The following is a 57,671-nucleotide window of genomic DNA, read 5'->3' on the forward strand; positions in this document are numbered from 1 at the left end:
TGAGATAAACATGGAGGAGCAGGCGGCCAACAAGAAGCTCATCACCGAGACGCTGAAAAACTACAACATCGGCATCAGTTCCATCACCGCCACCGTGGGCCCCACCGTCACCCTCTACGAAATCAAGCCCGAGGCCGGCGTGCGCATTGCCCGCATCAAGAATCTCGAAAACGATATTGCCCTCAGCCTCTCGGCACTGGGTATCCGCATCATCGCCCCCATTCCCGGCAAGGGTACCGTGGGTATCGAGGTGCCCAACAAGGAGCCCAAGATGGTATCGATGTACTCGGTACTTGCCTCGCGCAAGTTCCAGGAGTGCAAATACGACCTGCCGCTGGCTCTGGGGAAAAGCATCACCAACGAGGTGTTCATTGCCGACCTCTGCAAGATGCCCCACATCCTGGTAGCCGGTGCGACAGGACAAGGTAAATCGGTAGGCCTCAACGCCATCATCACCTCGCTGCTCTACAAGAAACACCCGGCCCAACTCAAATTCGTACTGGTCGACCCCAAGATGGTCGAGTTCAGTATCTATTCGGTCATCGAGAAACACTTCATGGCCAAACTGCCCGATGCCGAGAAGGCGGTCATCACCGACAGCGACAAGGTCATCGCCACCCTCAACTCGCTCTGCATCGAAATGGACAACCGGTATGCCCTGTTGGCCAAGGCCAACGTGCGAACCATCAAGGAGTATAACGACGAGTTTATCCACCGCCGGCTCAACCCCAACAACGGACACAAGTTCATGCCCTATATCGTGGTGGTCATCGACGAGTTTGCCGACCTCATCATGATGGCCGGACGCGACGTCGAGATGCCTATCGCCCGTATCGCCCAGAAGGCCCGGGCCGTGGGTATACACATGGTCATCGCCACCCAGCGGCCCTCGACAACCGTCATCACGGGTAATATCAAGGCCAACTTCCCGGCCCGTATCGCCTTCCGCGTGATGCAGATGGTCGACTCGCGCACCATCCTCGACGCTCCGGGTGCCAATCAGCTTATCGGCCGGGGCGACATGCTCTTCACCGAAGGCGGCGAACTGAAGCGTATCCAATGCGCCTTCATCGACACCCCCGAGGTGAAACGTATCTGCGAATACATCAGCCATCAACAGGGATACCCCGAAGCCTACGAACTGCCCGAATACAAAAACGAAAACAGCGACTCGGGCAGCGGGGCCGACATGAGCAACCGCGACCCCCTCTTCGAAGAGGCCGCCAAGATGATTGTCGTATCGGGACAAGCCTCTACCTCGTCGCTGCAACGGCGATACTCCATCGGCTACAACCGGGCCGGCCGACTGATGGACCAACTCGAAGCCGCCGGTATCGTGGGCCCGAGCGAAGGCGGCAAACCCCGTCAGGTGTTAATCTCGGACATCATGGCTCTTGAAAACAAATTAGACCTAATGAAATGAAACTAAGTCGCATCCTTCTTTTCTGCGCTACTCTGCTCCTGGCCAATGCCCAGGTGGCACAGGCTCAAAACGGCACCGCCGCACTCGACCGGGTGGTCGAAAAAATACGCCGCTCGGGCGACCTGTCGGCTGCGTTTACCCTCACCGTATACAACGCCCTGAACGAACCGGTCGACAAACAGTCGGGCACCATAAAACTGTCGGGCGACAAGTTCTACTGGACAACCCCCGCCATGACCGTCTGGTACAACGGCCAACTGCAATGGGCCTATGTAAAAGCCTCCGAAGAGGTGAACCTTACCGAACCCACCCCGGCCGAAATTGCCTCGATCAACCCCTACACGCTCATCACCACCTACAAGCAGAAATTCAACGTCAAGGCCTTGAAGGCCAAGAACAGCCAGCAACGGGTGGCCGAGCTTACCCCCAAGAAGAAGGGAACCCAGATAGACCGGGTGGTACTCACCGTAAACGCATCGAACTGGATGCCCCAGTCGTTCCAGATCTATTACAGCGACCGCACGCACAGCACCATCGCCCTGTCGCGACTGGTCACCGGGCAGAACTTTTCCGATGCCACCTTTGTTTTCGACAAGAAACAATACCCCAAGGCCGAAGTCATCGATTTACGCTAATCACTTAAAAACGAAATAAAACTATGGAACAGAACGAACGAATCCGTTGCCTCATCATCGGGTCGGGACCGGCCGGTTATACCGCCGCCATATATGCCTCGCGGGCCAATCTGGCACCCGTCCTCTACGAGGGCATGCAACCCGGTGGACAACTCACGACCACCAGCGAAATAGAGAACTTTCCCGGTTACCCCGAAGGTATATCGGGATTCGACATGATGGAAGACCTGAAAAAACAGGCTGCCCGATTCGGTACCGACATTCGCCGCGGTATCGCTACCGCCGCCGACTTTTCGACCCGCCCCTACCGCATCACCATCGAGGGCGAGAAGGTGGTCGAGGCCGATGCCGTAATCATCTCGACCGGCGCCTCGGCCAAGTACCTGGGCCTCCCCGACGAGGCCAAATATGCCGGCATGGGCGTATCGGCCTGTGCTACCTGCGACGGATTTTTCTACCGTAAGAAAATCGTGGCCGTCGTAGGCGGCGGCGATACCGCCTGCGAAGAGGCCGAATACCTGTCGCACCTCGCCTCGAAGGTCTATCTGATTGTGCGCAAGAACTACCTGCGTGCCTCCAATATCATGCAACAGCGGGTAATCGAAAACCCCAACATCGAAATCCTGTTCGAGACCCAGGCCGAAGGATTGTTCGGCGAGAACGGTGTAGAGGGCGTGCATCTGGTCAAAGGGAAAGATACCGACCACGAAGAGCGATACGACCTGGCTATCGACGGGTTCTTCCTGGCCATCGGGCACAAACCCAACACCGATATATTCAAAGGTGCCATCGAACTCGACGAAAACGGCTATATCGTTACCAAGCCCTTCACGACCGAGACCAATCTGCCCGGTGTATTTGCCGCTGGCGACGTAGCCGACCCCCGTTATCGTCAGGCTATCACTGCCGCCGCCTCGGGTTGCAAAGCCGCCATCGATGCCGAGCGATACCTCATCAATAACAAATTGTAACAAGATTTGCCTGAGCGGCTCAAAAGGAGGGAGAATTTATTCTCCTTCCTTATTTTTTTTATTCTAAAGCTCTATTTCTTATAAAATTAGATATTTTTCCTCTTTTAAGAAACGATATATCAATTTTTTAGTTACTTTTGTGCTGTAAAACATAGTTATAAGGCAAATGGTCAAGAAAAGCACACTGGAGTCTATACTACAAGAAGAGATGTCCGACTTTTGGGCGTTGCTCGAAAGTGAGGAAAAACGCATTATTGCCGAAAATTTCAAGATTCAGAATTTCAAAAAAAACGAAATCATATACAGCGAAGGCGAAACTCCCTCGCAACTCATGTGCTTATTGAAGGGGAAAGTAAAAATCTATAAGGACGGCGTGGGAGGCCGCAGCCAGATTATCCGGTTGATTCGTCCGGTTCAGTACTTCGGCTACCGGGCCTACTTCTCCCGCGAAGCCTACGTGACCGCCGCAGCCGCCATCGAAAGTTCTACCATCGGTTCTCTGCCCATGCCCCTGGTCGAGAAGTATATCCGCCAAAACAACGGGCTGGCCTGGTTCTTCATCAAGGAACTCTCCAACGATCTGGGCATATCGGATGCCCGCACGGTGAACCTCACCCAGAAGCACATCCGGGGCCGGCTGGCCGAATCGCTGCTAGTACTCAAAGAGAACTACGGCGTCGAGGAAGACGGACTCACCCTCAACATCTACATGGCCCGTGAAGACCTGGCCAACCTCTCGAACATGACCACCTCGAATGCCATCCGCACCTTGTCGAGTTTTACCAACGAAAAAATCATCACGGTCGACGGCCGCCGCATCCAGATTATCGACGAAGAGCGGTTACGCAAAATCAGCAAATTCGGATAAACACCACGACAATATCTTACCCTTATCATACAGAAGAAGCTGTCACCCCTGGACGGGACGACAGCTTCTTTTGTTATATCCACTCCGTATTGCGATACGGTACGGGAGACTATTTCAATTCAAATCCGGCACGCGAACGAATATCCTCGGCCGAAGCCCCGATGAGCACCTCGAAGCGTCCCGGCTCGGCTACCCACGCATGTTTCGCATCGTCGAAATACGAGAGACTCGTACGGTCGAGCACGAACTCTACCTCGCGGCTCTCACCCGGTTGCAGCATCACTTTGCGGAATCCCTTCAGCTCCTTGATCGGACGGGGCAGCGACGACTTCAGATCCGACACGTAGAGTTGTACCACCTCGGCTCCGGCACGGCTACCCGTGTTCTTCACCGATACACACACCCGCAGGCTGTCGGCCTCCGTCATCTGCTTGCGGTCGAGCACCGCCTTGCCATACTCGAATGTGGTATAGCTCAACCCGTGACCGAAGCAGAAGAGCGGACGATGGCTTTTCTTCTGCTTGTCGCTCCAGCGATAGCCCACGAAAATATCGTCCTTGTATATCTCACGATGGTCGACTCCGGGGTAAACCAACGAGTCGTTCAGGGCATGCGCGTGATAATCTTCGAGACGGGTGCACATCGTGAAGGGCAGTTTGCCCGACGGGTTCACATCGCCCACCAACACGGCAGCCAGGGCATTGCCGGCCTCGCTGCCACAATACCAGCCCTCGACAATAGCTCCTACCCGGTCGGCCCAGGGCATGGCCACACTGTTGCCCGAGACAAGCACCACGACGGTGCGGGGGTTGACCTCGGCCAAGGCCTCGATCAGTCGGTCCTGATTGTAGGGCAAACCATAGTCATAACGGTCGCCTCCCTCGCAATCCTGGTGACTGTTCTTATTGAGGCCACCCACAAAAATCACGTAGTCGGCCTCACGGGCCAAAGCCACAGCCTCGGCCAGCAGTTCGTCGGCCGAGCGCGATTCCGACAGGTCTACCTTCGAAACCACACCATTATAGGAACCGTCGGTATTGCCTACATAACCACGGGCATATACCACCTCGGCGGCACTGCCCACTCTTGCCCGCAGGCCGTCCAGAGGCGAAACCTCGTACTGTGCCTTCAGCGACGAGCTGCCGCCGCCCACGGTCATCATCTTGATGGCATTCTCGCCTACGACCAATATCTTGCGAGTCTTCTCCAACTGGATAGGCAACGTATTGTCGCGGTTCTGCAACAGCACGATTCCCTCCTCGGCTATCTGCCGGGCAGCCTCGCCATGAGCCGGATCCTCGAACGAACCATAGGGACGGTTGGGATTCATCGTCGTGCGGAACATCATTCGCAGAATATTACGCACCTTACCGTCGACCACCGACTCGGGTATCACCCCGGCCTTTATCTGCTCGAGGAAAGGCCGGGCCAGGAAGTAGTGGTTATAAGCATCGCTCGCACTCACCGACAAGCCGTCGGTACCGGTACCGAACTCCATGTCGAGACCGTTATAGGCAGCCTCCCGGGTATTGTGAACGCCACCCCAGTCGGAGACAACGACGCCGTCGAAGCCCCATTCGCCCCGCAAAATATCATTAAGCAGATATTGGTTGTGACAGCAATGCTGCCCCTTGTAGCAATTATAAGAACCCATGATGGCCCATGCCTTGCCTCGCTGTACCGCCGCCTTGAAAGCCGGCAGATAGATTTCGTAGAGGGCCCGGTCGCTCACCTCGACATCGACAGTATAGCGGTCTTCCTCCTGGTTGTTCAGGGCAAAGTGTTTCACACAGGCGGCTACTCCGCACGACTGTACTCCCTGGATGTAGGGAACCACCATCTCGGAAGCCAGGTAAGGGTCTTCGCCCATATACTCGAAGTTGCGCCCGTTCAACGGCGTGCGGTAGATATTCACGCCGGGACCCAACAGTACATTCTTGTTCCGGTACCGGGCCTCCTCGCCTATGGCCCGACCATAACGCAGAGACATGTCGGGGTTCCACGTAGCGGCCAGACAGGTCAAGGCCGGGAAGGCCATGCACGAGTCGTTGGTCCAGCCGGCCTGGTTCCATTCATCCCAAGCCACTTCGGGACGTATGCCATGAGGACCGTCGGTCATCCAGTTCTCGGGCAGACCCAAACGGGGGACTCCCGCCGAACTGAACTTCGATTGAGCGTGACACAAGGCCACTTTCTCTTCGAGGGTCATTCGCGAAAGGGCATCTTCTACTCGATCTTCGATGGGTTTCGAATCATCGAGATAAACAGGTGTTTGGGCCATGGCCGCCTGCAAAGGGAATAACAGCGCGGCAGCCCACAGGGGTTTTAGAAAAGATCTCATGATAATTATTTTGAAGGTTAATAACAAAAAGTCATATTCTTGTCGCAGAGACTATGGTTTCAATTCAAATCCGGCACGCGAACGAATATCCTCGGCCGAGGCGCCGATAAGCACCTCGAAGTGTCCCGGCTCGGCTACCCACGCATGTTTCGCATCGTCGAAATACGAGAGACTCGTACGGTCGAGCACGAACTCTACCTCGCGACTCTCGCCCGGTTGCAGCATCACTTTACTGAATCCCTTCAGCTCCTTGATCGGACGGGGAAGCGACGACTTCAGGTCCGACACGTAGAGCTGAACCACCTCGGCTCCGGCACGGCTGCCCGTGTTCTTCACCGATACACGCACCCGCAGGCTGTCGGCCGCCGTCATCTGCTTGCGGTCGAGCACCGCCTTGCCATACTCGAATGTGGTATAGCTCAATCCGTGGCCAAAACAGAAGAGCGGACGGCGGTCTTTCTTCTGCTTGTCGCTCCAGCGATAGCCCACGAAAATGTCGTCCTTGTACACCTCGCGATGATTGACTCCGGGATAGACCAGCGAGTCGTTCAAGGCATGAGCGTGATAATCTTCCAGGCGTTCACACATCGTGAAGGGCAGTTTACCCGACGGGTTCACATCGCCCGTCAGCACAGCGGCCAGAGCATTACCGGCCTCGCTGCCGCAATACCAACCCTCGACAATGGCACCTACCCGGTCGGCCCAGGGCATGGCCACGCTGTTGCCCGAGACGAGTACCACCACGGTGCGGGGGTTGACCTCGGCCAAGGCCTCGATCAGGCGGTCCTGGTCGTAGGGCAGACTGTAGCTCTTTCGGTCGCCTCCCTCGCAATCCTGATGCCCGTTCTTATTGAGACCACCCACAAAAATCACGTAGTCGGCCTCCCGGGCCAAAGCTACCGCCTCGGCCAGCAGGTCGTCGGCCGAGCGGTCGGTCTGCAACGAAGGGATGGTATACATGACACTCTTCGGCGGGTCGGGACTGGCATAGCCCCGGGCATACACCACCTCGGCCACATCGCCTATCCGGGCCCGAAGCCCCTCCAACGGCGACACTTCGTACCAGGCTTTCAGCGACGAGCTGCCGCCGCCCACGGTCATCATCTTGATGGCATTCTCGCCCACCACCAATATCTTGCGGATCTTCTCCAGCTGGATAGGCAACACGTTGTCGCGATTCTGCAACAACACGATTCCCTCCTCGGCTATCTGCCGGGCAACCTCGCCATGAGCCCGATTCTTGAACGAGCCGTAGGGACGGTTTCGGTTCATCGTCGTACGGAACATCAACCGCAGGATATTACGAACCTTCCCGTCAACCACCGACTCGGGGATGCTCCCCGACTTCAACAACTCAAGGAACCGACGAGACAGGTAGTAGTCGTCGTAGGCATTGTCGACACTGAACTCCATACCGTCGGTGAGAGAACCAAATTCCAAATCGAGTCCGTTATAGGCCGCCTCGAGGGTATTGTGCACGGCACCCCAATCGGAGATGACCACCCCGTCGAAGCCCCATTCGCCCCGCAAAATATCGTTGAGCAGCCGTTGGTTATGGCAGCAGTACTGTCCCTGGTAGCGATTGAACGACCCCATAATCGACCATACCTTTCCCCGCTGCACGGCGGCCTGAAAGGCCGGCAGATAGATTTCGTAGAGGGCCCGGTCGCTCAGCTCCACATCGACATAGTGCCGGTCTTTCTCCTGATTGTTGAGCGCAAAGTGTTTCACGCAGGCGGCCACACCGCACGACTGCACCCCTTGGATATAAGGTACTGCCAGCTCGGAGGCCAGGTAAGGGTCTTCGCCCATATACTCGAAGTTGCGCCCGTTCAACGGCGTGCGGTAGATATTTACGCCGGGGCCCAACAGCACGTTCTTGTTCCGGTAACGCGCCTCCTCGCCCAAAGCCCGGCCATAGCGCAGAGCCATATCGGGGTTCCACGTAGCGGCCAGACAGGTCAAGGCCGGGAAGGCCATGCACGAGTCGTTGGTCCAACCGGCCGGACTCCATTCATCCCACAAAAGTTCGGAACGAATACCGTGCGGACCGTCGGTCATCCAGTTTTCGGGCAGGCCCAAACGGGGAACTCCCGGTGAACTAAATTTCGATTGAGCATGACACAAGGCCACCTTCTCTTCGAGAGTCATACGCGAAAGGGCATCTTCTACGCGATCTTCAACAGGCTTTGTATCATCAAGGTAAACAGGGGGTTGGGCTACGGTTACAGCCGCGACCCATAGGAGCGTAACTCCTAATACATGTCGCATGTTCTTCATGTTTAAAATAGCAAATGTGACTGAATAACAAATATAATCGGGAATAAAGGTAGATATAAAATCTATTCCCGGCAACAGAATATGCTCAAATAACACTTTAAAACATTCCCTCCATCTCCATATATAGAAGGATAACAATCCGCCTCACGACGGAAACGGCTTTGCCAACCGACAGGGAATCACGGCAAACGTCGGATTACCTTACCCGACGAGGTCTCGGCAAAAGCGGGCAGATAGACCACCCGGCGCGGCATCTCGTACCGATCGACCGCCTCGCGGATACGGGCCAGCAAGGCGGCTTCGTCGGCAGGCGACAACGGGTCGCCCTCGATGGCCAGAGCCACACACTGCCCCCACTTTTCGTCGGGAGCGGCGGCTATGAAGAAGCGGCGGGTCAAGAGCCCGGCTATCTTCTGCTCGACCCGCTCGGGAAATATCTTTACCCCCCCGCTGTTAATCACATGGTCGTAACGACCTGTCCAGCGGAAGGTGCGCTCATCGACGAGCTCCACCACATCGTTGGTCACAAACTGCTTGTGTGTAAAATGGGGAGTATGGATAACCAGGCAGTCGCGGGAATCGACCGCAAAGGTGATGCTACCCAAAGCCCGGTAGAGCATGGTGGCATCGCCAATGCGACGCAGGGCCACGTGCGACACCGTTTCGGTCATGCCATAGGTGGCGTAAGCCCGAACCGGCAACCGGGTCAACCGGGCTTCGCATTCTGGCGACAGAGGTGCTCCGCCGATAATCAAGGCTCCTACCCGAGCCAGGCGGGCACGCTGGGCATCGTCACTTAACGACTCAACCACCTGCGCCGGAACCATCGCCGCAAAGTCGACCGGCTCGTCGACCGTCGCCAAGGGTCGGCTCGACGGCGGTACCACCAGCAGGTCGGCCCCCGAGAGCAGGGTGCGCACAATCATCATCTTCCCGGCAATGTAGTCGGGCGAGAGACAAAGCAGCATGGTCGTGTCCGCGGTGATGCCGAAGAAGTCGACCGTCAGCCGGGCCGACTCCTCCATATCCCGTTTCGAGAGCTTCAGGGGTTTGGGGGCTCCCGTCGAGCCCGAGGTGTGGCCCCACACGAAATCGGCCGGCGAAAACCATTCGTCAAGAAAGTCGGCCACCTGCGGGGTGGCTGCGGCCAGCACCTCGTCGCGGGTGCGGCACAGGCGATGATTGAGGGTTATCTCCATGACAGTTCCGAAAAATTCCACCCCCCGGCCGGGTTGTATCGCAACACCTCGCCCACCTGCTCGAGCGGCGAGGGTATATTGTTAGTATAGAGTGCACCGGTACCCAGCCCCTGCGGCATATTCACAGGCAGGGTAGCCGTAAACTGAGCGATGGCATTCAGCCCCACGTTCGACTCCAGAGCCGAGGTAATCCACCACCCGATACCCCGGGCCCGGGCGGCATCGATCCACTCTTGCGTACCCGAGAAGCCGCCGATAAGCGAGGGCTTCAGCACCACATACTGCGGTGCTATGGCTTCCAGCAAGTCGACCTTTGCGGCCACACCGCTCACCCCGATGAGCTCCTCGTCGAGGGCCACCGGCAGAGGCGAGGCTTCGCACAGGCGGGCCATCGCCTCCCACTGTCCGGCCCGTATGGGCTGCTCGATGGAGTGCAGGTCGTAATCCGAGAGACGTTTCAGGCACTCCAGCGCCCGGTCGGGGACAAAGGCTCCGTTGGCATCGACCCGCAACTCGATGGTGTCGCGGCCGTATCGGCTACGGATAAAGGCGAGCAGGTCGCACTCGTCGTCGAAGTCGATGGCGCCGATTTTCAGTTTGATGCACGAGAAACCCGCCGCCAGCTTCTCCTCGATACGGGCCGCCATGGTACGCTTGTCGCCCATCCATATCAGCCCGTTGATGGTGATGCCTCTCCCACCCGTCACGAAGTCGGAGGGGTATACGACCCGCCGGCCGCCGTTCTGCCAGTCGAGCAGAGCAGTCTCCACCCCGAACCGTATCGAACTCCAGGCCGAGAGGTCGAGGCTTTCGTAGCAATCCATCTCGCGGCACACCCGCTGCAACACGCTCTCGTATTCGGGGCGGTCGTCGGCACCGAGCCCCCGGAAGAGGGCACACTCACCCAACCCGTAGCGGTCGGGGGCGGCATCGTCCCACACCTTCACGAAGTAGGTCTCCTTTTCGGTGAGGATGCCGCGCGAGGTTCCGCTCGGCACCTTGAAATGGAGCGTATACGGAGTATAACTGGCCTTCAGCATCTTATCCGGGGAATTTGGGAAACTTCTGGAAATCGGGGTCACGCTTCTCGAGGAAAGCATTCTTGCCCTCCTGCGCCTCCTCCATCAGATAATAGAGCAGCGTGGCGTCGCCGGCAAACTCCATGAGGCCGCGCTGGCCGTCGAGCTCGGCATTCAGGGCCCGCTTGATCATACGGATGGCCATGGGACTGCGTTTCAAAATGGTCTGGCACCACTCGACGGTCTCCTCCTCGAGCCGGTCGAAAGGCACCACCTTGTTCACCAGCCCCATCGCCTCGGCCTCTTGGGCCGTATACTGGCGACAGAGGAACCAGATTTCGCGCGCCTTCTTCTGCCCCACGATGCGGGCCAGATAGGAGGAGCCGAAGCCGCCGTCGAAGCTGCCCACCTTGGGACCCGTCTGCCCGAAACGGGCATTCTCCGAAGCAATCGTCAGGTCACACACCACATGCAGCACATGGCCGCCGCCGATGGCGTAGCCGTTGACCATGGCGATAACCGGCTTGGGTATGGAGCGAATGGCCTTGTGCAGGTCGAGCACGTTGAGGCGGGGTACACCGTTCTGGTCGATATAGCCGCCGATGCCCTTCACCTTCTGGTCGCCACCCGAGCAGAAGGCTTTGTCGCCGGCTCCGGTGAGCACCACCACGCCGATGTCGGGACGCTCGCGGCATATGGCCATGGCATCGAGCATCTCGTTATTGGTCTGGGGGCGGAACGCGTTGTAGACCTGCGGGCGGTTAATCGTTATCTTGGCGATACCGTCGTAGTAATCGAAGAGTATGTCCTCATACTCCTTAATGGGTTTCCAGTCAAACTTTTTCATATCGTGTCGTTTTTAAGATTCTGAATTTCAACATTACTGCCGGGCCCGGCGGAAGTATCCCCGTAACACCTCGGCATTGTAGAGGTGGGGCGTATGCACCGCCAGGATGGCCGGCCGCTCGTTCTCGGCAAAGAAGCGGGGCAATACCTCGGCAGCCGATGCCTCGCTGTCGATTTCGAAGTAGCGCAGCCCGAAGAGGTCGGCATACTTCTCGACGGGAATATCGCGGTGCACCTCGAAGCAGCGCTCCAGCTCGGGCAACCCGGCCGTAGGCTTGATGAAGCGGAAGATGCCGCCCCCGCCGTTGCACATGACAATCACCTTGAACCGGGGCGAGAGATAGGCCGACGAGAGGCCGTTGGCATCGTACGAAAAGCTCATGTCACCGGTAATGAAGAGCGTGGTCGCATCGCCCACACACGAGGCGCCGGCCGCCGTCGAGGTAGAACCGTCGATACCGCACACCCCGCGGTTGCAGTCGCTCCGGCTCACCTGCGGAGTATTGAAGAGCTGGGCATAGCGCACCGTGGTGCCGTTGGAGAGTTGCAGGGCGGTGCCGGCCGGGATAACCGGCAGAATCAGCGAGAAGGCCTTGAGGTCGCACCAACCGATGCGGGCTATATAGTCGTCGTGCAGGCGGGTAGCCAGCTGCTCCTTGTCGTGCCACAGGGCGGCATAGGAGCTCTCGACGGGGGCCACCCGACGGGCCAAAGCCTCGAGCAGACGGGCCGGCGAGGCGTCGATGTGGCGGGTGAGCGCCTGCATGGTGTCGACCACGCGGTCGCCCTGCGAGATGCGCCAGTGGGCCTGCGGTTTATGCTGCCGCAGGAAGGCCTTGATCATGCGCGACACCAGCGAACCGCCCAGGGTGATGAGCAGGTCGGGGGCATAGTCGGGCCACTCGCTCTTGTCGATAACCGAATAGACCCGGTCGATGGTAGAGATGAACCGCTCGCCCTGCACATTGGCGATGGACTCGGTAAGCACCACCACCTGCGGCAACTCGGCCAGTCGGGCCAGAGCCCGGCCCAACGCCTCGTCGGGCTGCATGAAGGCGGCCACGACAAGCACCTTGCGGGCCGACATGAACTCGCGGCTCAGGAGCGCGAGTGACTCTTCGTCGGGCAGACTTGCCGGAGCCATCCGCATAACCACCCGCTCGGGACGCGGCGCGACCTCGGTCTCGCCGGTGAGCGGCTCGGTAATGGAGAGGTTGATGTGCACCGGCCCCTTTTCACCCGAGAGGGCCGTGAGCAGGGCATCGTTCACACTGCGGTTGAAATACCAGCCGTCGGTCGGCAGGGTCCACTCAGCCCGCAGGTCGTACGACCGTTTCACAAAAGGAGCCAAAGCCCCGTATTGACGCAGGGTCTGCCCGTCGTCCTGGTCGATCCACTCGATGGGCCGGTCGCCCGAAATGACGATGAGCGGAATGTGCTGATAGTAGGCCTCGGCCACGGCCGGAGCGTAGTTGAGCAGAGCCGTTCCCGAGGTACACACCAGGGCCACCGGCTCGCCGCTGCGCTGCGACATGCCCAGAGCCATGAAGGCGGCGGTACGTTCGTCGACCACCACATACGACTCGATAGCCTCGCACCGCGAGAAGGCCATCAATACAGGCGCATTTCTCGACCCGGGCGAGAGAACCGCCCGTTTCACACCCTGCTTTACCAAAATCTCGACGAGGGCATTACACCCCTGTTTGTCTGTTGTCTTCATACGTTTCTTGTTTGATTAACCGTTTATGACCGAGAGCAGCGTCTGCGCCTTGGCCTCGGTCTCGCACCATTCGCTGGCGGGCTGCGACTGGGCCGTCAGGCCGCCACCGACATACAATCTCACATACCCATCGTCCACCTCCATGCAGCGCAGATTGACAAACAGGCGCATCCCGTCTGCCTGCACCGGGCCCAGATAGCCGCCATAGTAGCGACGCCGGTGTGGTTCCACGCGATCAATCCAAACTTTCGCAGCCTCTTTGGGATACCCCCCGACGGCTGGTGTCGGGTGCAAAGCACATAAAATATCGTTCAGCTGGCTATCGGTCAAACGACCTTCGACCGTAACCGGCGTACACAAATGTTCGACCTGGGCCGCCACCTTGGTAAAACGGGCCCCCACCACCGGGTCGAGGCCACAACGCTCGAGAGCAGCCACAATCGTATCGGCCACAATCTGCTGCTCCTCCTGCTCCTTCGCGCCCCACTCGCCCAGAGTCCCGGCCTTGCGGGTCCCGGCCAATGCCATGGTCGACAGCCTACGGCCGTCGTAGTCGAGCAGCGTTTCGGGGGTGGCTCCTATCCAACGCCCCCGGCCGGGCAGATGTACCCAACTGACAAAGGCGGCCGGATATTTCGCGGCCAACCGCAGGAAAAGTTCGACATCGGAGAGCATCGGCCGCCGCAACGTCACGGTGCGCGAAAGCACCGCTTTCCGCAACTCGCCGCGGCGCATGGCCCCGATGAGGGTAAGGGCCTGCTGCTCATAGGCCGGGTAATCGCAATCGGTCACCGGCATGGGCCCCTCGTCGGCTCTAACAGAAGAGTCGGCACAACGGTTCAACGCCTCCAGGTCGATAGCCTCGGCCCGCACGGGTTTTACCGGGAAAAAGAGTGAAGGGAATGCCCCGCTGTCGAAAGGGGCAAAGAGAAACCCCTCCCGCCCCTCGCCGGGGAGGGTACAACCCGCCAAGGTCTCCAGCTCATGGGCCGGACAGGCGCCCCAATAAAAGGCACTGTCGCCCGGCAACCTGAAGGCATAGGCGGGGAAACGGCTCTCGAGACTCCGCTCGAAAGCCTGCCTGAGACAAGATATGGCTGTCGTATTCTCACCCATGGCACGCGACGATTATCGATCCGACGGCAGTGGCTCGGCCATGAGTTCATAGGGCATGGCATCGACAATCTTCACGCGACAAAATTCGCCGACGGGCAAAGTGCGGGTTTTGGCAATGAGCACCTCGGGATCGACCTCGGGCGAGTCGTATTCGGTACGTCCCACGTAGTAATCGTCTTCCTCGCGGTCGACCATCACGTCGAACTCCTGCCCCACCTTCGAGCGGTTGCTCTCGAGGGCAATCTCCTCTTGCAGAGCCATCAGTTCGTCGAGCCGGGCCTGCTTCACCTCCTCGGGAATCGAGTCGGGGAAGTGTTTGGCGGCATAGGTGCCCTCCTCCTCGGAGTAGGCAAAGGCCCCCATGCGCTCGAAACGGGCATCGCGCACAAACTGCTTCAGCTCCTCGAAATCCTCGTCGGTCTCGCCGGGATAGCCCACCATGAGGGTGGTGCGTATATGGATACCGGGCACCTCGGCCCGTATGCGTTTCAACAAATCGTAGGTCTCCTGCTTGGTCACGTGGCGGCGCATATCGGTGAGGATGTGGTCGCTGATGTGCTGCAAGGCGATGTCGAGGTAGTTGCACACGTTGGCATGGCGACGCATCACCGGCAGGATGTCGTAGGGGAATTGCGAGGGATAGGCGTAGTGCAGGCGTATCCACTTCACACCCGGAATCTGAGCCATGCGGTCGATGAGCTCGGCCAACTTCTGCTCGCCATAGAGGTCGAGCCCGTAGGACGAGAGGTCCTGTGCAATAATCTGGAACTCCTTCACGCCGCGGGCTACCAGCGAGCGCACCTCGTCGAGCAGCTCGTCCATGGGATACGAGACGAAGCGCCCCGTGATGAGCGGTATCGCGCAGTAGGAACAGAAGCGGTTGCACCCCTCGGCAATCTTCACATAGGCATAGTGCGGGGGTGTGGTAAGGATGCGTCCGAAATCCTTATCATCGTCGTCGTTGCGGGCCCCCAGGTCGGTAAGCAGATTATCCCAGTCGAACTTCCCGTAGAACTTGTCTACCTCGGGAATCTCGGTCTCGAGCTCCTCGCGATAGCGTTGCGAGAGGCAACCCATCACGTAGAGGTGACGTATCTTGCGGGCCTTCTTGGCCTCGACCATCTGCAGAATCATCTCGATCGACTCCTCTTTGGCGTCACCGATAAACCCGCAGGTATTGACCACCACATATTCGCTCGACACCTTTTCGGGGTCGTGACGCACTTTGTAACCGGCTTCGGAGAAACGATGCAACAGCCGTTCCGAATCGACCAGATTCTTGGAACAGCCCAACGTAATAATATCGACGCTATTCTTTATCATCTTGACACTACATGAAAAAAAAGACGGCTACGAGAGTCGGCACCCGACTCCCCAGCCGTAAATACATTCCTGAAAAATCAATCGCCAAACAGAGAGTCGACAAACTCTTTGCGGCGGAATACCTGCAAGTCTTCCATACCCTCGCCCAGACCGATGTACTTGACGGGGATTTTGAAGTGGTCGGAGATACCGATGACCACGCCGCCCTTGGCCGTACCGTCGAGTTTGGTAATGGCCAGCTCGTTCACCTCGGTAGCCGCCGTAAACTGCTTGGCCTGCTCAAAGGCATTCTGTCCCGTAGAACCGTCGAGCACCAGCAGCACCTCGTGCGGAGCCCCGGGCACGATCTTCTCCATCACCTTCTTGATTTTGGTGAGCTCGTTCATCAGATTCAGCTTGTTGTGCAGACGGCCGGCGGTGTCGATTATCACCACGTCGGCGTTGTTGGCTTTGGCCGAGCTGAGGGTATCGAAAGCCACCGATGCCGGGTCGGCCCCCATCTTCTGCTTCACGACAGGCACACCTACCCGCTCGCCCCAAATCATCAGCTGCTCTACGGCAGCGGCCCGGAAGGTATCGGCGGCACCCAGATAGACACTGTTGCCGCGCTTCTTGTACTGGTAGGCCAGTTTCCCGATGGTGGTCGTCTTGCCCACACCGTTCACGCCTACGACCATAATCACATAGGGTTTCTTGTCGGCCGGCACGGTAAACTCGCCCGACTCTTCCACGCTGTTTTCGGTCAGCAGGGCCGTGATCTCTTCGCGAAGAATACGGTTCAACTCGTTGGTATTGATATATTTGTCGCGAGCCACCCGCTTCTCTATCCGCTCGATGATACGCAGCGTAGTCTCTACGCCCACGTCCGAGGTAATGAGCACCTCTTCCAAGTCGTCCAGAATGGCATCGTCGACCTGAGACTTGCCGGCAACGATACGGGCCAATTTGGAGAATACGCCCTCTTTGGTTTTGGAGAGACCTTTGTCGAGCGTCTCTTTTTTCTCTCTCGAAAAGAAATCAAAAAATCCCATATGTGAATATTTAATGTATCCGTGCGGGTCCCGCCGCACGTTATGCAAAGCTATAAAATTATCATGGTAAAAAAAAACTTCCTTACACATTTTGTATAAGAAAGTTTTCTTTATATTGCGCTAATTATGACTTACTTACTCAGTACGTCCTTCACCGAGTCGTTGGGAACCATTTCCTCTTGGAAAGTGTAAGCTCCCGTCTTCGGCGATTTCACCATTTTAATCACTTTCGAATAAGTACGGCCTTCGCCTTTTTGCAACGATGCAACTGTTTTCTTTGCCATGGTTCAATCCTTCCTTATTTTATTTCTTTGTGTACAGTAACTCTCTTCAGGATGGGGTTGTATTTTTTCAACTCCAAACGCTCTGTGGTATTTTTTCTGTTTTTGGTGGTAATATAACGCGATGTTCCAGGCATACCACTAGCCTTGTGCTCCGTGCACTCAAGGATTACTTGAACGCGATTACCTTTTGCTTTCTTTGCCATATCTTAATACAACATTTTTACTTCAGTTAAATACCCATTTCCGGCAGCTTGTTTGAGAGCTGCGTCTAATCCCATTTTATTGATTGTACGAAGACCGGCAGCCGACAGTGTAAGCGTAATCCAGCAATCCTGTTCTACCCAATAAAATTTCTTCGTAAAGAGGTTGACACTGAATCTTCTTTTCGTTCTTCTTTTCGAGTGCGAAACGTTGTTGCCAACCATTGCTTTTTTCCCTGTAATTTGACAAATCTTTGACATCGCTATCTATAATTTTATTTGTTTTTTCTTACTGCTTTCGCAAACAGAGTGCAAAGTAAAGCATTTTAAGAATAGCTTCCAAATTTTTAGCCGATTAAAATGGAAACTTTTTCTCTCCGACCTACTCGGTCATCAGCTGCACCAGCATGAGCAGAGCCGCCTGAGTGGCCCGTGCAATCACCTGTTCGCGGTCTCCCTCGAAGCGGAAACAGTCTACTTTGTCGCGGTTGCCATAGCGTGCGGCTATCCACACGGTGCCCACCGGTTTCTCGGGGGTACCTCCACCGGGGCCGGCTATGCCCGAGGTGGCTACCGCACAGTCGGTCGCGAGCAAGCGTTGCACACCGGCGGTCATCTGCAACACGGTTTCGCGGCTCACCGCCCCGCACTGTTCGAGTGTCTGGGGCGAGACGTGCAGCACATGCTCCTTCACCTCGTTGGCGTAGGCCACCACACTGCCCTTGAAATAGACCGAGCTGCCGGCCACCCGCGTAATCTCGTGGGCTATGTTGCCGCCCGTGCAACTCTCGGCCGTGGCCAGGGTTTCGCCCCGGCGGGCCAACAGCAGCCCCAGCGCTCCGGCCAGCGTGGCATCGCTGTCACAAAAGAGGTGCGGTCCCAGCAGGTCCTTCAACTTGTCGAACTGCCCGTCGATCAGGGGTTGCAACTGCGCCTCGTCGTCGCCGCGAGCCGTCAGCCGCAGGCGTATGACACCCGGTGTGGGCAGATAGGCCAGCTTGATGCAGGCGGGCAGTTGTGCCTCAAACCCGGTGAGCGACTCGGAGAGGCGCGACTCGGTGAAATCCTTCACCAGACAGGTGCGGTGCAGGATGGCCGAATGGTCGCCGAAGTGGCGGCGCAGCCGGTCGATGACCGAGGCCTGCATCACCGTCTTCATCTCGATGGGGACACCCGGCATCGAAACCAGCACCTTGCCCTCCCGCTCGAACCACATGACGGGCGCCGTGCCCACGGGGTTCTCGATGACGGTGCAGACGTCGGGTACATAGGCCTGGTCGTGCGTCGAGGTGTTCATCTGCAGGTGACGGCGGCGGAAAATCTCCTCGACGTGGGCACAAACGGTCTCGTCGAAAATCATCTTGCCTCCGAAGTAGCGGCAGAGGGTCTGCTTGGTAATATCGTCTTTCGTGGGGCCCAGACCACCGGTCATCAGCACCACGTCGACCCGGCCGAACGAGCTGTCGAGCGCGTCGGTAATCTCGCGCTCCCGGTCCCTCACGGTCGTGATTTCGGTGACCTCCCAGCCTATATGGTTCAACTCACGGGCTATCCACCCCGAGTTGGTATCGGTGACCTGCCCGATGAGCAGCTCGTCGCCGATGACAATAATCTCGACATTCATCTGTTTTGCATTTATAACTCGACCCGGGCAAAGGGTGCCTTTTCGACGCTGCAAAACTCTTTGTCCAGATACTTGTAATATCCTGTAATAGCCACCATGGCGGCATTGTCGGTCGTGAAGGAGAAGGGAGGCAGATAGACCGTCCACCCATAGCGGCGGGCATACTCCTCAAAGGCACCGCGCACCGCCGAGTTGGCCGACACGCCGCCGGCCACGGCCACATGCTTGATGCCCGTCTGTTTCACGGCCTTGTAGAGCTTGTCCATGAGTATGTCGACAATGGTCGCCTGCAACGAGGCGCACAAGTCGCACTGGTTCTTGGCAATGAAATCGGGGTCCTCCTTCACGCGGTCTCTCAGCAGATAGAGGAACGAGGTCTTCAACCCGCTGAAACTGTAGTCGAGCCCGGGGATATGCGGCTTGTTCAAGGCAAATGCCTTGGGATTTCCCTCCTTGGCCAAGCGGTCGACAACCGGTCCGCCGGGATAGGGCAACCCCATCACCTTGGCGCATTTGTCGAAGGCTTCGCCGGCCGCATCGTCGATAGTCTGCCCGATAACCGACATCTTGTTATAGGCCTCTACCTTTATAATCTGCGAATTTCCACCCGAGACGAGCAGACACAGGAAGGGGAACGGAGGCCGCGTATCGTCGTCGGGCGAGCGTTTGATGAAGTGAGCCATCACATGGGCCTGCAGGTGATTGACATCGACCAGCGGAATGTTGAGCGCCGTGGTGAATCCCTTGGCAAACGAGGTACCCACCAGCAACGAGCCCATCAGACCGGGCCCGCGCGTAAAGGCTACCGCATTCAACTCTTCGGGTTTGACCCCGGCCCGCTTCAGGGCCTCGGAAACCACGGGGATGATATTTTGCTGATGAGCTCGCGAAGCCAGCTCGGGCACCACCCCGCCGTAGGCTTCGTGTACCGCCTGGCTGGCGATTACATTCGACAGCATCACTTCGTCGCGGATGACCGCAGCCGAGGTATCGTCGCACGACGACTCTATGCCTAAGATTGTTACACTCATATCGTATCGTTTAACTGTGTTATCGTTCCTCTTTCGAGGTTTGCAAAAGTACATATTTATAGCCAAAAAGCGTTCGCCTTTACATTTTTTTTCATAACCACCGCCGAAAGAAAAGAGCCGATTCTATCGAAACTTTCAAAAGGATACACTATTTTTGTATCGTTTTAAATATGAGGAAATTCTATTCGGCATTTCGGCTATTTGTCCATATCGTTATCATTTCTGTCATAGCGATATACACGCTCTCCTATATCCTGCTGTCGGTCCCCGGCATCCAGGACCGGGCGCGTCGTATAGGTATCGAAGAGTTGTCGGCCCTGCTGGGCACCCGGGTAGACATCGACCGCATACAGTTCTCGCCCTTCAACAAGCTCGAACTCTTCGGGGTATACCTGCCCGACCAGCAGGGCGATACGCTCGTTTATGCCAACAAGCTCTCGGCAGGCATCGCCCTCGGCGACCTCGTATTCAACAAAGAACTTATTTTCACCAACATCCAGCTGTTCGGACTCGATGCCCGCATCTCGCAGGCCCGCCCCGATACGGTCACCAACCTGCAGTTTGTCATCGACGCCTTCAAAAGCAAATCGGACAAGCCCAAGGAGAAAATCAAGTTCAAAATAAACAACGCCATCATCCGCCGGGGCAAGATACGCTACGACCTGCTGTCGGCCCCACCGGCCGAGCCGGGACGGTTCGACCCGAACCACATCGGGGTGAAAAACCTCTTGTCGAAACTCTCGATCAAGTCGCTCACCAACGACTCGGTGAATGTCTCGATCAAGCGGCTCTCGTTCGACGAGCGGTCGGGCTTTTCGCTCAACCGCCTGCAATTCAAGCTCGAGGGTAACCGCCGGCAAGCTACGCTGAGCGATTTCAAGGTGCAGCTTCCCAGCAGCCACATCGAGATAAAACCCATAGTGGCCACCCTGCCCGACACGCTGTCGACCCGGAAGATTCTCGACGAGACCCGACTCTCGCTGCAGATACCCCAGGCCCGCATCGCCCTCGGCGACCTGGCCCCGTTCGCACCCCTGCTCGACGAGATAGAGACCTCGGTCGACCTGTCGCTCCACCTGTCGGGTACCCCCAACGACTTCTACGTGCACGCCTTCGATTTCGACTTTGGCCACGGCAGCATCACCGCCCACAGCCAGATTGCCGTCAAGCAGATAGCCGATGCCCGGCAGCGCAGCATCGTGTGCGACCCCATCACGCTACATGCCTCGGCCGAGGGGCTGGCCGATATTCTCCAGAAAATCCCCTCACTTACCGACCAGCAACGCCACACCATAGCCCGCCTGGGTAACGTGCACTTCAGCGGCGACATCGCCAACCGGGGCCGTGACCTGACGGCCTGCGGTACCCTCACGACCGACCTGGGCACCATCCACTCCGACCTCTCGGCCAAGCAAAACGGCCAGGCCGGAACGATGCACTATGCCGGCCTCGTCGAGTCGCAGAAGTTCAACCTCAACGGACTGTTTGCCGAGGGGAACCCCTATGGCGAGATTGTCTTCAAGGTCGAGCTCGACAGCCGAAAGACTCGCCACCAGGCCCCCACCGGCAAAGTAGTGGGAACGGTCAACTACTTCGAATATAAGGGCTACCCCTACGAAAACATCGCCCTCAACGGTGAGTTCGGCGACAACCGCTACAACGGAGTTGCCCGCATCGACGACACTAACGGCCACGTCGAGGTCAAAGGTCTGGCCGTGCTGAAACAGCAGGAGTCGGAGTTTGACCTCACCCTCCAGGCCCGCGACATACACGTAGCCGAATTGCGGTTGATGCCCAGCTTCGAAGGGTCCAAACTGGGATTCAACGTCACCGCCCAATTTACCGGCAACAGCCTCGACAACGCCGAGGGAGCAGTCACAATCGACAGCCTCACCTTCACTACACCCAACGACCGCTTCACCCTCAACCGCTTCAGCCTCGAGGCACACAACCGCCACACACCACAGAGCATCGCCATTACCTCGGACTACCTGAACGGCTGGATCGAGGGGCAATACCGCTTCTCTACCCTGAAGGAGTCGTTGCAGAGACTCGTCGCCCAGACACTCCCCTCGCTGATGCCCCAACCCGAAGAGCCGAAACCGCACTCCCGTCGCAAAAACACGAAAAAGAAGAAAGCCGAAGAGGCCCCCATCAACGACTTCAAGTTCCGCTTTACCATCGAGCCCAACCTGCACATGGCGCAGGTATTCGACCTGCCCGTCACCTTTACCGACCGCGCCACCATCGAGGGCGAGATGAACAACACCCGCAGCACGGCCTCGGTCACCGGGCAGATTCCGCACCTGTGGTACAAGAAACGGCACATCGAAGACACCTACCTCTCGGCCCGTAAGGATACTGCCGGCATGAGCCTCTCGGTCGAGACCAACACCTACAACAAGAAACAGGTGCGCACCACCTGGAGCCTGCGCAGCAAGGCCCACCGCGACAACCTCGACGTGGTGCTCAACTGGAACAACGACACCGAGTCGACCTTCTATGGCGAGGTGAACACCTCGACCGTATTCTCGCGCACCGACAACGAGGGTGACCTGCAGATGCACACGCACATCAACCCCTCGGTACTCATCTTCAACGATACCATCTGGCAGATGAAACCGGCCGACCTCACCGTAGCCGACAAGCGGGTCGAGGTGCACAATTTCGAAATTTCGCATGCCCCCCAATACATTCTCATCGACGGGGTGGCCTCGGACCAGGAGAACGACCTGTTGAACATACAGCTCAACGACGTAGACCTCGACTACATATTCGGCACGCTCAACATCAAGCACGTGTCGTTCGGAGGCAACGCCACCGGCAATCTGGTAGCCTCGCACCTCTTCACACCGGCGCCCCGGCTCAGCACCGAGCAGTTCGACGTCAGGAATTTTGCCTACAACGGAGCCGTGTTCGGCGACCTGCACCTCTTCAGCATGTGGGACAACGACAACCAGGGCATCCTGATGAAAGGGTTTGTCGAAAACCCGGAGGAGAAACAGACCTATATCGACGGCTACATCTTCCCCACGCGCGACTCGCTCGCACTCTCGTTCGACCCCGACCGGCTCAACATCGCCTTTCTGCAACCTTTCGTCGAAACGGTGATGACCGACGTTTCGGGTGTAGCCAGCGGGCACATCGACTTCTACGGCAACTTCAAGGCGCTGAACGTGACGGGCGACGCCTATGTCGAAAACTTCAACTTCGGCATCGGCTACCTCAACACCCGCTACACACTCACCGACAGCATTCACTTCTCGCCCACCCGCATCTGGTTCGACAATGTCACCGTCTATGACAAGCTGCGACACACGGCCAAGGGGTCGGGCTGGCTCTCGCACCACAATTTCAAGGACCTCGCCTACGACATCGCCATCACCGATGCCCGCGACTTCCTGTCCTACGACATGACCGAACGACAAAGCCCCACCTACTACGGTACCATCTACGGCACGGGATCGGCCCTCATCAAGGGCGAACCGGGCTACAACCGCATCGACGTGAACATGGCTACCGGCGACCAGTCGAACTTCACCTTCGTCTTGTCGGGCTCCGAAGCGGCCGGCGAATACGACTTCATCACCTTCACCAACTCGGCTCGCTCGATGGCCGAGGCCGATGAGAGCCAGGTCGACAGCACGGCTATCCTCAACAATGCCCGCATGATGGAGAGCAACCAGGCACAAGAGAACAGCATCCTGGCCCTCAACCTGCAAATCGAAGCGACCAACCAGGCCAAAATGAATCTGGTGATGGACAAATCGACCGGCGACATGATCAAGGCTACCGGCCGGGGCAGTATCCTGCTCGAGTACAACTCGATGGACGACGACATCAAACTCTATGGCTCTTACGTGCTCGAGAAGGGTAGCTACAACTTCAGCCTGCAGGACATCATCACCCGCGACTTCTCTATCAAGGAGGGGAGCCGCGTATCCTTCCACGGCGACCCCATGGCCACCAACCTCGACATATCGGCCATCTATTCGCTCTCGGCCAACCTGCTCGACCTCGACGAGAACTTTGCCAACGACAAGGAGCTGACCCGAACCACCGTGCCGGTGCAGACTATCCTGAATGTGGCCGGCGATGTGCGTCGTCCCGACCTCAGTTTCGACATTGCCTTCCCCACCCTCACGCAGGATATGGACCGCCGGGTGCGCAGCATCATCAGCACCAACGACATGATGAATCGCCAGATTATCTACCTGCTGGCCTTGAACCGCTTCTACACCCCCGATTTCATGAACATGGGGCAAAGCCGGAACAACGAGCTGGTGTCGGTGGCCTCGTCGACCCTCTCGTCGCAACTGGGCAACATTCTGGGACAGTTGAGCGACAACTGGAATATCTCGCCAAACTTCCGCAGCGAGAAGGGCGACTTCTCCGACATGGAGGTAGACCTGGCCCTATCGAGCCAGTTACTCAACAACCGGCTGATTTTCAACGGGAACTTTGGTTACCGCGACAATACAATCAACAACAACACCTTCATCGGCGACTTCGACCTGGAATATCTGCTCAACAAGAGCGGCACCATACGGCTCAAGGCCTACAACCACTACAACGACCAGAACTACTACATCAAGTCGGCCCTCACTACCCAGGGCGTGGGCATCATGCTGCGCCACGACTTCAGCCTCTGGAGCGACCTCTTCAAGCGGAGCCCCCGGCCCGAAGCGGCTGTCGACTCTGTCCGCACCACCCCGCAGAGCACTCAGCCCGAAGCTCCGGCCGATTCGACTCGTACCGTCCGACCCGAAACCCCGACCCTGCCGGCCGACTCTACCCGGGTTGTCTCACGACAACCGGCCCTCAAACCCGACGAGCCGAAAGAGAAATAGTCTACTCCTCTCCCGGCTCGCCCGTTATCTTGTTATATATATTGTACAGGAATTACAGCTCGTCGCACTCGCGCAGCCACATCGCGCTCGACGCGTCGCTGGGCATGCGCCAGTCTCCTCGCGGCGACAGGCTTACCGACCCCACCTTGGGCCCGTCGGGCAGGCAGGAGCGTTTGAACTGCTGGTTGAAGAAGCGACGGCAAAAGACCTTCAGCCACTTCTTGATTGTCGCGTCGTCGAACTCGCCATCGAAGGCATACCGGGCCAGACAGTAAAGCTTGGCCGGCGAGAATCCATAGCGCAGCATGTTGAAGAGGAAGAAGTCGTGCAGGTCGTAGGGACCCACCAAGTCCTCGGTCTTCTGCTTGATTTCGCCGTTTTCGTCGGCCGGAATCAACTCGGGACTGATAGGCGTGTTCACAATATCGAGCAGCGTATCGCGGGCCTCGCCCGTCAGTTCGTTCTCGGCCACCCAGTGCACCAGATACTTGACCAGTGTCTTGGGAATGCTCGTCGACACGCCATACATCGACATGTGGTCGCCGTTGTAGGTGGCCCAACCGAGAGCCAGCTCCGACAGGTCGCCGGTACCTATCACGAGACCTCCCGTCTGGTTGGCAATATCCATCAATATCTGGGTGCGCTCGCGCGCCTGAGAGTTTTCGTAAGTGACATCCTGCACCGTCGCATCGTGCCCGATGTCGCGGAAGTGCAGCTCGCACGCCTCGCGAATCGAGATTTCGCGAATCGTAATCCCCAGGGCCTGCATCAGCGCCACGGCATTGCGATAGGTGCGGCCCGTCGTGCCGAAGCCCGGCATGGTCACCCCGATGATTTTTTGCCGGGGCTCGCCCAGCCGGTCGAGCGCTTTCACGGCCACCAGCAAGGCCAACGTCGAATCGAGTCCGCCCGAGATACCTATCACCGCACTCTGTGCCCGCGTGTGAATGAGCCGCTTGGCCAGACCTGCAGCTTGAATGGAAAGAATCTCCTCGCAACGGTCGTGCAGCGTGGCCGAGTCGGAGGGGACAAAGGGACGCGGCGACACCCGTCGGGTCAACCGCAACGGCACATCGGCCAATGCGAAGGGGATGCGACGCACGGGACGCTCCATCGACTCCGTGCCCTGGGCAAACGAGGTCTTGACCCTACGCTCGGTGCGCAGCCGCTCCACGTCGATTTCGCTCACCGCCAGACGGGGCGACTGTACAAAACGCTCGGTCTGCGCCAATATCGAGCCGTTCTCCAGCACGATGCCGTTGCCGGCAAAGACCAGATCGGTAGACGACTCGCCAAACCCGGCCGAGGCATAAACATATCCCGCCAGACAGCGGGCCGACTGCTGCTGCAACAGCGAGAGCAGATAGTGGTGCTTCCCGATGAGTTCGTTGGTAGCCGACAGATTGAGAATAATATCGGCCCCCTGCCGGGCCAGATGCGAGCTGGGCGGAATAGGCACCCACAGGTCTTCGCACAACTCGATACCCACCACGGCACCCGCACTCTCGAAGAGCAGGTCGACCCCGAAGGGTACCCGGCTGCCACACAGCTCCACAGTCTCGCCCGTGACCGTCAGGCCCGAAGCGAACCAACGCTCCTCGTAAAACTCCTTATAGTTGGGCAGATAGCTTTTGGGAACCACTCCCAGGATGCGCCCCTGCTGAAAGGCCACGGCGCAGTTGTACAGGCTGTTGCCCCACGCCACCGGCATGCCCACCACACACAGCAACGAGGTACGGGCGGTCGCCTCGAGCAACCCGGCCAGGGCTCGCTGTGCCTGCTCGAGCAGCAGGGTGTGGCCGAAGAGGTCGGCACAGGTATAGGCCGTCACCGACAGCTCGGGAAAAACGACAATCTGCACCCCCAGCCCCTCGGCCTCGGCTATCTGTTTTTCTATCTCCTTGACATTATGCGGGCAATCGGCCACCTCCACTCCGGGCACAGCCGCCGCCACTTTTACGAATCCGAAATTTTGTCCCATATCTTCACGGTTAATATCGACAAATGTAAACAAATTAACCGGGATTCAAAACTCCCGGCACGCATATTCCATCATCCTTTTTTACAACCTCGCAGCCCTCGACGAAAAAGGGGGGGGCGTCCCACACAAATGAGCCGCCCCCCCCTTTCGGTGATATGAGAATTTCTGAAAAAAGCGCCGGCGGTGCGGATGCAGCCCGCAGAACAGGCTCTCACCCCGATGGCAAAGCACCGCCGCCACGCTTGGTTACTTCATGGTATTATCCGGTATCACGGGTACATAGAGGTAGCTATCGTACTCGCCACCGGTGTAAATGCGATGACGCCCGGCATTGTGCGTGGCCGGCGAAACAACCACCTCGGCCGGGTCGGCACACTGGGTGGCGTTACCCCCCACGGTAATCATCTCGACCGGTTTCTGTCCGGGCATATAAGTGAACCCGTCGCGCGGAACCGAAATCGAAGCCGAACCGAAGGGAATGGCCGCATTGGCCGGCCGATAAGCCCCCACGGTAAGTTGCAGTATCTCGCCCTCGTCGAAGTAGAGCCCCATGGGCCATATCTCGATTTCGACGGGAACAATCTCGCCCGGTTTCAGTTTCTGCTCGGTGGTAAAGGTGTAGTACGGTTCGGCCTCGGTCGAGCGAGTCTCGTCCAACTGACGCATCGATACCCGCATCAATCCCGTAGCGGCAATGAGGTTGCCCGTGCGGTCGGGGAGCGGCTGGCCGTCGCGCGAGAGTTTCTCTACCCGCACGGCCAGGTCCATGTCGTCGTGGTCGGGGGCCGATACCCACAGGTGCAGCTTCATGTAGCCGGTAATCTCGGTAGGCCGCTCCATGCGATAGCGGTAGGTCACCTCGTGGCGGGCACTGTCCGACTGATATTCACTCACGGCCTGGTCGGCAGGCAACGAGGTGAGCAGGGCACTGTCGGCAGCCGACAGATAGAGTTTGTGGTACTGGGTACGGGCCAGCGGGAAATCCTCCTCGGCACGGCCCACGATGTCGGTACCCCCGGGATTCAACACCGACAGGCGTACCCGCGGTGTCTGCTCCCAACCGTTGTCGATACCCTTCAGGTAGTGGTCGAAGAAGCGGCGCAGATCCTCCACATTCTCGGGCGTGTAATAGTCGAACCACTCGCTGGTGTTGTGCACCCGCAGCCACTTCTCTTTCGAAGCCATGCGGCGGAACCCGGCAAAGGAGCCGTGTGTGTGCACCGAGTTGGTATAGCTGGCTACGACATAGGCCGGAATCTCGATATTCTCGACCCGGGCCGCCTTGTCTTCCCAATAGTCGCACATGAAGGGACGCTCGACAATCATACGGGGCTGGTCCTCGAGCATGCCGTGGGCCGAAGCAAAGGTCTCGGCAATCATCTCGGGAAACTCGGGAGCCGGTATGCCGCCCCGCGTACCCGACTCGCGGTAGTGGTCGCAGAATCCCTCCCAGGGAGCGATGGCAGCCAGATGCTCGGGACGCTCGGCTGCAATGAACCATTGCGATACGGTGAGCCACGAGTTACCCGTCATGCCCACCTTGCCGTTGCTCCACTTTTGCGAAGCTATCCAGTCAATCACATCGCACCCGTCAAGAGCATCCTCGTGCCCCCAGTAGAGCAGATTGCCCTCCGACATGTAGGCACCCCGTTTGTCGGGGTTGACAATGGCATAGCCATGAGCCACCCAATAGGCCGGGTCGGGACCTTCGAACTTCTCCAACCCCGAGGTGGCCGACAAGGGCACCCCCGAACGCATGGGCACATCGTCGAGCATCTGCCCACCTATCTCCTTGCCATAGGGGCTCCACGCCAACAGGGCGGGGCAAGCCTCGTCGCCCACGGGGCGGAACACATCGGCATAGATGGTCACGCCGTCGCGCAGCCGGATGGGCACATCGCGCTCGAGCAAAATATCGCACGGCAGCGGCATGGCACCTTCGCGGCGCACACTGCCGGCCTTCAAAATCAGAGTATCGGGATTGAACCCCGGATAGCGCACCCGCGGTGCATCTACCGGTAAAGCCTTGCGAAGAGGAACTTTCATCTCTCGCCCCTGGGCATCGTGCAGCGTAACCTCCTGACGGGCCGGTACACCGCACTGCGTGCAAAGGGCCATCAGCGCCAAAGCGCCTGTATACATCCATTGCCTGGTCATATCGTAATCCTTTTTATCGGTTAAACATTTCGCTCTTTTGTGAGGCAAATTTCGTCAATCTTTCTCGGTTGCCATTGTTAAATCAAGAGCCGAAATTGGTTAAATACTGAACATTTCCTATCTTTAGCCGCATCAATTTTACCACCCTGAGCCATGACCGAAAAAATCATACGACTGAGCGAACTTACAGAATACCACCAGGTAAAAGAGGTATACGAAAACAGCCTGGCCTGCTTCGAGATGAACAGCCATTTGGTAAACATCGACACCATACCGCCGGTATTTGCCGACATCTTTTCGGTAGTGTTGATTCGGCAGGGGTCGGCCACCTTCTCGCTGAACTATCGCGACTACACCGTGGGCAAGGACGACATGCTGCTCTTCTGGCCCAGCCTGCTGGTATCGCTCACCCGGCAGAGCCCCGACTTCGTGGCCCTGCATCTGCTGTGCGAGCGCACCCTCTTCGAACGGCAACTGACTACCGACCCGGCCTACCAGCAATACTCGCTCTTCTTTTTCCAAGCTCAGTCGCCCATCCTTCACCTGCCCGACCATCTGGCTCAAAATCTGGCCGACGACCTGCGGCAGCTCGCCCGCCACATCGTTACACCGGGGCCCTACCAGGGTAACAGGCTGCAACACCTGCTGCACGTCGTGATGCTGCAAGTGCTCGAGCGGATTGCCCATCGGACCGATGCGGCTACTCCACTCTCCCACCCCGAGCGGCTGTTCCAGCAATTCATCACGCTGCTCACCCGCCACTACAAGCGCGAGCACACCATCGACTTTTACGCCCGCAGCCTCTCCATATCGCCCTCTTACCTCTCGCGCATCATTCGCCAGACCACCCACAAGACGGCCGGCTACTTTATCAACGGGCTGCTCTATGCTGAGGCGTGCCGCCTGCTGCGACACACCGACCGCACCATACAAGCCATTGCCGATGAACTGAATTTTTCGGACCAATCGGCCTTCGGCAAGTTCTTTAAGACCAATGCCGGACTGTCGCCTCTGCGATACCGAAACCGAAGCGTAAAATCATAGGCACAAACAACAATCTATTTTACAGAAACTTAACAAAGCATGTCACAGCAGAAGCCCCTTCTGAAAATCTTTTTCACATTGCTAAAAATAGGTTAAACCAACCTGTTAAAAAACAATAAAAAGAATATATGCTTTTATGTTTTTCGTAAAAGTGTATTCTATATTTATCCCCCCAAGAGAAAATATATAGAATAGTTAATCGTATAACTCACTTTTTATGCAAAAAATCTACTCGACCCAAGGGGATATGTATTCCGTAAAAAACAGCGGTTTCACCCCGACACATACCATCCGATAAAAATCATCCATATTCTAATTTCTAACCGTATGGAGGGGCCTTGACGTCGGGCTCTTCCCTACCTTTAACTCACTTTTTTATATGAAAAAATTACTATTACTCCTCCCCCTGTGGCTGCTGGCTACCAGCACTTTTGCAGCCGACGAGATGTTATCCAACCCGGGATTCGAAGACTCCTCTTCCAACTTCCTCTTTGGAACCACCTTCGACGAATGGAGTACCACAGGAATCACCGTGGATGTAGAATCTACCGACAAGGTCGAGGGTGAACAGGCCCTGAAAGTTACCAAAGCTACGCGAGACGAAAGCTATTTGAGCCAAGAGATTGCCAACTTCGAGCCGGGAGCCACCTACCGCCTGCGTATCAAGTACAAGGTGCTGACTTCGCAAAACGGCAGCGACGTCAAACTGAACTGCTATTGGGAATCGCCGCGCGACGGTGAGCTCGAACACGACAGCGACAAGCTGAAAACCGACTTCTTCACCGCCGACTCCTGGACCGAAAAGACGGTCGAGACTACCTTCCCCGAAGGGGCTACCCGTTTCTACTTCAACGTGATGGTGGCCAAGAATGCCTCTGTGCTGTTCGACGACTTCAGCTTCCAGAAGACCGAAGGCAGTGCACCCGTCCCCACCGAACCTACCCTGACGGTATCGCCCACCACCTTTACCGAGCTGTCGACCCAACTCAACAAGTCGGTCGACTACCCCACCGTCACCATCACCCAGGCCAACCTCGACAAACCGGTAACCATCACCCTCACGGGTAAGGACGCCAAATACTTCAGCGCCTCGGTACAATCGACTACCGAGCCCTCGCAAGCCGTAGTCTTCACCTACAACCCCACGGTTATCGGCCGCCACACGGCCACGGTCACCATCGAGAGCGCCGGCCACTACGAGCTCACGCAGACCTTCCAGCTGAAGGGCTACTGCATCGACCCCAACAACCCGCCCTCGATCTCGATCGAACCGGCCACCATCCCGGCCTTCACCGCCAAGGTCGACGAGAAGAGCACCGTAACGGCTACCCTCAACAGCCAGAACTGCATCGACTATGTGCGCGCCTCGATCGAACATATCGAAGGGGCAGCCTTCAGCATATCGAGCACCCTCTTTGTCAAGAACATCCCCAACACCGTAGTCTTTACCTTCGCCCCCAAACAGGCCGGTAAGTTCCACTCGAAGATTCACTTTACCACTCTCGAGGGCAAAGAGCTCGTTGTCGACCTCAACGGTACGGCTACCGCTGGCGATACCCCCGTCGAAGAGCCGCTGGTACGGAACTTCAACTGGGACATGAGCAACCCGCGCGAACAACTGTTCGAAACCTTCGACAGTGCCGTCAAGAACGAAAACCTGCAACTCGAAGGCTGGCAGAATGTGACCCGCGAAGGGAACCGCCCCTGGTGGGGATACGAAATCGACGGCGAGAAGATGGCCAAGGCCTCGGGCTACGTATATCAGGAACAAAGCGACGACCAGGTAGAGATGTGGATTGTAACCCCGCCGCTGAGCTACAAGACGGCCGGGAAGACCTTTACCTTCCGCGTCATGGGCGAAAACATCTTTGAGAACTGCCCCACCAAACTCGAGCTCTACTACATCGACACGATACCCAACACGCCCGTATTCTTCCAACCGCTGGAGGTAGGCATACCCGCATCGCCCGACCAAAACGGCGAATGGAACGAGCTCCATGTCAATCTGGAGGGACAGAACATCAACGACGTCTTCTTCATGGCCTTCAAATATACCGGCCGCTGGGGCAATGAAAACGCCGTGACCTACTACATCGACGATATTGGCTGGGGCCGTACCGACCTGCCCGAGATGACCAGCGACTCGACCCACGTGTCGATGATAGCGGCTCAGGGCAAAGACCAGGTGAGCGGGAAAATCACCGTCTCCACCAAGAATCTGACCGAGCCCATCAAGCTGTCGCTCGGCGGAGCCAACCCGAGCAAATTCAAGCTCTCGACCCAATCGCTCCCCACTACGGGCGGCTCGTTCACCGTATCGTTCAACAGCAACAATCTGGGCGTGCACGAAGCCTATGTGAAGCTCGCCTCGCGTGGTGCAGCCGACAAGTATATCCCCCTGTCGGTTCTCGTCAAGTCGGCCTCGGGTATCGACGATACCCACAGCCAGCCCGTCACCATCGCCCAGACGGGACAACGCCTCCACATCCAGGCCGAAGGGCTGCAACACGCGACTCTCTATTCGATTGCGGGTGTACTGACAGGCCAATTTGCGGCCGAAGGCGAAACGATACAGACCCCCGAATTGCCCCGGGGTGTCTATATCCTCCAGGTAACGACAACAGCCGGTAAAACGACCCACAAGATTGTACTCCGCTAAAGTGTAAAAGGAGATACTGCGGCTCCCCCCGAGGAGCCCGGTATCGCTCCCGATAACCCTATCCGGCCCCGGCGCGCGACCAGTTCCACGCCGGGGCCGCTCTTTTAAAAGGGCTCGACGAGCATCACAACCATCCCTACCCTCCCCCGCAGGTACCCCCGCAAAAAGTTTTTCAAAAAAAACAGCCAGGCCAACAAACAGGTAACTATTTGTTTCCTTGAAAGATAAAACGGCACTCGATTTTTTTTGAAAAAATTCTTGCCCGATATGTTGTGTAGAAAGAAAAAATGCCCTATCTTTGCCGTCGCAAAACCAAAATGGTGCGGTAGTTCAGCTGGTTAGAATACATGCCTGTCACGCATGGGGTCGCGGGTTCGAGTCCCGTCCGCACCGCCAGTAAAGCGAGGATGACTCCTTTACGAAAACAGAACATGGTGCCTGTAGCTCAGTTGGTTAGAGCATCGGATTGTGGTTCCGAGGGTCGTGGGTTCGAGTCCCATCTAGCACCCCACAAAAGGAGCGAGAACAAAAAGTCCTCGCTCCTTTTGTTTTACCCACTCCTTTGTAAAACCGGGGCAGTAAAGGGATAAGGGGGGATCAACGTAAAAAACTGAGGAATCCGTGAGATTAAGCATAAATTTTAGGAGCAGTAGAAAATCGGTGGGGATAACCACACAGTTTAACGATTTTAAAAAAAAGGACTTTTGGAGAATAGGCGTAAAAAAACGTGGGATTCGCAAAGTCAGAACGCAGCAGGGATTAACACCAAAACAGGCCGCCCTCAAAAATTCTGGGAACGGCCTGTTTACAGACTCTACAATTAGATAAACCTTATCTCTTTATCTCGGACAGATGGCTCAATAGAACTTCGACATCGGATAGATGTTCACCGGATAACTGCCCTTGTTTTCGAGATTCATCACCAGCTTCGGCTCATCGCCGCTGCAATCGTAGACGAGGATATTCCCGTCGGAAATCCGGGCCTCGTTCAGGTCGTTCGATACCGATACATAGAGCAGATTCTTGTTCGGGTCGGCTACAACGTTGCAGGTCAGATACTCGGCTTGCGGAGCATCGTTTTTCACCTGGATATACTCCTCGATTTTCCACGTCTTGAGCGAGATGCGGCTCACCGTCAAGGTACCGGCGGCAAAGTAGAGGTAGTCGCCGGCCAGCGTCACGCCCGACGAGTTCATAAACTCGGCCGAGATGTCGGCACTGATGGGTTTCTCGAGTATGACGCTCATGGTCTCGGTATCGACAAAGGTGAGATAACTTTTCAGGCTGCCCGAGCGACCGCAGGTAGCCACCACGATTTCGTGGTCGCCCGTGCGACAGATACCGCTGATAAATTCGCCCGAAAGGTCGAGCGAACGGGTCAACTTGTTGCTGTCTTTCGTGAACTCGAAGAGCTGGGTATTGGTCCAGAATCCCCCGCCGGAACAATAGAGGTGATCGCCGATGACGGTCATGCCGCGTGTGCCCACAACGGTCTCGATTGTATTCCCCTGGTTGCCGAAGTGGTATCCACCCTCCACGAGAGTCAACTCGCCGGTCTCGGTATCGAGGCGGAACATGCCCTGTCCGTCGGCCAGAAAGAGGTTATGCTCGTCGATAACGGCCAGATTCTCGAGCGGCGTGACCAGCGGCAACGAGTCGACCACCTCGAGCGAGCCCTCGGGTTTATGAAACTTCAGGTCCTTGAAATGGAATACCTTCTCGCGGCGGAAGGTCTCGGCATCGACAATGACGATAGTCCCGTCGCCCGGCTCGCTGTTTCCCAAATCGGGCACCTCGGTATTGTTGCTCATGATGTAAATCTTGTTTCCATAGAGGTAGAGATCTTGCGACGTATTGCCGCAGGCCGAACCGTTGACGGTACGGTAGACATTCTGCTCGACCTGCCCCTCGGGTGAAATCCAGGTGACCGAGCCGTTCTCCAGACGCGGGGCTCCCTGGTTGAGAATCAACACTCCGTCGGGCGAAGCATATCCGCCGAGAGCCGTGGGCGGATTAGTGCCGCCACCGCCCGTATTACCACCGTTACCTACAAGTTCGGGGTCGGACGAGCAACCGCCCGCCGCAACCATGGCCCCCGTCAGCACGAGGGCTGCAATCCATCTGTTATTCATTGCGCAAAACATATTTCTTACAGATTACTGACGACCGGCCGGGAAATAGAAGCCGGCGGGGAAGTGGGTATAGTTTTCGTATTTGACGGCCGGAGCCTCGGTGCTGGTGGCAAAGTCGAATCCCCAGATCTGGTTCTGCCCGAAGAGGGCATACGATTTGAGGGTATTGATGTAGACACGTCCCGACTTGGGGTGCACGCCCAGTCCGTTGTAACGGATGCCGGCGTTCTTGTCCAGAGCAGAGAGGTCGACCATCCATTGCTCGGCCTCGAGACCCGAGTCGGCCTTGAGATCTTCGCTCTCGTCGAAAGGCAGACAGTAGACCGTCACCCCATCGGCATAGTAGAGGTTGTTGCCATAGGCGGCGAAGGCCTCGCCCGACGAACCCACGGCCGGTTCAACGCCTATGCGGCGCTGAATCATCGAGCGGTCCGACAGGTTGAACTTGCCGATGGCAATCTGTCCCGAGCCTACGGTCGTCGAGGTAGAGGTCATCACCCACATCCGGCCGTCGTCGGCGCCCTGAATGCCCAGCACACGGTTGATCATGCAGGGGATGCTGTACGGGAACGAAATCGACGTCACGGCATCGCTCTCGGTCGAGAGCTCGAGAATCTTGCTCAAATAGCCCGACTTGAAGGTGTAGGCCTTGCCTCCCATCGTCACGAAGCGGCTCTTCGGCGCACCGTCCGAACCGGTCACGAAGGTCAGCGACTTGGCCGTGGGGTCGAAACGGTAGATACCGGCGTTGTCGCGGATATAGAGATGCTGCTCGTCGAGCACGGCGATATGCGTGGGCCAGTCGAGCCCCTGCAGGTCGTCGTTCGTGTAGGCGGCCGTCCGCTTCAAGGTGTGGGCATCGGCCACCACCAGCATGCCGTCGTTTTCGAACACCGTGCCGTTGGGGTTCTTGTTGCCGTTCTGCGAGATGATATAGACCTTGCCGTTACAGAATGCCATGTCCTGTGCCACGTTGCCCAGCTCGGTACCGTTGACCGTCTTGTAGGCATCGGCCACCACATACCCCTCGGGCGAAATCCAGGTGAGCGAGCCGTTCTCGGTAGTCATGTTCCCCTCGTTGAGCACAAAGACCCCGGCCGGGTCGTCAAAGGCATTCAGACAATACAGCTCCACCTTTTGCGAAAGGTTCTTCCCGCCTGCGCCCGCTACCGTGACGGTGAGCGTAGCTTTTGTTTCGGCATCGGCCATGGCCGAGATTTCGATTTTCCGGGCATCCTGGTCGACCGTTGCACTCCACCCGGCGGGCAGCGATTCGGTCTTGACCGACTGCACATGCTCTGCCGCATAGGCAATCTCTACTTGGGTATCGGGAACCACAAATACCGGCACATCGGTTGCAACAGCCGTTGTCCACTCAAACTTCGGGTCGGGCATCGGTTCTTCACTCTCTTTCGAGCAACTGCCCATAATCAGAGCTACCGCTACCAGCAGCACGCCCCACATCTTTCTTACTTTCATCATTCTACTTTTGGATAAAAATCTATTATTTAACAAGTTGTTGAAAATTTGCAAAACAAGGTCCCGGGCCGGAGAAGAGACGGCAAGCCCGGCCGTTGCCATATTGTCAAGACGGCAACGCGTCGTGCCTGCCTGTTCCCGGGCAGATGCCCCAACAGGTTTACACAGCACCCCGACACGGGTTATGAATGGCTCGAAAAGCCTGAAAAAAGTATATAGCATTTACGTCGTACATTTAACCGTCCTGTCCACGGGCTCGATTAAAAACAAAAACTGACGGCAGGTCTTCTGACTGACTCCCCACTCGAGGCCTTCCCGATATTGCAATCAGTGGCGTATAGAATTCGAGCGGTTGGCGGAGCTTCACAGCAGCGGGACTGTCCGGGATTTTCACCCGATTCCCTTTTAATCCTCGAGGCCCGGCGGGCCTTTTGGAACCAATCGGCTGTAAAATTAGTATTTTTTTCTGGAGAAAGATAACTTTTTCGCTTCCTACTTCAAACAGATTGTATATGGTGCAGCTTATAGTCTTTATCCTCAGCGGTCTTGACAACACACTCCCCCCACAAAAAAAGCATGAGCGCATATAGCCGAGATGCGGCTGTATGCGCTCATGAGTTTCTCTGAAGAAGTTTTGCCGGTTCTCTCCTACACCGGCTCCATTTTTTTCTATACTGCCAAACTTATCTTACCAGAACCTTCTGGCCGCCGATAATGTAGAAACCGTTCGGCAGATTCTCGGCAGCAACCTCCCGAGGTACGTTGGCCCGCACCTTCATGCCTTGCAAATTGAAGACATCGACACGGGCACTTCCCGAATCCACACAGTCGGAGACCACAGACTCGATGCCCGAACTCGCCGATTGCCCCTCGAGTATCCAGGCATTCAGCTCCTTTACCCGGGTCGTGGCCGAGGCAAAGGCTTCGATGCCGTTGGCATCGGCTTCGGTGGGGAAGACACGGATGGAGGTAGCCCACTTGTCGTTCACGAAGATGTCGAGGATGGAGTGGTCGATAAAGATATTTATCTTCAGCTCACTCCCCACGGCCGGACGCTCGGGCAAGATGCAACGATAGACACCGTCGTATACGCCGGCGTCGTTGGTCAACCGAGGCAGGGCGCTGAAGTCGGCCACGAGTTCACCCGTTGCCGGAGTGTACGAAACAACGGCCTTGGCACTGCCGCTCTTGAAGATGTGGAAACCGAAGTCGGAGGCACCCACCTCGAATGTGCCGCATATCTCGACCGAGCGTCCGCTCACAGGCGAGAGGTCGAGAGTACCGTTCAGGTCGAACCCCGTGCGGGTAAAGGTGGTCGTGGTGCGTAACCCGGTCAACCCCTCATAAGGTTTCTGCGACAGCGAGCCGTCCTCAGCAATAGACCACTCGCGAGGCAACGAATAGCAGTGAGCCCAACCCAGGTTCCAGTTGGAGACCGACGACAACTTGTCGGGGACAATGCCCAGGGAAATCACCTTGTCGTTGTGCCGATAGATGGTGGGCGACAAGAGACCGAAGCCGTCGCGGGAGTTCAGTTCGACCAGACGCGGTTGCGAAGAATCGGCATCGGGCACAAACTTTCCATCGGCGGCAATCGAGCCCGTCCAGTACAGGGTGTGAACACCTTGCGATGTGTTGAGCGGCGTGACGGTGAACAGCCATCGGCCGTCGGGCATCGGGGTGATGTTGGGCATCTCCCAGAAGGTACCGGCTTCGGCAGCCGACGAGCCCGTGAAGAAGAGGTCGCCGTCGTTGCTCCACATGCCGGTGAGCGGGTTGTAGCGATGCAGAGTGGTTGTGCCTACCCCATTCTTCGAAGAGCCCACAATGATGTAGGCGTTGTCGCCGTTGCGGAAGAAATAGGGGTCGCGGAAATCGTCGGAGAGTCCGCTGGGGCGACCACCGATAATGGGGTTGCCAGGCAACTTGCTCCACTCGTTCAGGTTGTCGGTGACAGGTGTGGCCTGCGCAATCGTGGCCTTGGCATAATCTACGGCCGTATAGAGGATGTTGGGCTCTCCACCCGTCACCTCATCGTCGGCAAAGACACAGCCGCTCCAGCAGCCCTTGATGTCGTAGGCGTCGCCGGGAGCCAGGGCAATCTTCTCCTCCCGCCAGTCGTAGAGGTTTTCGCTCGAGATATGTCCCCAATGCAAGCGGGCCATGTAGGGGCCGTCGGCATTCTTCTGGAAGAAGAGGTGGTAGCGGCCGTCGGCATAATACATGCCGTGGCATTCGTTGGTCCACCCGGCGGCAGGCATACCGTGGAAACGCGGACGCAGCAAATCGTCGGCAAAGCGCGAGGCCGGTATATCGAGGTCGGGCTCATGCTCGGGTTGCCAGGTCTGTATCTCGTCCAGCGACTTAGCCTCGTTCCAAATCGAAATATCGTCAATCAGTCCGTTGAACGACATCAGCTCGAAGGGACCCGACAGGCGGGACTCGGAGCCCTGCCCCATGTAAAACGAACCGGCGGCAAACGAGACAGAACCGTTGGCCCGGCTCGAGCCTACCTCCACCCCGTTGTTGTAGAGCTTGATCGACCGGTTGTCGCAGTCGATTACGGCCACCAGGTTGTTCCAGCTATACGTAGGGAGCGGCGTGCTCGCCTCGATACTTACCGGCCAACCGCCGATGTAGGTCTCGAAACTGTACTTGCCGTTAAAGCCGAGGTAGAAACCGAAGCCCGTCTTGCTGTCCCGGTCGAGACAGGTGACGATGGGGGTCTTCTCCGACGTATCGGTATCGATTTGGATAATGGGATAGCACGGGAGGGCCACCCATACCGAGACGGTCATTTGCGTGGCATCGGCAGCCAGGATATTGTCCAGACGGGCATCTACCCGCGAGGTATAGCCGTCGAACCTTAAGGCGGCACCTACGGCTCCGTCGACATTCTCGGGGGCGAAATTTCCCTCGACCGTAAAGCGGTCGCCACTGATACGCTCCTCGATCTGCCCGGAATCGACATTCATAGGAAAATGGGCAACCAGTTCGGCATTTAACGACAACGCCGACGCCATGGCGGCAATAACTGAAAATGATTTAATTCGATTCATTGATACAAATTCTTTTGAGGTTTGGCTGGATACGACACAGATGACGCACCTCGACAGAGAGGGTTACGCCATCTGTGTTTCAATAAGTTTTATTTCAGATAATCGAGAATGTTCATAGTCAACTGCTCGATGTTGTGCTGATAGGGATTGGTACCCGAGTTCTGGTTCCACTCATAGGCGGCAAAGCCGTTGGCGATGCAACGTCCGTGCTCGGCATTGGCATAGAACTCGACCAGACCGGCCACGCAGTGGTCGCGCACATGGCCCCAGGTGGCCAGCACGAGGGCGTTGGTAGTCACCTCGAAGTTGCGAATCACGTCGGGATAGTTGCCTTTCCCGTAGATGTTGCAATCCCACAAGCAGTTGTGGTCTTCGCGTTGACCGGGACCGATGAGCGGCAGGCTGTTGTAGCCGTAGTTGTTGGGGTCTTCCATCGTGAGGCCCTCGTATACGGGATGCGAGGTGCGGTCGTAGAATCCCTGGTCGCTGCCGTTGCGGAAGTCCCAGCCCAGGTAGGGGTTGATGGTCCACACGTCGGTACCCGTCCCGCCTTCGCCGTTACCGTAGGTCGTGGGAGGCATGGTCGACGGCACGAAGCCGAGGGGTACGGTGAGCTGCGTAGCCATGTTCGAGAGGTAGAGGCTGCCGCCGTTGGCCGAGTATTGGCGCAGAGCGGCGATGGTCTCGTCGGAGGTTATCTCGGCCGGCAGGTTCTCCCACCCGAGAGGCAACCCCACGCGGTCTATCTCGATCCAGAGCACGGGATAGATGTCGGCATCCAGGTCGGCAAGCTGCGAGGGTTGGATGAGCTCGGCATTCTCCTGCTCCATGAACCAGGCGGCCGCAGCCCGCTCGTCGTCATCGGGGAGCTGCTGGATGGTGGCGGCAGTCATCAGGTAACCCATCTTGGGGGTGATGTAGGGAACCGTCACCTGTACCGAAGTACCCTTCGACGTATAATACTCGTCATATACCAGGGCCACGGTGTAGGTCAACTCCTGGTCCATCGGCTGGCCCTTCATCTCGCACGAGGTAGCCGACGCCTCCAGCACGACGGCGGCATCGGCCTCGTCGGCTCTGAAGACCTTGACGGCCGTAATGCCCTCTTCGTCGGGCAGGGTCCAGTTGAGTGTAACGGTACGGCCGCTCACCGAAGCCTCGAGGTCGGTCACATTGGCCAGCTCGATATAGGGAATCGTAGCCGTCACCGAGACACCCTCGGATACATAGCCTCCGTTATAGAGGACTTTCACCGTGTAGAGATACTCCTCTTCCATAGGCTGCCCCTCCACCGAATAGGAGGTTACGCTCCCCTCGAGGCGTGTGGGGTTCGACGAGTTGCCGTTGGTAATCAGCAATACCCCCTCTACCCCATCGGCTGCGGGCAGACTCCACGAAAGATTGACCACATAGCCGTCGATGTCGGCTCTCAGGTTACTCACCTTTTGCAAATCCGGAATTTCGGTATAACCGGTCGGCTCAAATTCCGAGCATGCACCAAACATACCGCACAGCGTGGCAAGCAGTATGAAAATGCCATAAGATATTTTTTTCATCGTACTTTCTGATTTAATGTGTTATTTATACAAGTCTCCTGCATTGTCTACCTGGTTGACAGGAATCGGGAAATAGATTTCGTCGCTCGAGAGGTTGGCTCCCTGGTAGTAGGTCCGAATTTTCCCTTCGGTTTCGTAGTAGTTGTTTACCGTTTCGACTACCGTACCCCAGCGCACGAGGTCGAACCAGCGCAGACCCTCCATGGCCAACTCGAGGCGGCGCTCCATACGCACAGCCTTGCGGGCATAGTCCTGATTCCAGCCCGTAGCCGGATATTCGCTCACCTTGTAACTGGCCACCATGGGGTTGCAGTCGATGGGTTCGTACGAAGCGTCGACCGAGCGGGCGGCCTTGCGGCGCACGTCGTTGATGAGGGTGCGAGCCTCCTCGAGATCCTTGTTCTGCTCGATCAGGGCCTCGGCCTTCATCAGCAGCACGTCGGCGTAGCGGATGAGCAGACCGTTGAGCGACGAGGCCCCCCAGGGCACGATACCGGGTTTGACATAGGGCGACTCGGGTGCCGGATAGGGCTTTTTGCCCGAATACTGCCCGTAGAGCTCGAGGTTGCGGCACCACTTCTCGTTATACTGGTGCGAACGCCACGGCATCCCGATACGGCCTACCGTAAAGTCGAGACGGGGGTCGATGTTGCCTTCGAAATCGGCACGGTCTACATTCTGGTCGTCGGGAGCACCATCGAGATAAGGCAGACCGTTTTCGTCGGTACGGAAGGCGTTGACCAGATCTTGCGAAGCCAGATAGAAGTCGTCGCCGTTGCCATAGAGGTTGCCTTCGGACCAGGTACAGTTCAGACAGTTGTTGTAGTTATACTGGTCGGGCGAGTTGGCCGACGAGAACTGGATGGCCAGTATCGACTCGTACTGGTTGTTGTACTCGGGTTTCGACATGTCGAGGAAGTTGGGATAGAGCTCGTACTGATGGCTGTCGATTACGTAGCCGGCATAGGTCTCGGCTTCGGCCCAATCGGAGGTGAAGAGGTCGACACGAGCCAGCAGGGCAGCAGCCACATAGCGGTTGAAGCGGCCCACCTCGGCCTGCGTTGGGGGCAGTATCTCGTAGCTGTCGCGCAAATCCTGTTTGATAAACTCGGCAATCTGCTCGCGCGAATACTGGTCGGCCCGGCATTCGCTGGGGTTCACGACGGTTTCGTCGAAGTAAGGGAACTTTTCAAAGATGCGCAGCATATCGAAGTAGAAGTATGCCCGCAACGTCTTCATCTCGGCCACATACGAGTTTTTCTCCTGGTCGGAAATCGAGGTAGAGGCCTGGATGCCACGGATGGCGGTGTTGCACCGGCTGATCGAATAGTAGTTGTTGCGCCATTTGAAGGTAACCACATCGTTGTCGCTCTGCACATTGCCAATCTCGAGCTGGTGGATGTAACCCTCCATGGTCACACCGTCGCCCCCCTTGAGGGCGTCGTCGGACCGCACGTCGAATACCCAGTTGTTGATAGGGCCGGCAAACGACTCGTTATTGCCGAAATAGTGGTTGAGCAGCGACGCATAGGCCGAGGTCATCAGGTCGAGGGCCTCCTCGTCGCCAATCTGTTCGTCGGTAAACGTACCTTGCGGTTTGGTGTCGAGCATATCCTCGCATGAATTCATGGTCATGCCCATTGAAAGGATAGCTGCAACCCATATTGCTTTTTTTGCTATGTTTTGTATCATGTTCATGGTTCGTCGTTTTGAATGTTAGAACTGGAAATTCACGCCCACCGTAAAGGTGCGGGGACGGGGATATGCACCATTGTCGATGCGTGCACCATACTCACCGGGAAGGATTTCGGGGTCGAGACCCGTATAGGAGGTGAGGGTAAAGACATTCTCTACCTGCCCGTATACCTCGAGGTTCGAAGCACCTATCTTCTTGATGAGATTCTTGGGCAGTGCGTAAGAGAGTTTCAGGTATTTCATCTTCATGTAGGAACCGTTCTCCACGTAGTACGACGAGAAGCGGCTCTCGTTGTTGTCGTCGGTCAGCGACAGGGCCGGAATATCGGTATCGGTATTGGTCGGGGTCCAGGCATTCAAGATCTCTACCCCGCGGTTGGTCGAGAGGTTGCCGTAGTTCATCGAGAGCAACTGACGCTTCATGTGGTTCTGGATGTCGAATCCGAAATCGCCGGCAAAGAACATGTCGAGCGAGAAGTCCTTGTAGCGGAAGGTCAGGTTCAAGCCCATCGACAAGTCGGGGTTCGGGTCGCCGATGATGCAACGGTCGTTGTCGTCGATTACCCCGTTGCCGTCGAGGTCACGATAGATGAGTCGGCCGGGAGCGGCACCGGTCTGGGTAGCGTGGTTGGCTACCTCGACCTCGTTCTGGAAGATACCGTCGCACACATAGCCGTAGTAGACACCCATGGGCTGACCCGGGATGAGCCGTTGGTCACCGCCGATGAAGTTTTGCCGCGAGTTGAGCTCGAGCAGTTTGTTCTTGTATTGGGCTACGTTGATTGAACCGTTCCACGAGAAGTCGCCATACGAGGGACTGTTGTAGCTGAGGGCGATTTCCCAACCTTTGTTCTCCATCGAACCGGTGTTCAGCCACATGGCCGCATTCTCGCCGGCCACGTCGAGGGCGGGCGGTATCGTCAGCATGTCTTTGGTCTTCTTGATGTAGTAGTCGGCACTCAGACCCAGGGCTCCGCTGAAGAACTGGAAGTCGGCACCGATGTTGTGCTGATAGGTAGTCTCCCACTTCAACTCGGGATTACCGGTGCTCGAGAGGGTGATGCCCGACGTGGTAGACGAGTTGGTTCCGCTGATGTCGTAGGCACCGTTGCCCGTATTGAAGATGTAGGTCGAGTAAGCCGGGTAGAGCGAGGGGATATTGGCGTTACCGTTCTGTCCCCAGGAGTAGCGGACCTTCAGGTCGCTGAGCACGTTGTTCTGGGGGAAGAACTCCTCCTGCGTGGGTCGCCAGGCCAGTGAGAAAGCCGGGAAGATGCCGGCGCGATAGCCTTTGGCAAAGCGCGAGTTTTCGTCACGACGGATGGTGAACGATGCCAGATAGCGGTCGGCATAGTTGTAGTCGACTTTACCGAAGAGCGAAAATACCGACCATTGCGTCTTGCCGCCGCCGTTGCTGCGGGTACCCGTACCGGCGCCTATCTGCATGTAGTCGGGGTCTTCAAAGGCATACCCTTCGCGCGAAGCCGACAGGTCGCGGAACGTATAGCTGATGGCCTCGGTTCCGAGCAGCACGGTCAGGTGGTGCTTGTCGGCAAAAGTCTTGTTGTAGTTGGCGGTATTGGTCCAGGTCCAGGTATCGCCCTGACCGTATACGCTCGACACGCTGTTTACATCGCCGGGATTCACCGTACGGCCGAGCGTGTGGTTGAAGTATTGGCTGTGCTCGATACCGATATTGGTCTTGAGCGAGAGGCCCTCGATGGGTTTCAACTCGAGGTAGGCATTACCCAGGATACGCCACGACGAGTAGTCGTTGTCCTTGGCATTCTCGATGAGCTGCACGGGGTTGGTCAGGTCCGAAGCAATCAGCTCCAGAGGACGGGCCCACGAACCGTCAAGACCGCGCACGGGCAGTGCCGGGTGCTGGCTCATGGCCGTGAACGGCACACCCCGGTCGCCGGCAACATCGACACCCCGGTTTTTCCAGTGGGCCAGCATGAGGTTCTCGCCCACCGAGATATACTTGTTGAAGTCGTATCGCGAGTTGATACGGGCCGAGTAGCGCTCGTAGAAGGTCTCCCGGATGTTACCGTCCTGGTTGATGTAGTTGAGCGAAAGCATCACCGAACTCTTGTCGGTATTGTTCGAGATAGAGGCGGTGAGGTTGTTGGTCCAGGCCGTGCGGTATACCTGGTCCTGCCAGTCGGTATTGGTGGTAGGATAGTTGGTATTGCCGGCCACGTAGGGTTGCAGCACCGGAGTCTCGCCGTTGCCATAGAGCACATGCGAGGGGGCTATGTTCGAGTTTTTCGAAGCAGCCCAGTAGGCTATGCCCCATTGGTTGGCATCGAGCATTTCGTAGCGGTTGGCAATCGTCTGGATGTTGGTCGAGTAGTTTACGTTGACCGTCATGCGGTCGCCCTTGCCCTGCTTGGTGGTGATGACTACCACGCCGTTGGCGGCACGCGAACCGTAGATCGAGGCCGATGCAGCATCCTTCAGCACCTGCATGGACTCGATGTCGCTCGGGTTGATGCAGTTGATGTTGTCGGTAGGCACACCGTCGATGATGTAGAGGGGGTCGTTGCTCGAGTTGGCCGTAGACATACCCCGGACACGAATCGTACCGGTACCGCCGGGAGCGGCATCGGGCACTACGTTCACACCCGGCAACCGGCCGGCCATGGAGCTCATGATGTTACCGGAGTTCTCGCTCAACGGCTCCTTCATGTCCATGACCGAGACCGCCCCGGTAAGGTCGGCTTTACGAACGATTTGATAGCCCACGACCACCACGTCGTCGAGCACTTCAGAATTTTCGCCCAGATGGATGGTCATCTCCGGCGTGGCTTTGGCCTCGGTCGGATTGAATCCAATGTACGAAAACTTCAAGGTTGCACCTTCAGGGACGGAGATGGTAAAGTTCCCGTCAATGTCGGTAGAGGCTCCGGTTTGGGTCGACTCACAAAGCACGGAGGCTCCAATGAGAGGCTCTCCGCCGGACTTTGAAAGGACCTTCCCATGCACAGTGATATTCTGTGCCTGCGCCATGATTGCCATAATAAACAGCAATGTTGCACTGAGAATTGTTCTTTTCATATTTATTTATTTTTATAAGAATTTCTATCGCAAAAATAGGTTACAAAAGCCCCCTGCCGTTATAAAAAATGTTGTACAAGTTATCAAAATTTAAGCGATGCACGTTTTTTGATAGAAAATGCCCCAATTTTAATAGTCGACCAAACGACAAAAAAACGCACCTCTACGGTTGTATAGAGGTGCGCCACAACAGGATTAGTCGCAATGCCTATTGTTGTGCTCGATTATTTCGTCAGCTTGTTTCGAACCTCGGTAGGGGTCTCGCCATAGGTATCGCGATAGCATTTTGTAAAATAGGCCGGGGTAGAAAAACCTATTTCGTAGGCAATCTCGCTTACCGTTTTGTCGGTCGTGGTCAAGAGCTCGCGGCCCCGTTGCAAACGCAACCGACGTATCAGCTCAACCGGAGCGTAGTTGGTGAGCGACTTGATTTTGCGATAGAACTGAGAGCGTTCAAGCCCCATCCTGGAAGCTATCGTATCGACATTCAAGCTGGCATTGCCCATCTCTTCCTGGAATATATCCAGGAAACGGTTGTAAAATTCATTGTCGATATCGCCCGCAGGTGTGCTTTTGGCCGGCAAGGGTTTCCCCTCCTCCTTTCGATTGCCTTTCAGGACAGACGACGAGAGCCACAGCTCCTTTATCCGCTTACGATTGGCTATGAGACTGGCACATCGGGCTTTCAATACGGTACTGTTGAACGGCTTTGAAAGATAGCCGTCGGCTCCGCTGTCATATCCCTGAGCCCGCTGCTCGTCCATGGAGCAGGCAGTCAGCATCAAGACCGGTATATGCGATGTCGAAATCTCGTTTTTGATGCGCCGGCAACATTCCAATCCGTCCATTACGGGCATCATCACATCGCAGATAACAAGATCGGGCACATACTTGACAGCCAACCGCACTCCCTCTTTACCGTTCGAGGCTGTAATTATGTTGTAGTCGGCCCCCATCAACTCACCAATAAGGAGCTGAATATCCCGGTTATCGTCGACAATGAGGATAATGGGCTTGTCCTCATCGAAGGTAATGTGCGTATCGATTACTTCAAATTCGGCCTCGACATCTTGCTCATCGATTTCCTTACCGACATCGATTGTAGTTTCGGCCACATGCCTTACCGGCAAGGTCACCGTGAAAACCGAGCCTTTGTTCAACGTACTGTCTACGGTGATGCTCCCCCCATGCAACTCTACAAATGCCTTGGCGAGCGACAATCCTATACCGGAACCCTTGGGATGGACACGATCGACCTGATAGAACCGATCGAATATGTTGCCGAGGTCTCGCTCGCTTATCCCTTCGCCGGTATCGGAGACCTTGAACGTGAGGTCCGTACCATCGCATTCGTACGAGACAGTAATCGAACCATTGTCGGGCGTGTATTTGAACGCATTGGAGAGGAGATTGAAAAACACCCGCTCTATCTTTTCCAAGTCGATAGCCAGTGCCAGCCGCTCGTCGGCCGACGGGCCGACCAACGACAACTTTATATCGCGCTTGCGGGCGATGGCATAGAACGACTCCAGCCAGTCCCGGATACATTGATTGAAATCGACCTCGGACAAATGAATATCCAGTTTCCCGTTCTCATATTTACGGAAGTCGAGTATCTGGTTGATCAGCCGCTGGAGTATCCTGACGTTCTTATCGGCTATTTTCATGAGCGTATGTTGCTGCGGCGTGAGGTTCTCGGCAGCGGCCAGTTGGGCAACCGGTTCCGAAATAAGCGTCAGCGGCGTACGCAAATCGTGCGACACACTGGTGAAGAACACCAGTTTGGCCTGAGTGGCTTTTTCGAGCTGCTCATTCAGCAACTTTTGCTTATCACGCTCCTCCTCAAGAAGTTTATTCTGCGACAAGAGCTCTTTCTGGTGCCGACTGCGCTGCCAGTAGGCCCGCAGCAGAAGGAACCCGACACCACACAACAGAACGATAATGGCTACACTGGCATAGAAGAGCGAGGTCTGCGAGGAGTGCTGAGCCCAATAATCATCGATTTGGACTTTCAACAACTCTATCTTATGAGTCTCCTCCTTCAACGTCTCGTTCTGCAACAGCAGAATATCGGCATTGCTCAAATCTACGGCCGACGAAACAGGCAAAATAGTCTCCTTTTTGTAAGGTTCGTCCTTCAAGATGGCAAGAGCCGTTTGAATGAGTCGGTGCCCCTCGGTAGGATACAAAAAGGTTGCGTCGATAATACTATCGGCAACGGCCTGTATGCCTATATTGGGAGCGGCATCGATGCCGATTATCTTGATATGGTCGCGTAGACCGAGACGACTCGCCACCTCCGACGCTCCGATGGCCATACGGTCGTTATGGGCATAGATGAGGTCTACATCGGGATAAATCCTCAATAAAGAGTCGGCAACGGGTATCGCATCTTCCTTGTTCCAGTTGCCGGAGACGCTGGCCAACAAGGTTCCACCCGACGCCACAAACTCCTTGACAAAGCCTTCGTGCCGGTCTTCGGCCGGAGTAGACCCCCTCAAGCCGAATATCTCGATGGCTTTTGCCCGGTTCCCGAGCAAGTGCTGCGCATAGTGGGCCGCCGACTGCCCAAGCCCCTTGTCGTCTACACCGATGCGGGCCGTATAAGAGTCGCTGTTTATATTCCGGTCAAAAATAACCACAGGAATCCCCCGCTTGTATACATCTTCTATAATAGGCGTAAGAGTCTCGGCTTCGTTGGGCGAGACGATGATGATGTCGAACCCGTTCTTGACAAAATAGTTTATATCGCTTATCTGTTTTTCACTACTGTCATCGGCCGACCGAATCTCCACGACAGCTTCCTTGTGAAACATAATCTCGCGGTTTATCTCGTCGTTCATCTTCATGCGCCAGTCGTCCTGGCTGCACTGCGAAACACCTATCCTGTATACTTTGCTCTGGTTACAACCGAACAAGGCCATCAATACTGCCAGCCAAAAACCGTATGATAAGATTCTGTACATCGTTATGTGTGCTTTGTATCCGCAAATTAAACTATATTCTCATAAAAAAAAGCGTGTATAAGGTATTAAAAATCGGGCATAACAACAAATTTGATAAACTATGCACGATTTTTTATAGCCTCCTCAAAGGTTAGTCTTTAACTTTGCATTACAAAACAACAGCAAGTATAACTCGATTTATCATAAATCTCGATAGAAAATAAAAAAATTGAAAATAGGCCCCACAAAAGGAGTTAATCATAAAAAATAAAACTATAATAATTATGGCTATGACTCAATCGCTTGTCACCAATCGCAAATCGTTCCTGCTGCAGATCCTCCCGGTGATGCTCTGCTTCTTTGCCATGGGATTTGTCGACCTCGTAGGCACGGCATCGAACTATGTACAAAAAGATCTCGGCTTAACCGACTCGCAGGCCAACCTCTTCCCCTCGCTCGTATTCTTCTGGTTCCTCATCTTCTCGGTTCCTACCGGCATGTTGATGAACAAAATCGGTCGGAAAAATACAGTTCTCATCAGCCTCGTCGTGACAGCTGCCTCATTGCTCATCCCGCCGTTCGGCGACAGCTACATAGTCATGCTGGTCTCCTTCTCACTGCTCGGTATCGGGAACGCCATCATGCAAACCTCGCTGAACCCGTTGGTAACCAACCTGATAAGCAGTGACAAGCTGGCTTCGACCCTCACCTTCGGCCAGTTTGTAAAAGCCATCGCCTCGTTCCTGGCCCCCATACTGGCCGCCTGGGGAGCCACCACGATATTCCCCACCTTCGGCCTGGGCTGGAGAGCTCTGTTCGTAATCTATGCCATCATCTGTTTCCTGGCCATCTCGCTGCTGGCAGCAACCCCTATCGACGAAGACAAGCCCGACAAGGCATCCAGCATAGGGAATTGCCTGAAACTGCTCGGCCGCCCCTTCATTCTACTCTGCTTCATCGGCATCATGTGCCACGTGGGAATAGACGTAGGAACCAACACAACAGCCCCCAAAATCATTATCGAACGACTGGGACTCCCCCTCGAAGAGGCCGGATTCGCCACCAGCATCTACTTCATATTCCGTACGATAGGCTGTTTCCTCGGCGCATTCATCCTGCGCACCATCTCGCCGAAACTCTTTTTTGCCATAAGCGTACTGATGATGCTGGCCGGCATGTGCATCCTGTTTATCTGCAACACCCTCACACCGCTATACATCGGCATCGGCCTCATCGGGTTCGGCAACTCCAACATATTCTCCATTGTATTCTCACAAGCACTCGTCTATGCACCACAAGAGAAAAACGAAGTGTCGGGCCTCATGATCATGGGCCTCTTCGGCGGTACGGTTTTCCCCCTGGCCATGGGTTATGCAGCCGATGCCATCGGCCAAATCGGAGCCGTGGCCGTGATGACGGTCGGAGTCGTCTATCTGCTCTACTATACGCTGAAAATTAAAAACATATAATCACCGTTAACCCCAATCGCATCTAACCCCATGAAAGACATAGTTGTAGGAATGGGCGAAGCCCTGTGGGACATGCTGCCCGAAGGCAAGAAAATAGGCGGAGCCCCGGCCAATTTTGCCTACCACGTATCCCAGTTCGGACTGTCGAGCTGCGTAGTAAGTGCCATAGGCGACGACTCGTTAGGCAAAGAAATCATAGAAAACTTCGCCTCCAAAGGGCTCAACCACCACATTGCCCAAGTACCCTATCCCACCGGCACCGTGCAGGTCGATATCGACCAAGCCGGCATCCCGCAATACGAAATCAAGGAAAACGTAGCGTGGGACAACATACCCTACACCGCCCACCTCGAAGCCTTGGCCGAAAACACAAAAGCCGTATGCTTCGGCTCCCTGGCCCAACGCAGTGTGGTATCGCGCAGCACCATCAACCGCTTTCTCGACGCCATGCCGCAAACCGACGATACCCTCATCGTCTTCGACATCAATCTGCGCCAGGGCTTCTACAACAAGGAGATTCTGTGCAACTCCATGAAGCGGTGCAACATACTGAAGATAAACGACGAAGAGCTCATTCTGGTCAGCCGCATGTTCGGCTACCCCGGCATAGACCTGCAAGACAAATGTTGGATACTCCTCGGGAAGTACAACCTGAAGATGCTCATACTCACTTGCGGCATCAACGGCAGTTACGTATTCACCCCCGGCCACGTGTCGTTCCAACCCACCCCCCAGGTCGAGGTTGCCGATACCGTAGGGGCCGGCGACAGCTTCACTGCCGCCTTCATCGCCTCCCTCCTGAAAGGCAAGAGTGTAACCGAGGCACACCACCTCGCCGTACAAACCTCGGCCTACGTCTGCACCCAGAATGGCGCCATGCCTCTCCTACCCGCCCAACTGACGGCGTAACTACTTCATCCCTTCCCGCGGCTAATGACTACACATTTTCTCACAAAGCATGACCTTCGATACGATTAAAATCGTAACTTTGTTATTACTTATCGGCAAAGCGTTTATGGTGCTTGCGGCTGTGCACCCGGTGGCACAATCCCGAACACGGCGCGGGAAACGATAAGGGAGTTGGAGGTTTTGCGTATGAAGGACGAGCGGTTACACAGTTGTGCCGAACTGATTGACTACATCAATCGAGTGGGCTTCTTGCCCTTGCTGCCCATGGGTATCGCGGGTTGGTCGGCCGAGGAGGTGACCGACGAAGAGTGCCAATATGCCCCCCTGCCCGATGGCGGATGGGAGTGGCCCCTCTGGCAGTGGAAAGGGACTATCTTGCAGGAGAGCGGTTGCGCCTACGGCAAATTCTTCGACCGTAAGGCGGCATTCGTCAGCCGGACGTGGTGGCCCGACTTCTGCAACTACCGGCGCAGCCGATTCCCCTACCCGGCAGAGGGAACCATCGAAGAGGGGATACTCGATACCTTGCGGCGCGAAGGCAGCCTCATCACCCGCGAACTACGCGCGGCATGCGGATTCAACGGGCCCAAAATGCGCAGCCGGTTCGATGCCTACATCACCCGCCTCGAGATGGGGGGCTACATCGTCACCGAAGATTTTGTCTACCCCCGCGACCGTCACGGGCGCGAATATGGGTGGGGCTGGTCGCTGCTCACCACTCCCGAGACGCTTTGGGGCAAAGAGTCGTGTCACCCCGAGCGCACGCCGCAAGAGTCGCGCGAGCGGATACTCGCCCAGCTGCGCCAGATACTACCATCCGTCCCCGAAAAAGTGTATGACGCTCTACTCAAATAAGGGATAGAGACAGAGAAAACGACCTATATAAATACCAGTGAAATGAGTGCAATCCATAGAATTATCCTCGTAGGTAATGGCTTTGATCTGGCACACGGCCTTGCGACCCGATACGAAAATTTCATCGACTGGTATTGGGAGCAATGGAACATACGATTATCAAGTAGTGGTGATAAAAAAGAAACCGATGGCTTATGTTCTTTCACTCTCAAAGACAGTGTTGGCCTAGCTGGTTGGTATTTGGTTCGAGATTATAGATTATCAAAAAAAGAGATAGAACATCTAAAATATGGGATGGTAGATATTGCTCGCTCAGACACGTCCCTCTGCGATTTCCAACAACATAGCGTCTTTTTCCAAAAAATCTGCCAATCTATCGAATCGAAAGGCTGGGTCGATATTGAAAACGAATATTACCAGGCTTTGAATCACGAATACTTCGAATGCCCGGAAAAGCTCAACAAAGAGTTTGAAATCGTGAAGTCGAAATTGGTCGAATACCTCACCCTCGTTCAATCGTCGAATATCGACGAGTCAATTGTAAAGCCAGCGTTGAAAGAAAAAATATTGGCCCCTATCCGCATCGACGAGATTGCCATCGGTGCCCGCTCGCAACTGGTCGACTTCATTCGTTCGCGGTATTTCGGAGAGGCCGACGGGTCATATATTTCCATTGGCGAACAGCTCGGTTGGGACAAAAGAGCAGAAAACATCGAGGCCATGAATCGATTCTCTCGGAAGTGGGGCGACAAAATCGAGGAGTTCGGTATCGAATCTGCAATCGACAGCCAGGACATTCCCGAAATCCTCTTATCGCCCATCCGGCTGATGTTACTGAACTTCAACTACACCCGCACGGCCGACCTCTATCTGCCCCAAGACAAGAAGCTCGCATATTGGTTTCCCATCGACCACATTCACGGTCAGCTAAACGACCCGCAAAGCATCATCTTCGGCTATGGCGACGAGCTCGACGACAACTACCGAAATATCGTCAAACTCAACAACAACGAGCATTTGCGGAATATCAAATCGATACGATACCTCGAGACCCAGAACTATCGCAACATGCTGGCCTTTATCGAGTCGGCACCCTACCAGGTCTACATCATGGGGCATTCGTGCGGAAACTCCGACAGGACTCTCTTGAACACCCTGTTCGAGCACAAGAACTGTATCTCGATAAAGCCTTTTTATCATCGGCAGGAAGATGGCAGTGACAACTATCTGGAGATTGTCCAGAATATAAGCCGGAACTTTACCGATATGAAACTGATGCGAGACAGAGTGGTAAACAAAACCCTCTGCGAAACCCTTTAGAACCGTACGACCATCGCACCTCACCCACAGTAGAAACGATAGTGTATGGCTTTCAACCCCATACACACCCTCTCATCCCGATTTTACCTTTCGACAATTTCTAAAATGCCCATAACATGCAAGGGGCTGTACCGATGCTTTCGCCCCGATACAGCCCCTCGCTCTCAGAAGGATATAATCATTATTTACCTATGTATTCATAAGCGCCTATATCTATATGACCGTTCCAACTTCTATCGTGACCCAGGATGTCGAAATAGAGATTAAAGTCGGACCATTCGGCACCCTTGTCAATCAAAGGCGAGGTAACATGGAGTGAATAATCGCCATTCTCGGGAGATACAAAGTTGGGGCCGTCGGCTGCCATATTTTCCGAACCGAGGATAATAGAGCCATCGGTGCTCGACGGAGCATTATTGAAGGAGAATGATCCCTCTATCGCACAGTTCTTGAAGAAGCAAGAGCCTTGAGCATCGAGATACCCATTGTTATTCTCGCCATTGGTGTGCTTGTTGTTCCATATCACCGTATTATATACTTCGGTTCCAGCGCCGGCTCTCAAACCGCTACTGCTACCGCCACTCGTATTGTTGACAATGGTTGTATTGTATATCTTCGATCCCTGCGAGTTTACGGTCGACGAGTTGTTGATGCTATTGTTTCCATAAATCAAGCAGTTGTACAACTTACATTTGCTAAAGTATCCACCGGCATCTCGCGTAGTATTGTTACCGGTGATAATGCAGTTGCGGAATACCCAGTTGTCATAGGCTTCGATAGTACCCAAACCTTGTGAGCTCACCGAACCGGTAAATACAAAGCCATCTACATAGCATTCGTCGGTTTGGTCATAGGCATAAATCGACGACCACGTATTTGCCGGAGCTGCTTTCAACACCGACTTTTTACTCATATCGCGGTCTTTCAACTTGGTTTCATTGCCGGCAAAACCGCCATAAACATTGATGCCTCTCTTCAAGGTCAGATAGTCTTTCAGCACATATTCACCTTCGGCAATCCACAAATCCATGTCGCCATAATTACTACATGCGGCTACACCATCTTCTACGGTTCCAAAGGCTCGTTCCCAACTGGTACCGTCGCCACCAGAGACTCCAGCTTTCACATAGACACGTTGACTACGAGCTTTTTGCGAAATAAACAAAGTATCGGTAGCCGTTTCGTCGGAGCTCTTGACGCACACGTAACCCCATCGCTCTTCTATCCCTGCATTCTGAGATACCGAAACCTTGATATTGATGTCCTGAACAATATCACCCTCAAAAGTCGGAGCCTCAAGAATGCTAATCCAGTCGTTAGATGCCGTACATTGATAGTTGACATTGAGCGAAACGGGAATTACCAGCTCTTCGCCAGCCTTTTCGAGCAGCACATCTTTATCCTCGGCATTCAACGGTATCGACAAAATGTTCTCTACATTGGCCTGAACGATGGTCAATCGCGACTCGGTGGTACCGTCGACACTGCGAACAATCAACTCTCTCGTGATTTCATTACCGGTATTATTGGGCGAAACCGCCACCTTCAACTGGCTCTCGCTGAGTTTGGTTGCAGTGACACCCTCCAGGCCCTCGGTAACCGGCTCCCACTCTACTTTCGTGGCCACATCAATAACAGCCTCACCTCCGTTTTTATTGAATATGATTTTCTCTTTCGAGAGGGTTATCAAACTGCCCCGACCGTTTTGGATAACATGCACCTTGGTCGACATCTGGTCCATCAACCGTACTTCGATCCAGCCTTCACGCAAATCCATATTCGGATTTTCCTGAACCTCCATGACAATGGAATCGGGTTTCAGATACTGCCCTCTGTAACGAACCATCTTTATCCACGACACCGAAGACTCGGCATACCACGGATAGGTAGACTTCAGCATGATTACATTTCGCGACGCCGTAGGACCAACGACCAACTCGTCGGTTATCTCTATGCCCGGATCCAATTTTTGCTCAATGTTATCATCATCGCACGACAGCAACATGGTTGCTAAAAGAATAAATGCGCTTAATCTAAAAATCAGTTTCATAGTCCCTTATTTTTTTATTACAACTAACCCATTCAATACTTCTCTCACCGGATTATCCGAAGGGGTATTCATCAACTCAAACGAGACTTGCCCTCCGGTCTCGGTTCTCTTGACCATCGTTGTCGAGCCTCCTCCATCGAGATTCAAGGCTTGATAACAACCGGCTCCTTGACATAGAAGAATCAAATCTTCCAACCTCATTCCATTGGAATAGTTGGGCTGCCGGCCATCCAGTACAAACAGTTGAACCTTCAGATTATCTCTTGATACACCCACAAATGTTCTCGGATGAAACTCCATGGCATTATCATTCACACTGAATTTCTTGACCGGTTCTCCATCGATCATCATCCGTTGCCAGCCCGACAAGGCGCTCATCACATTAGCCTCGTTCTCCTTAAACTCTTCGACCGTCGAAATATGGGCCGTTCCGTCTTTCAAGATATAGAAGGCATGATCGGCTTCATATCCCAAGGTAGTCCACAAGGCTTTCCCATCCTTATAGACCAAACCACCCGGAATCCAGGTGCCGGCCGTAGTCGTGGACTCCGAAAAATAGTCGCCGTTTGTAGCCAGATAGACATGCTTACCGGCCTCTTCGGCACACATGGCCTGCTCGGCTACGGTCTGCAATTTCGAGCCCACCTCGTCCAGGTTGTCCGGGGTAGAGACACTTATCGTCACATCTTTGGTAAGGTCAATTTCGGCAATAAGCATTCTGGTCGGTTTGCGACAATACGTAAAGGTTACATCTACGATATTGATACCATCGACCAGCTGGTAAGTATCTTCCTTATCGACCGACTGAATATAGGGAACATTGTCGGCGATATTTTGCATAATAGGTAACTTAGCCCCTTTATGAGGAATCACGGTCTCATTTTCGGCACAACTGCAAAGAGCAAACAGGCCGATAAAATTCAATACAAAAAATATAGTGCTTGTCTTCAAATAATGGGTATTCATATCTGTTCTGTTTTATTCCCAGCCCGGGTTATTAGGTAATAAATTTGGATTCAACGAGATTTCATCGAGCGGAACATTGTACAAATAGTTTTTCTCCGTGAAATTCATGCTGTAAGTAGCCCGCTTGGCATACGGTGTGATAAAACCGTCCTGATCGAAACCTACCAAATCGCTAATGGTATTTATCTCATCCTGCGTGTACAGCGTCGGGTCCATTTTGGCACCTCGTCTCACTTTGTTGTAAACGATGGTACCCACATTCCAGCGGCACACATCGTCCCAACGATACCCTTCGGCAAAGAGTTCGATGCGGCGCTCGCGTCTAATCTCCCGAATCAGATTCTTGTTGGGCCCTTTAATATCGGGATACTCCTTAACCAGATTGGGGTCTTCGACCGGATTCTCGGTCAGCGGGAACGGGAAACCGACCCGGGCTCTCAACTTGTTGATTGTCTTGTCGAGTTCGGGATCCTTACCCAACTCGGCACCGGCCTCGGCTCTGATAAGCAATACCTCGGCATACCTCATCACCGGGGCATCGGTCCCGCCCTTGAAGTTTCCAATCAAATGCTCTTCCTTCTTATAGAATTTTGCCATGGCATAACCGGTGCTCGATGCCCCGTAAAACGTGCGAGTCTCCGACGAGGGTAATATCGAGAATATATTGGGAGCTCCGCCCAAACCATCCTTAAACAAATACCGGGCATTGGGATTTCCCTCTTCGGGGATACAGAGGGTCTGCAACAGGCGGCCGTCGCGATTTTTCATCTCTGCGATATATCCCATATCGGGGTTGTGACACCCACAGATAGAAATAGGCAGACCGGTGTTGGCACACAGGTACTCCTCGAAGCAATCCCGGCTCATGCCCAACTCGCCATAGGGTATCGAGTTGGTAACCTGGTGTCCCATGTTTATCGAAGGGTCGTACTCTCTCGAGAGTATGATTTCGCTGTTGGCATTGTAATCGTCCTGTATGAACAACTCGAAGTAGCTGTTCTCGGGGCCGGCGGCATCGTACAACGAATAGCCATACTCCATCAACTCACCGGCGGCTGCATAGGCCTCTTCCAGGAATCGAACATCGTCGTCGATATTTCTGTATCGACGATAGGTACCTTCGTACAGACAGATTCGGGCCTTAAGCAACAACGCTGCGTCGCGACTCACCCGATAGACAGCCGTCTTTCGCGGCAAAAACTCGATAGCCCGGTTGATGGTACTCAGTATGGAATCCATCACGAGTATTCTGGAATCGCGTCCTTTATACAACTCGGGCGACTCGGCCGTCAGCACCCCATCGTACCAAGGCACATCGCCAAACAGCTTCACTTTATTGAAATAGTCGAATGCCTTGAAAAAGAGCATCTCTCCTGCATATCTTCGTTTATCGCTTATCGATGCCGGCGACTTTTCATAATTGGTCAAGAACTCGTTACAGCCACGAACCACCGACCAGCTCCAGTCGCTATTGCTGGTCAACACCGTGTTCTGACCAAATGTGATTATGCTCGGAGCCGAGCCCAGCAGATTGTCCGACTGGTATTCCGAGTTAATCATATCGCCTATTGTCC

The 57,671-nt window shown here is 55.6% G+C and carries 37 protein-coding genes, 2 tRNA genes and 1 riboswitch (2 of these 40 running past the window's edge); of the genes, 13 read left to right on the top strand and 26 right to left on the bottom strand.

Annotation, left to right across the window (positions count from 1 at the left end; translation table 11 throughout):
- From NW211_RS03860 to NW211_RS03875, 4 genes are all read left to right on the top strand, one after another.
- Positions 1–1,423, top strand: the 3' portion of a protein-coding gene (locus NW211_RS03860; protein ID WP_087407662.1) for a DNA translocase FtsK. It extends 1,145 nt beyond the left edge of the window; 1,423 of the gene's 2,568 nt are visible here — the last part of the coding sequence; its start codon lies off the left edge, out of view; the stop codon is at positions 1,421–1,423.
- Entirely contained in the window at positions 1,420–2,058 is a 639-nt protein-coding gene (locus NW211_RS03865; protein WP_258326981.1) for a LolA-like putative outer membrane lipoprotein chaperone, read from the top strand. The genes NW211_RS03860 and NW211_RS03865 overlap by 4 nt, the downstream gene beginning before the upstream one ends.
- Positions 2,059–2,081: 23 nt before the next feature.
- Positions 2,082–3,029: a thioredoxin-disulfide reductase gene (gene trxB / locus NW211_RS03870; RefSeq protein WP_087407664.1), complete on the top strand. Its 948-nt coding sequence runs from the start codon at positions 2,082–2,084 to the stop codon at positions 3,027–3,029.
- A 166-nt stretch (positions 3,030–3,195) separates the two neighbouring features.
- The gene (locus NW211_RS03875; protein WP_087407665.1) at positions 3,196–3,897 is read left to right on the top strand and encodes a Crp/Fnr family transcriptional regulator; all 702 of its coding nucleotides are present in this window, start codon (positions 3,196–3,198) and stop codon (positions 3,895–3,897) included.
- Between the two features lie 109 nt (positions 3,898–4,006).
- On the opposite strand, the gene NW211_RS03880 is transcribed toward NW211_RS03875, so the two are convergent.
- The 14 genes from NW211_RS03880 to tsaD form a co-directional block, all read right to left on the bottom strand.
- A complete protein-coding gene (locus tag NW211_RS03880; RefSeq protein ID WP_375379570.1) occupies positions 4,007–6,238 on the bottom strand; it encodes a glycoside hydrolase family 3 C-terminal domain-containing protein in 2,232 nt (743 codons plus the stop codon).
- A 51-nt stretch (positions 6,239–6,289) separates the two neighbouring features.
- Positions 6,290–8,518 carry a glycoside hydrolase family 3 C-terminal domain-containing protein gene (locus tag NW211_RS03885; RefSeq protein WP_375379571.1) on the bottom strand — a complete coding sequence of 743 codons (2,229 nt, stop codon included), beginning with the start codon at positions 8,516–8,518 and terminating at the stop codon, positions 6,290–6,292.
- 179 nt (positions 8,519–8,697) lie between these two features.
- The gene (locus NW211_RS03890) at positions 8,698–9,717 is read right to left on the bottom strand and encodes an AMP-binding protein (RefSeq protein WP_087407668.1); all 1,020 of its coding nucleotides are present in this window, start codon (positions 9,715–9,717) and stop codon (positions 8,698–8,700) included.
- Entirely contained in the window at positions 9,708–10,757 is a 1,050-nt protein-coding gene (locus NW211_RS03895) for an o-succinylbenzoate synthase (protein WP_258326983.1), read from the bottom strand. The genes NW211_RS03890 and NW211_RS03895 overlap by 10 nt, the downstream gene beginning before the upstream one ends.
- 1 nt (position 10,758) lies before the next feature.
- Positions 10,759–11,583, bottom strand: coding sequence for a 1,4-dihydroxy-2-naphthoyl-CoA synthase (gene menB, locus NW211_RS03900; protein ID WP_087407670.1), 825 nt, complete (start codon positions 11,581–11,583; stop codon positions 10,759–10,761).
- Positions 11,584–11,616: 33 nt separating this feature from the next.
- Positions 11,617–13,302, bottom strand: a complete 1,686-nt coding sequence (menD, locus tag NW211_RS03905) for a 2-succinyl-5-enolpyruvyl-6-hydroxy-3-cyclohexene-1-carboxylic-acid synthase (protein ID WP_258326984.1) — start codon at positions 13,300–13,302, stop codon at positions 11,617–11,619.
- Positions 13,303–13,317: 15 nt separating this feature from the next.
- A complete protein-coding gene (locus NW211_RS03910) occupies positions 13,318–14,418 on the bottom strand; it encodes a chorismate-binding protein (RefSeq protein WP_258326985.1) in 1,101 nt (366 codons plus the stop codon).
- 12 nt (positions 14,419–14,430) lie between these two features.
- Positions 14,431–15,741: a 30S ribosomal protein S12 methylthiotransferase RimO gene (gene rimO / locus NW211_RS03915; RefSeq protein ID WP_258326986.1), complete on the bottom strand. Its 1,311-nt coding sequence runs from the start codon at positions 15,739–15,741 to the stop codon at positions 14,431–14,433.
- A gap of 77 nt (positions 15,742–15,818) precedes the next feature.
- The gene (ftsY, locus tag NW211_RS03920) at positions 15,819–16,772 is read right to left on the bottom strand and encodes a signal recognition particle-docking protein FtsY (RefSeq protein WP_087407674.1); all 954 of its coding nucleotides are present in this window, start codon (positions 16,770–16,772) and stop codon (positions 15,819–15,821) included.
- A gap of 131 nt (positions 16,773–16,903) precedes the next feature.
- Positions 16,904–17,056 (bottom strand): DUF4295 domain-containing protein, encoded by a 153-nt coding sequence (locus NW211_RS03925; RefSeq protein ID WP_087407675.1) that lies wholly within the window; start codon positions 17,054–17,056, stop codon positions 16,904–16,906.
- A 14-nt stretch (positions 17,057–17,070) separates the two neighbouring features.
- The gene (gene rpmG / locus NW211_RS03930) at positions 17,071–17,259 is read right to left on the bottom strand and encodes a 50S ribosomal protein L33 (protein WP_008861764.1); all 189 of its coding nucleotides are present in this window, start codon (positions 17,257–17,259) and stop codon (positions 17,071–17,073) included.
- 3 nt (positions 17,260–17,262) lie between these two features.
- Complete coding sequence (gene rpmB / locus NW211_RS03935) at positions 17,263–17,517, bottom strand: 50S ribosomal protein L28 (protein WP_087407676.1); 255 nt, start codon at positions 17,515–17,517, stop codon at positions 17,263–17,265.
- Positions 17,518–17,638: 121 nt separating this feature from the next.
- The gene (locus NW211_RS03940) at positions 17,639–18,880 is read right to left on the bottom strand and encodes a competence/damage-inducible protein A (protein WP_258326987.1); all 1,242 of its coding nucleotides are present in this window, start codon (positions 18,878–18,880) and stop codon (positions 17,639–17,641) included.
- An 11-nt stretch (positions 18,881–18,891) separates the two neighbouring features.
- Positions 18,892–19,911, bottom strand: a complete 1,020-nt coding sequence (gene tsaD / locus NW211_RS03945) for a tRNA (adenosine(37)-N6)-threonylcarbamoyltransferase complex transferase subunit TsaD (RefSeq protein WP_087407678.1) — start codon at positions 19,909–19,911, stop codon at positions 18,892–18,894.
- Positions 19,912–20,081: 170 nt separating this feature from the next.
- Between tsaD and NW211_RS03950 the strand changes: the two genes are divergently transcribed.
- Entirely contained in the window at positions 20,082–24,761 is a 4,680-nt protein-coding gene (locus NW211_RS03950; RefSeq protein ID WP_258326988.1) for a translocation/assembly module TamB domain-containing protein, read from the top strand.
- A 52-nt stretch (positions 24,762–24,813) separates the two neighbouring features.
- Here NW211_RS03950 and NW211_RS03955 read toward each other — a convergent pair whose 3' ends face one another.
- Both NW211_RS03955 and NW211_RS03960 read right to left on the bottom strand, forming a co-directional pair.
- Entirely contained in the window at positions 24,814–26,742 is a 1,929-nt protein-coding gene (locus tag NW211_RS03955) for an NAD(+) synthase (protein ID WP_087407680.1), read from the bottom strand.
- A gap of 246 nt (positions 26,743–26,988) precedes the next feature.
- The gene (locus NW211_RS03960) at positions 26,989–28,899 is read right to left on the bottom strand and encodes a CocE/NonD family hydrolase (protein WP_258326989.1); all 1,911 of its coding nucleotides are present in this window, start codon (positions 28,897–28,899) and stop codon (positions 26,989–26,991) included.
- Positions 28,900–29,052: 153 nt separating this feature from the next.
- Between NW211_RS03960 and NW211_RS03965 the strand changes: the two genes are divergently transcribed.
- The 4 genes from NW211_RS03965 (at position 29,053) to NW211_RS03980 (ending at position 33,113) form a co-directional block, all read left to right on the top strand.
- Complete coding sequence (locus tag NW211_RS03965) at positions 29,053–29,943, top strand: AraC family transcriptional regulator (RefSeq protein WP_087407682.1); 891 nt, start codon at positions 29,053–29,055, stop codon at positions 29,941–29,943.
- Positions 29,944–30,322: 379 nt separating this feature from the next.
- Positions 30,323–32,602, top strand: a complete 2,280-nt coding sequence (locus tag NW211_RS03970; protein WP_258326990.1) for a T9SS type A sorting domain-containing protein — start codon at positions 30,323–30,325, stop codon at positions 32,600–32,602.
- Positions 32,603–32,921: 319 nt separating this feature from the next.
- Positions 32,922–32,998, top strand: a tRNA-Asp gene (locus tag NW211_RS03975).
- Positions 32,999–33,036: 38 nt separating this feature from the next.
- A tRNA-His gene (locus NW211_RS03980) sits at positions 33,037–33,113 on the top strand.
- 346 nt (positions 33,114–33,459) lie between these two features.
- Here the strand turns inward: NW211_RS03980 and NW211_RS03985 are convergent.
- The 7 genes from NW211_RS03985 to NW211_RS04015 all read right to left on the bottom strand — a co-directional run bounded on the left by NW211_RS03985 (position 33,460) and on the right by NW211_RS04015 (position 48,549).
- A complete protein-coding gene (locus tag NW211_RS03985; RefSeq protein ID WP_258326991.1) occupies positions 33,460–34,734 on the bottom strand; it encodes a DUF5074 domain-containing protein in 1,275 nt (424 codons plus the stop codon).
- A gap of 24 nt (positions 34,735–34,758) precedes the next feature.
- Positions 34,759–36,216: a DUF5074 domain-containing protein gene (locus NW211_RS03990; protein WP_258326992.1), complete on the bottom strand. Its 1,458-nt coding sequence runs from the start codon at positions 36,214–36,216 to the stop codon at positions 34,759–34,761.
- Positions 36,217–36,473: 257 nt separating this feature from the next.
- A riboswitch (cobalamin riboswitch) is annotated at positions 36,474–36,670 on the bottom strand.
- 226 nt (positions 36,671–36,896) lie between these two features.
- Positions 36,897–39,272, bottom strand: coding sequence for a LamG-like jellyroll fold domain-containing protein (locus NW211_RS03995; RefSeq protein ID WP_258326993.1), 2,376 nt, complete (start codon positions 39,270–39,272; stop codon positions 36,897–36,899).
- Between the two features lie 89 nt (positions 39,273–39,361).
- Positions 39,362–40,828 carry a DUF4960 domain-containing protein gene (locus tag NW211_RS04000; RefSeq protein WP_087407687.1) on the bottom strand — a complete coding sequence of 489 codons (1,467 nt, stop codon included), beginning with the start codon at positions 40,826–40,828 and terminating at the stop codon, positions 39,362–39,364.
- Positions 40,829–40,849: 21 nt separating this feature from the next.
- A complete protein-coding gene (locus tag NW211_RS04005) occupies positions 40,850–42,463 on the bottom strand; it encodes a RagB/SusD family nutrient uptake outer membrane protein (RefSeq protein ID WP_241147786.1) in 1,614 nt (537 codons plus the stop codon).
- 81 nt (positions 42,464–42,544) lie between these two features.
- Positions 42,545–45,583, bottom strand: coding sequence for a TonB-dependent receptor (locus NW211_RS04010; RefSeq protein ID WP_258326994.1), 3,039 nt, complete (start codon positions 45,581–45,583; stop codon positions 42,545–42,547).
- Between the two features lie 224 nt (positions 45,584–45,807).
- On the bottom strand, positions 45,808–48,549 hold the full coding sequence (locus NW211_RS04015) for a substrate-binding domain-containing protein (RefSeq protein WP_087407690.1): 2,742 nt from the start codon (positions 48,547–48,549) through the stop codon (positions 45,808–45,810).
- 269 nt (positions 48,550–48,818) lie between these two features.
- Here NW211_RS04015 and NW211_RS04020 point away from each other — a divergent pair, with 269 nt between their 5' ends.
- The 4 genes from NW211_RS04020 (at position 48,819) to NW211_RS04035 (ending at position 53,081) form a co-directional block, all read left to right on the top strand.
- Positions 48,819–49,997, top strand: a complete 1,179-nt coding sequence (locus NW211_RS04020; protein ID WP_258327018.1) for an MFS transporter — start codon at positions 48,819–48,821, stop codon at positions 49,995–49,997.
- A 30-nt stretch (positions 49,998–50,027) separates the two neighbouring features.
- Positions 50,028–50,906: a carbohydrate kinase gene (locus NW211_RS04025; protein ID WP_087407691.1), complete on the top strand. Its 879-nt coding sequence runs from the start codon at positions 50,028–50,030 to the stop codon at positions 50,904–50,906.
- Between the two features lie 186 nt (positions 50,907–51,092).
- Entirely contained in the window at positions 51,093–51,761 is a 669-nt protein-coding gene (locus NW211_RS04030; RefSeq protein WP_258326995.1) for a hypothetical protein, read from the top strand.
- Between the two features lie 42 nt (positions 51,762–51,803).
- The gene (locus NW211_RS04035; RefSeq protein WP_258326996.1) at positions 51,804–53,081 is read left to right on the top strand and encodes a bacteriophage abortive infection AbiH family protein; all 1,278 of its coding nucleotides are present in this window, start codon (positions 51,804–51,806) and stop codon (positions 53,079–53,081) included.
- Positions 53,082–53,262: 181 nt separating this feature from the next.
- Here the strand turns inward: NW211_RS04035 and NW211_RS04040 are convergent, their stop codons facing one another.
- The 3 genes from NW211_RS04040 to NW211_RS04050 all read right to left on the bottom strand — a co-directional run.
- Complete coding sequence (locus NW211_RS04040; RefSeq protein WP_258326997.1) at positions 53,263–55,131, bottom strand: choice-of-anchor Q domain-containing protein; 1,869 nt, start codon at positions 55,129–55,131, stop codon at positions 53,263–53,265.
- 6 nt (positions 55,132–55,137) lie between these two features.
- Entirely contained in the window at positions 55,138–55,971 is an 834-nt protein-coding gene (locus NW211_RS04045) for a phosphodiester glycosidase family protein (protein ID WP_258326998.1), read from the bottom strand.
- A 138-nt stretch (positions 55,972–56,109) separates the two neighbouring features.
- A protein-coding gene (locus NW211_RS04050) for a RagB/SusD family nutrient uptake outer membrane protein (RefSeq protein ID WP_258326999.1) crosses the window boundary here: on the bottom strand, positions 56,110–57,671 show its 3' portion. Its footprint extends 193 nt past the window's final position; 1,562 of the gene's 1,755 nt are visible here — the last part of the coding sequence; its start codon lies beyond the right edge, outside the window — the gene reads right to left on this strand; the stop codon is at positions 56,110–56,112.

This window comes from Barnesiella sp. ET7 (genome assembly GCF_024733785.1).
Lineage (GTDB): Bacteria > Bacteroidota > Bacteroidia > Bacteroidales > Barnesiellaceae > Barnesiella > Barnesiella merdigallinarum.

What these genes read in the sequence shown, in the direction of transcription:
- NW211_RS03865 (WP_258326981.1), top strand. Translation starts at nt 1,420, where the DNA reads ATGAAACTAAGTCGCATCCTTCTTTTCTGCGCTACTCTGCTCCTGGCC.
- trxB (WP_087407664.1), top strand. Translation starts at nt 2,082, where the DNA reads ATGGAACAGAACGAACGAATCCGTTGCCTCATCATCGGGTCGGGACCG.
- NW211_RS03875 (WP_087407665.1), top strand. Translation starts at nt 3,196, where the DNA reads ATGGTCAAGAAAAGCACACTGGAGTCTATACTACAAGAAGAGATGTCC.
- NW211_RS03880 (WP_375379570.1), bottom strand. Translation starts at nt 6,238, where the DNA reads ATGAGATCTTTTCTAAAACCCCTGTGGGCTGCCGCGCTGTTATTCCCT.
- NW211_RS03885 (WP_375379571.1), bottom strand. Translation starts at nt 8,518, where the DNA reads ATGAAGAACATGCGACATGTATTAGGAGTTACGCTCCTATGGGTCGCG.
- NW211_RS03890 (WP_087407668.1), bottom strand. Translation starts at nt 9,717, where the DNA reads ATGGAGATAACCCTCAATCATCGCCTGTGCCGCACCCGCGACGAGGTG.
- NW211_RS03895 (WP_258326983.1), bottom strand. Translation starts at nt 10,757, where the DNA reads ATGCTGAAGGCCAGTTATACTCCGTATACGCTCCATTTCAAGGTGCCG.
- menB (WP_087407670.1), bottom strand. Translation starts at nt 11,583, where the DNA reads ATGAAAAAGTTTGACTGGAAACCCATTAAGGAGTATGAGGACATACTC.
- menD (WP_258326984.1), bottom strand. Translation starts at nt 13,302, where the DNA reads ATGAAGACAACAGACAAACAGGGGTGTAATGCCCTCGTCGAGATTTTG.
- NW211_RS03910 (WP_258326985.1), bottom strand. Translation starts at nt 14,418, where the DNA reads ATGGGTGAGAATACGACAGCCATATCTTGTCTCAGGCAGGCTTTCGAG.
- rimO (WP_258326986.1), bottom strand. Translation starts at nt 15,741, where the DNA reads ATGATAAAGAATAGCGTCGATATTATTACGTTGGGCTGTTCCAAGAAT.
- ftsY (WP_087407674.1), bottom strand. Translation starts at nt 16,772, where the DNA reads ATGGGATTTTTTGATTTCTTTTCGAGAGAGAAAAAAGAGACGCTCGAC.
- NW211_RS03925 (WP_087407675.1), bottom strand. Translation starts at nt 17,056, where the DNA reads ATGGCAAAGAAAACAGTTGCATCGTTGCAAAAAGGCGAAGGCCGTACT.
- rpmG (WP_008861764.1), bottom strand. Translation starts at nt 17,259, where the DNA reads ATGGCAAAGAAAGCAAAAGGTAATCGCGTTCAAGTAATCCTTGAGTGC.
- rpmB (WP_087407676.1), bottom strand. Translation starts at nt 17,517, where the DNA reads ATGTCAAAGATTTGTCAAATTACAGGGAAAAAAGCAATGGTTGGCAAC.
- NW211_RS03940 (WP_258326987.1), bottom strand. Translation starts at nt 18,880, where the DNA reads ATGAATGTCGAGATTATTGTCATCGGCGACGAGCTGCTCATCGGGCAG.
- tsaD (WP_087407678.1), bottom strand. Translation starts at nt 19,911, where the DNA reads ATGAGTGTAACAATCTTAGGCATAGAGTCGTCGTGCGACGATACCTCG.
- NW211_RS03950 (WP_258326988.1), top strand. Translation starts at nt 20,082, where the DNA reads ATGAGGAAATTCTATTCGGCATTTCGGCTATTTGTCCATATCGTTATC.
- NW211_RS03955 (WP_087407680.1), bottom strand. Translation starts at nt 26,742, where the DNA reads ATGGGACAAAATTTCGGATTCGTAAAAGTGGCGGCGGCTGTGCCCGGA.
- NW211_RS03960 (WP_258326989.1), bottom strand. Translation starts at nt 28,899, where the DNA reads ATGACCAGGCAATGGATGTATACAGGCGCTTTGGCGCTGATGGCCCTT.
- NW211_RS03965 (WP_087407682.1), top strand. Translation starts at nt 29,053, where the DNA reads ATGACCGAAAAAATCATACGACTGAGCGAACTTACAGAATACCACCAG.
- NW211_RS03970 (WP_258326990.1), top strand. Translation starts at nt 30,323, where the DNA reads ATGAAAAAATTACTATTACTCCTCCCCCTGTGGCTGCTGGCTACCAGC.
- NW211_RS03985 (WP_258326991.1), bottom strand. Translation starts at nt 34,734, where the DNA reads ATGAATAACAGATGGATTGCAGCCCTCGTGCTGACGGGGGCCATGGTT.
- NW211_RS03990 (WP_258326992.1), bottom strand. Translation starts at nt 36,216, where the DNA reads ATGATGAAAGTAAGAAAGATGTGGGGCGTGCTGCTGGTAGCGGTAGCT.
- NW211_RS03995 (WP_258326993.1), bottom strand. Translation starts at nt 39,272, where the DNA reads ATGAATCGAATTAAATCATTTTCAGTTATTGCCGCCATGGCGTCGGCG.
- NW211_RS04000 (WP_087407687.1), bottom strand. Translation starts at nt 40,828, where the DNA reads ATGAAAAAAATATCTTATGGCATTTTCATACTGCTTGCCACGCTGTGC.
- NW211_RS04005 (WP_241147786.1), bottom strand. Translation starts at nt 42,463, where the DNA reads ATGACCATGAATTCATGCGAGGATATGCTCGACACCAAACCGCAAGGT.
- NW211_RS04010 (WP_258326994.1), bottom strand. Translation starts at nt 45,583, where the DNA reads ATGAAAAGAACAATTCTCAGTGCAACATTGCTGTTTATTATGGCAATC.
- NW211_RS04015 (WP_087407690.1), bottom strand. Translation starts at nt 48,549, where the DNA reads ATGTACAGAATCTTATCATACGGTTTTTGGCTGGCAGTATTGATGGCC.
- NW211_RS04020 (WP_258327018.1), top strand. Translation starts at nt 48,819, where the DNA reads ATGACTCAATCGCTTGTCACCAATCGCAAATCGTTCCTGCTGCAGATC.
- NW211_RS04025 (WP_087407691.1), top strand. Translation starts at nt 50,028, where the DNA reads ATGAAAGACATAGTTGTAGGAATGGGCGAAGCCCTGTGGGACATGCTG.
- NW211_RS04030 (WP_258326995.1), top strand. Translation starts at nt 51,093, where the DNA reads ATGAAGGACGAGCGGTTACACAGTTGTGCCGAACTGATTGACTACATC.
- NW211_RS04035 (WP_258326996.1), top strand. Translation starts at nt 51,804, where the DNA reads ATGAGTGCAATCCATAGAATTATCCTCGTAGGTAATGGCTTTGATCTG.
- NW211_RS04040 (WP_258326997.1), bottom strand. Translation starts at nt 55,131, where the DNA reads ATGAAACTGATTTTTAGATTAAGCGCATTTATTCTTTTAGCAACCATG.
- NW211_RS04045 (WP_258326998.1), bottom strand. Translation starts at nt 55,971, where the DNA reads ATGCAAAATATCGCCGACAATGTTCCCTATATTCAGTCGGTCGATAAG.